Below are 57,671 nucleotides of genomic sequence, written 5' to 3' on the forward strand. Positions count from 1 at the left end.
CAAAAGATGATAAGGGTATTGTGAAGCAACCAAAAGATCGGTCAACCGATCAAAAATACCTTAACTGATCGGTGTTAGCTCTTGGGCGGCTTTTAATAAAAACACAGGTGTTTCTATTTTAGGTTAACATGTAAAACAATCCCTTCTTCCTACTCCATTTTATTAAATCCAATAAAGGACATATGTCCTCAATATTAGAATTTTGTATCTAAATAGTGATGAAAACACGTGATTTTGTAGTTAAATGTTGCAAAAAAGTTTCTAATTATGTCTATATTTATGCAGTAAAATTGTCACACAATGGTATAATCTTAATCGTTCGTTCAGCCTTATAACATCGTTTTTGTACTCTCGGTAATAAGGTCCGCGCGCATGACGCAAGTCGCGAAAAATTGAACGAGCCCGCAATGAATACATTGCGCAACACAAAAAACCGTTGAACAAGAGTGCACAAAAAAGGTTAAACCCAACATGAAAGCAATGAAAAGATCTACGTTAGCTACCCTAATCAATGCAACGTTGTTCTCTGCAGTAGCAGGTACTTCATTTTCTTCTTTAGCTGCTGAAGAAAAAACAGCTAAAAAAAGTAATCAACTAGAAGTTATTCAAGTAACAGCTCGTAAACGTGTAGAAAACGCTCAAGAAGTACCAGTAGCAGTATCTGCTCTACAAGGTGATAACCTTGATGCGTATAGCTCAGCTGGTATGGATATTCGTTTTTTAAATGCGAAAATTCCAAGTTTATCTATTGAATCTTCATTTGGTCGTTCATTCCCACGCTTTTACGTTCGTGGTTTAGGTAATACCGATTTCGATTTGAATGCATCACAACCAGTATCACTTGTTGTTGATGAAGTAGTTCAAGAAAATGCAATTTTAAAAGGCTTCCCAGTATTTGATGTTGAACGCGTAGAAGTATTACGTGGACCACAGGGAACTTTATTTGGACGTAACACGCCAGCTGGCCTTGTTAAGTTTGATACTGTTAAACCAAGCCAAGAATTTGATGGTTATGGCTCTGTTTCATACGGTAGCCGTGGCGCTGTAGACACGAGTGGTGCTGTAGGCGGTGCTTTAACTGACCGTTTATCTGCTCGTGTTTCATTATTATGGCAAGACAAAGACGATTACATTGATAACCAAGCGCCAGGCTTTGAAGCTAAAGACGAGCAGGGTGGTTACACTGAAAAAGCGGCACGCGTTCAGTTTTTATATGAAGGCGATGATTTTACTGCTTTATTAAACTATCACACACGTGACTTAGATGGCTCGCCAATTGCTTTTCGTGCAAACGTAATTAAAGCAGGTACTAATGAGCTAGTAGACAACTACGAAAGTGATGTTGTTTATCAAGATGCGGCATCTCGCTCTACTCAACAAGTAGAATCTGAAGGTGCAAGCTTAAAGCTTGAGTGGGAACTTAAAAACCACACAATCACTTCAATTTCTGCATGGGAAAGTGCTGAAATTTATTCTCGCGCTGACATCGACGGCGGTTATGGTGCAGCATTTATTGATGACGGTAACTTTCAAGGTCCTGGTATAATCCCATTCGCTTCAGAAAGTGCTGATGGTATTCCTGATCACGATCAGTTAACGCAAGAGCTACGTTTATCTAGTAACTTTGATGGTGATTTAAATTATCAAGTGGGTGTTTTTTACTTTGATGAAGAGCTTACAATTGAAAACTACAGCTACAATACATTTTCGTCACCTGCTGGTGAGTTAGATGGTTTTGTACGTCAACAACAAGACACAACTGCTTGGGCTGTATTTGGCTCAGTAGATTATACTTTTTCAGATGATTTAAAAGTAACAGCGGGACTTCGTTACTCTGATGATGATAAAGACTTTGTAGCAAATCGTACACTTAGCCCAATTGGTGGTGGTGCATTACTTGTAGAGCGTGATGTTAGTGACGACCATGTTAGCTGGGACTTATCTGCAAATTATAAAGTAAACGATGATGTTAACTGGTACGGCCGTGTAGCAAACAGCTTCCGCGCACCTAGTTTACAAGGTCGTATTTTGTTTGGTGATGATGTAACAACAGCTGAGTCAGAAACGGTAACATCGTACGAAACAGGTATTAAATCAGACGTGTTAGATGGCCAAGGTCGTGTAAATGCAACTGTGTTTTATTACACGATGGACGACCAGCAACTTACTGCTGTAGGCGGTGGTGCTAACTTTAACCGTTTAGTTAATGCTGATAAAACGACTGGCTATGGTTTTGAGTTAGATACGCAGTGGGTATTAAGCGATGAGTTTAATGCAACGTTTAACTTAAGCTACAATAAAACTGAAATCAAAGATAGTAATCTAAGTATTGCAGCTCCTGACCGTTCAACGTTAAATATTACAGACCCAGTAGTAGACGGTAAAGTATTTCTTGATGGTAATAGCTTACCGCATGCTCCTGAGTGGATCTCTAACTTTACGCTTCGCTACACTAAAGAACTTGCCGATGGTAACTTCTTCGCAAGCGGTGATATTTCTTATCGCAGTAAAATCAATATGTTCCTTTACGAATCAGTAGAGTTTGAAGGTAAAGAGCTTATTGAAACAGGTTTGCGTACAGGTTACACATGGTCTGAAGGCGATTACGAATACGAAGTAGCCGCTTTTGTTCGTAACTTATTTGACGAGCAACAAGTTATTGGCGCAGTAGACTTTAATAACAATACGGGTATTGTTAATGAAGAACGCTATGTTGGTGCTGAATTTAAAGTTAACTTTTTCTAACCGTTAACCTAAATTGTATTAATTTTGAAAGCCTGCCTTGTGCAGGCTTTTATGTTTGTATAACCCCTTTTAGAGCTGCTAAAGTAGCGCCTAATTGGTTTATTTAAAGAGAAGAGCAATGGCTGGATTTTGGAATTACCGTGTAATTTTTTGTGAAGCAACGAAAGACGAAGCAGCGCAATATCAAATACACGAAGTAGAATATAACCTGAACGGTAAAGTGACTAACTGGTCAGAAACAGGCGCAGCCCCTTTTGGTACAACACTTGATGAGTTGAAAGATGACTCAGATCGTTTAAAAACAGCATTTGAAAAGCCTGTACTTAAAGTTATGCGTAAAACGCGTGGCTATGAGCTTGTTGATGTTGATACGGGTGAAGAAGCAACGGGTGAGCCACCAGCAGGCTTAACGCAATAACAACAATTTAATAAAAGGTGCTTAAGGCGCCTTTTTTATTGTCAAAATTTGGCTTAGGTTAAATAAGGAATGAGGATGACATTAGAAGCAGTATTATTTGATATGGATGGCACATTAGTTGATTCAGAAAGCATGCACTTTGTATGTTGGAATAAACTACTTAAGCCTTATGGTGTTAGTTATTTAGAAAATGATTTTTGTCAGCGCTTTTCAGGACGACCCACTTTAGAAGCTGCAATCGAAATTAAGCAAGAGCATAACTTATCAGTAAGCGCACAGTTTTTAGCGGATGAAAAATACCGTTTATTTGGCGAATATGTAATAACACATTTACCACCACTAATGCCGTTTACAGAGCAAACGTTAAAAGCTGTAAAAGCGAGTGGCTTAAAAATGGCGCTAGTAACGGGCAGTGCTAAAAGTGAAGCTATGCCAATACTTAAAGGTTTAGGATTTTATGAGCTGTTTGACACGGTGGTAACAAAAGACGATGTAACTAATCCTAAACCTGCTGGAGACCCATATTTACTGGCACTTAAGCAGATAAATATACAGGCAGGCAATGCAATTGCTGTCGAGGATACATTTACCGGCGTTACGGCGGCCAACAACGCCTTGTTACCTGTTATAGCCATTGCTAATAGCCACACAAAAGATCACGATTTTAGCCAAGCTACCTATAAAATGAGTAACTTAGATGAGTTTTGGCAATGGGTGCAATCTCAACTATAGTTTAAGCCAACTTTTACTTGCTTGGATGCGCTAATGTTTACTATTAAACACCTGCTTTTAATTGTTGTTGTACTTTTTACGCAATGTATAAGTGCAGCACAACCCTCTGTTTTACTGGCTAAAGTATATAACGAAACTAAACATTACGATGTAAGTAAGTATTTAGTCAGTGAAAAATATGATGGCGTAAGAGCTATATGGACCGGCACGCAGTTTGTTACTCGCAAGGGCAATATTATCAATGCGCCGAGTTGGTTTACAGCGCCATTGCCAAATGTATGGCTTGATGGTGAGCTATGGACCAAGCGTGAGCACTTTTCTGCGCTTAGTGGCATAGTAAGAACTAAAAAACCTAATAATCATGATTGGCAAACTATTACTTATAAAATATTTGATATGCCAGATGAAAATCTGCCTTTTAGCACTCGTTATAAAAACTATAATGAGCTTATTACTAGCCTAAACTCGCCGCATATTAGCGTTGTAGTTCAATATAGCTTTACTAATAATGAGCAGCTCACAGAGTATTTTGAAAACATAACTAAGCAGGGTGGCGAGGGCGTAATGCTTCATTTGGCCAGTGCTAAGCACAGCAATGGTCGAAGCAGTGCATTACTAAAATTAAAACCTTATTTAGATGCAGAAGCGGTTGTGATTGCGCATTTACCAGGTAAAGGAAAATACCAAGGTATGTTAGGGGCATTAAGGGTAAAAACAGCACAAGGGCAGGTGTTTTCTATTGGTACTGGGTTTAGTGATGCAGAGCGCTCCACGGCGCCTGAGATAGGTAGCACTGTAACGTACCGATTTCATGGATTAACAAAAAACGGTTTACCGCGTTTTGCTAGTTTTTTACGAGTAAGAGATAGTTTATAACATTTATAATTTTTACAAAGTGTGCTAAATTGCGCGGCCTTTTTGGTAATGTGTGGTGAAGTATGTTTGTAGGTTTTGATTACGGTAGTTCTAATTGTGCTATGGGTGTAATGAGCGAGGGTAATGTTCAATTAGTACCGCTAGAGCAAGGAAAACATTACTTACCGTCTACACTTTACACTCATCACAGTGCCTTGGTTGTTGACTTTGTTGCTAAGCATTTACATGGCACAGCCCATGAGCATGACTTTTTAACACAGCGCCAAGCATTATTAAATACCTTACCTCGTATTAAGTCAGACCTTGATTTACAGCCTTCAGATGAAACCCTATTTATTGGTCGTGAAGCGATTAGCGAGTACGTGCAGTTCCCTGAAGAAGGCTACTTTGTTAAGTCCCCTAAATCATTTTTTGGCGCAACAGGTTTAAAGCAAGGTCAAATTAACTTTTTTGAAGATATTGCAACCGCGATGATCTTAAAAATTAAGCAACGCGCTGAGCTCTCTCTAGGAAAAACACTTACACAAACAGTGATTGGTCGCCCAGTAAACTTTCAAGCTGTGGGTGGTGAGCAATCAAATCAACAAGCGGTCGGTATTTTAGAACGCGCTGCTAAACGCGCTGGTTTTAAAGACGTAGAGTTTTTATATGAGCCACTTGCTGCGGGTATCGATTACGAGAGTGATTTAACTCAGGATCAAAAAGTACTCGTTATTGATATTGGTGGTGGTACGAGTGACTGCTCGTTTGTACAAATGGGCCCGAGTTTTAGAGGAAATAGCCAGCGCGATGGCGATTTTTTATCTCACAGTGGTAAACGTGTTGGCGGAAACGATTTAGATATTGCTTTGAGCTTTCATGGTTTAATGCCGTTATTGGGTTTAGGCAGTACGTTTAAATCAGGTCTACCTTTGCCTAATCAAGCGTTTTGGCAAGCGTGTAAAATTAACGATGTAAACTTACAAAGCCAGTTTTATAGTGAAAGCCATACCCGAGAGCTAAATGCACAATTACGTGATGTAAGTGCACCTGAGCTTTATAAGCGTTTAATACATTTACAGCAAAACAAGCAAGGTCATCAGTTAGTACAACAAGGTGAAGCGGCTAAAATAGCACTTTCATCAGCTAGTGCGTTTGATTGTGATTTAAGCTTTTTAGATAGTGGGCTGAATAAAAATGTATCGGTAAGCGATTTAGCTGTTGCCGTTGAGAGTAGTATTAGCCAAATAGTTACTTTAGCAAAACAAGCAATCAGCGACGCTGCAACCACGCCAGATATTATTTACTTAACAGGCGGTAGTGCACAATCACCATTGATTAAAGCGGCTTTAAGTGAGCACTTAGGCAATATAAAAATGGTTAACGGGGACCACTTTGGTAGTGTAACTGCTGGCCTGACTAAATGGGCCAGCATGCTTTATAAATAACCTAGATTACAATTGAGGTTTAAAGATCTATTTGTCGGGTTGCGAGGTATTTTTCGTAATCTGGCAATGTACGTTCAAGCTCTACATCCATAAGCGGTGAGCTTAATAACATATCTGCACTCACTTCATTACATGCCACCGGAATATTCCAAACAGCGGCTAAACGCAGCAGTGCTTTAACATCAGGGTCATGAGGCTGTGATGCTAATGGGTCCCAAAAAAATATTAAAACATGTATCTCATGTTCAGCTATTTTAGCGCCAAGTTGTTGATCGCCGCCCATAGGGCCACTTAATAGCTGAACTACATCAAGTCCCGTGGTTTTTTGAATTAAATGCCCGGTAGTACCTGTGCCATATAAAGTGTGCTTACTTAGTATTTCTTTGTGCTTTTCACACCAAAATTTTAATGCTGCTTTTTTACCGTCGTGGGCAACTAAAGCAATATTTTTTTGTGCGGGAAGAGATTGTGTTTTTTGTTCCATGCTGATTCTTTTTTATTAGTTAGCTTAAACTCTGGGTAATAAATCTCTTAACCAAAGTGCAGGTTAGTTAAAATAATAGATTGATAGCAAGGGCTATAAATACAATGCCGGTGATCCTATCAATCCAAAGTTGGCTATTTGGGTTACGTCTAAAAAACTGTGCAATTTTGTCGCCAAAATAAATATACGTGCAGTCAATCGGAAAAGCAAAAATAGGGTAAAGCAAGCCAAAAAAAGCGAGTTGAAAAGTAGCCGATGAAAGCGTTGGATCTACAAATTGCGGAATAAATGCAATAAAAAACAGCGCCACTTTAGGGTTTAGCACTTCAGTCATCATGGCTTGAAACATGACATTACTTTTTTTACTGGTACTTATATGCGGTTTATCGGTTTGCTTGCCTTCAGATATAGGCTCTGGCTGCTTTAGCGTGCCTCTAATCATCATAAACCCCAAATAACATAAGTATGCTGCGCCTGCATATTGCACTGCGGCATAGGCACTTGGGGAAGCTTTTAGGACTGCGCTTAGGCCTACAACAGCAAATAGAGTATGAATAACCCCACCTAATGCAAAACCAAAAGCACTTTGCATACCGGCGCTTCGACCATTAGCAAATGTTTGTGCCATCAAAAATGCATTTGATGGCCCAGGTGCTACAGCCATTAAAAAGCTGGCTAATAAAAACGAGACTAAAAAATCAGGATTGATCATTGAGCGCTTTTAGTTGGGTGTAAAGTATGAGCTTTTTTGCTCATTAAAATAAGCCAAAGCGGAACTAGCAATAATAAGTGAAAAGCAATTAACCACGGTGTACTTAACCCTAAATATTGGGTTAAAACAACGAGTATACTCGCGCCACTCATTTGCATAGCACCAAGTAATGCCGAGGCTGTGCCTGCTTGTTTAGGAAAGCTCGACAGAGCCATACCTGCAGCTGAGCCTAAACTTAGAGCAAAGCCTAATGCTGCAATTAAGATAGGTAACATAAGCGCAAATGCCGTTTCTATACTGCTAAGGGCTAGCATTAAAACGCCTGAAAAAACCAGTACACTCACACCGACACGCAAAGCACGTTGGCTATTTCGTTTAATGTACGTTGGTAAAATAAAACTAGCGACAATACTTATTACGGCATTTAACGTAAACCAAAAAGTAAAGTCGGCTACAGTGCCGCCTAAATGCGTAATAAGCCAGCCTGGAGCTAGCGTCACATAAACTAATATTGCCGACATTGAGACCATGCAAATTAGGCTATTAAACAAAAATACCGGTGTTTTTATAATAGGTGTAAAGCGACGTAAATCTAAAATATGCCCCTGATAATGGCTATCAGCAGGACGAGTTTCTCTAAAAAAGAATAGCGTAACAACAAGCCCTACAATGGCAAACGCGGTTAAAAACATAAAGTTCATACGCCAGCCAAATTGTACGGTAAGCCAAGCTCCTAAAATAGGTGCCATTGCCGGAATAAAGCACACAATCCCGTTAAGGTAAGTGATCATTTGTCCACTTCGTTCGCTCCCATATTTGTCACGTACTATCGCAAATGCGACAACAAATGTGGCACAGGCTCCAAAACCTTGAAGGGCACGTGCAATCATCAATACTTCAAAAGAAGGCGAGTAATAGGCAAGTAATGCTGAGCCTGCATATAAACTTATACCCACTATAGCCACTGGCTTTCGGCCAAACCTATCGGCCAAAGGCCCCGCAATTAATTGGCCTAAACCTACTGTTAGCATAAAAATAGCAACGGTTTGCTGAACTTGTTGTTCTGTAACTGCAAATTGTTCTGCAATAGTAGGAAAAGCGGGTAAGTAAATATCGATTGCCATAGGGCAAAATATAACGAGTAACGCTAGGATAAGTAACAAAGTCATATTAGGTTTAGCGGGCTGTGTTTGCATTGAGTCTCCTTTTGCCGAGTATTTTAGGTGGGCACTCGTAAAAAAGAAAGGGCTTATGACCCCTGCATAGGTTGTCATTTTTATTTTTTGATTGGATTAAGCTAAAAAGGCAGTGTAAATGCACTTTTTAAAACTGGTCTGATGTGTTAATTTGAAAAAAGTAACTGTTGATGGAAAATAATAATGAGTAATAAATCTGCACTTGTACAAACATGGCATAAATTTAAGCGCCTACCTTTTGGGAATTGGCTTTTTACTAAAGCTGTTTGCTTTAAAGCGCCATATTTTGGTTCAATGAAACCTTACGTGCTCGACCTTCGAGAAGGGCATTGTAGTGCGTTGGTTAAAAATCGTCGCAGCGTTCATAATCATATTGGAACTATTCATGCTATTGCGCAGTGTAACTTAGCTGAATTGTGTGCAGGTGTAATGGTTGATGCAACAGTGCCAGTTAAAACGCATCGTTGGATCCCAAAAGGCATGACAGTTAGGTATTTGGCTAAAGTAGATACAGATGTAAGAGCAGTCGCTGAAATTGATTTACCCCATAAGTGGATTGATAAAGAAGACTTAGTAGTACCGGTTAAACTGTATAATACCCGCAATGAGCTTGTTTTCACTGCAGATATTACAATGTATATTACTGAAAAAAGGTAGCTTACGTTAAGCTGATTCTACTTAGTTTTTATCAGCGGCTTGTTTATTTACAAACGATAAGTCGCTGCCATCTTCCTTCAACAATGCTTTAACTTCTTTTGCGGGTTTAAGCTCTTTCGAAATTAGTTCAGGCTCTTCTTTTTCAAAGCGTTGCTTTAAACTGCCTTCAATTACTGCACCTGCATCAATACTCAATGTATCGTGAAACACATCGCCATGAACATGAGCGCCACTTTGTACCTTTACTTCACTAGCATTAATTGACCCAATAACTTTGCCTTTAACAATAACGCTTTTAGCTTCAACAATACCTTCAACAACACCCGTTGAGCCAATAACTAAATGCTCCACTTTTATATCGCCATCAATATGGCCATCAAGCTGTACTTCACCTTGGCTAACTAAAGTGCCTGTAAGGCGTACGTCTTCAGAAATAATAGACGGCGTGTGATTCACTCTTTTTAAATTAGAGCTAACTGTTTTTTGTTTTTTTCTACCAAACACGAGAAAGCGCCTTTGTTATTTTTAGAGGATTGACTTGTTTATCATTAAGTAATACTTCGTAGTGTAAATGAGTACCTGTACTTCTGCCGGTACTGCCCATTAGGCCGATTACATCATGTTTAGTGATTGATTGACCTTTCTTTACTTTAATTTTATTTAAGTGTCCAAATCGAGTTACTAAGCCATTTTTATGTTCAAGCTCAATAAAGTTACCATAACCACCATTACGACCGGCACGAAGCACTACAGCGTCTGCTGGGGCAAATATCTCGGTTTTATGCCAACCTGCTAAATCAATCCCTTTATGAAAAGCATGATTACTATTCATAGGATCTTTTCTAAGGCCAAAATTACTCGAAATATAGTATTTAGCTTTAGCTAAAGGCAGGGTGTTTGGTAGCTCAGTTAAAAAGTTTTCTAAATTATTTAATATTAATAACTTATCAACGATGGCTAAAAAGTGGCTTGGAATTTTTGTTTCGTTAAATGTATCAAGTGGGCCACCTTGTGCGGTTGTTTGGGCGCTTAATATTAGGTGTTGCTCAAGCGCAGACTCAATTCCTGCGCCTTTGACCATAGCTAAAATGGCTTGGTGACGTTCACTAATTTGGTTATCTAAATAGGTAAAGCTTTGCTCATAATGATTATTTAAGTTGGCCACTCTTGTTGCGAATGTAATTGGAGCGATTAACTGCGCTTGTTTACCTTTTTGATTTTCATCGACTAATGGCTCATGAAACTCATTGCCATTTTCATTGATTGGTACGTCAAGTTCTGTATCAAGCTTAATGACATCTTTGCTAATTGAAGCGGGAAGGGATTCTATCATGCTTTGCAGTAGTGCCTGCTTTTGCTCAAGTATCGCAAGTTGTTCTAGCTGCGTTGCTTGAAGAGCTTGCTGTTCACTGACTTTTTGTTGCCAAAGTGTTTGCTCGTTTATTTGACTTTGTTCTATGTCAGAAATTTTATTTGTTTGTGTGTAAACACGAAAGCTAGAAATACTCAGCCAAGTGAAAGTGACTAAAATAAGCAATGCTACAAGAAGTTGAAACCAAGGTGCTAAAACAACGTGCTTAACTTCGCCATTTTGACGAATAAGTAGCTGTCGGGCTGGGAAAAATTTATGATAAAAAGACTTTATAAATACTGACATGGCATATAAACACTGGCTATTAACCGAATTAAGATAGCAATTTGAGTTAAAAAAGCTAGAAAAAAATTGTAACTGTTCAAAAATTAATGAAAAAGGGCTGCTTTTCACAAGCGGCCCTTTTGTATTTAATTTATGGAAATGTATTACTTTGTAGGTAGTACAGTGCTCTCTACTGAGCCAAAACCTATACGTACATAACCTTCTTTTTCACACCAGCCACGCATAATAACGTTATCGCCATCTTCTAAAAAGCTACGTTGTTCGCCATTGCTTAACGTAATTTTTTCTTTACCGCCACGAGATAGTTCAAGTAAAGAACCCGCTTCTTCGTGCGTTGGACCAGACTGAGTGCCCGAACCTAACATGTCACCTGGCATAAAGTTACAGCCATTTACTGTGTGGTGAGTAACCATTTGTGCCACAGTCCAGTAAGAGTGCTTAAAGCTAGATGTTGATACACGCGTTGGGTTATGGCCTTCGCTACGCATTTTTTGCGTTTGAATTTTAACATCCATTTGAATATCAAAAGCACCTTGGTCGCGATTCGCTTTTGATTCTAAATAGTCCATAGGCTGCGGATCGTTTTCATCACGCGTCCAGCTTGTTCTATAAGGCGCTAGCGCTTCGGTTGTAACAATCCAAGGCGATACAGTTGAAGCAAAGTTTTTAGCTAAAAATGGACCAAGCGGTTGGTATTCCCACGCTTGCAAGTCACGTGCTGACCAATCGTTAAATACACAAAAGCCAAATACGTGGTTTTCAGCATTTTCAATCGCGATTGCATCGCCCAGTGCATTGCCTTTACCTAAGTAAATACCCAGCTCTAGTTCGTAATCAAGGCGCTTACAAGGACCGAATGATGGCACTTCTGCATCAGGCGCTTTAGTTTGGCCTTTAGGGCGATGAAATGTTTGACCTGATACGTCAATAGATGAAGAACGACCATGATAACCAATAGGTACCCATTTATAGTTAGGTAGTAATGGGTTATCAGGGCGAAACAAACTACCCACAGCAGTAGCATGATAAATAGAAGTGTAAAAGTCGGTGTAATCGCCGATACGACAAGGCAAAGAAAACTCTATATCAGATTGTGCTACAAGCGTATCGCTAAGCGCTTGTTGGTGCTCAGAGCCTGCTCGTAGTGCTTTTGAAAGCGCTAAACGCAGTGCTGACCAATACTGCCCCCCTAAACCCATAAATGTATTTAGAGTTGCTTCACTTGCTGCATCAGCGGCTGTTTTTGCGTCACCTTTTAAAACGTTTAATTTGCTCAGTTTTGCTAAATCAATTACTTGGTCGCCAATTGCAACACCACCACGAAAGGCCTCATCAGACCCTTTACGACGAAACTCTGCAAACGGTAAGTTTTGAATAGGGAAGTCACAATTATCAACATTAGCTGACTCTACCCAGCTGGTTAAATTAATATCATGGGTTTCGTTAATTAGGCTCATTACATTTCCTTTGGATTTTACTGTATGGCGACAAGGTATAGTTTATTTAATCATACTTGTACTCAGCGCAATACTTTTTAAATATTAAAACGACAAAAAGCAGCGAAGTTCGCTGCTTTTAATTTACTCAAATATTTTATAAAACGCCGCGACGCTCTTGGTCGCGTTCGATTGATTCAAATAATGCTTGGAAGTTACCTTCACCAAAGCCACCATCATCAACGCGTTGGATCATTTCTATAAAGATTGGACCGAATAAGTTTTTAGAGAAAATTTGTAATAAATAACAATTTTCACTTTGGCTATCTACGAGTATCTGGTGCTTACGAATTTTTTCTTTATCTTCAGCTACCCAAGGTACTCGGTCAAAAATAGTATCGTAGTACTCTGGGATAATATCGAGCGTTGCAATTGTTGATTTATCAAGCTTATCAAGAGAACTTACTAGGTCATCTGTTAAAAACGCTAAATGTTGAACGCCTGGGCCGTTGTACTCACCAAGGTATTCATCAATTTGATTGTTATCGTTACCTTTACCTTCGTTTATTGGAATAGAGAAGGTGCCACAAGGTGATTTTAGTGCATACGAAATAAGCGCTGTTTTTTGACCTTTAATGTCAAAGTAGCGTACTTCTGTAAAACCAAATACGTCTTTATAAAAGTTAGCCCATTTTTCCATGGTGCCTTTATAAACGTTATTGGTTAAATGATCGATTCGGATAAAGCCTTTATCTTCTACAACATTTTGCGTTTCTAAATCTTCAAAATCACTTTCGTAAATAGTGCCTTTGTCGCCAAAATTTTCAATAAAGTAAATTAGGCTGTCGCCAATGCCATAAATTGCAGGGTAAGGCATGTTTTTATGTGTTGAATCAGTAGCTGGTTTTGCACCACGCTCTACTGCAGTTTCAAATGCTTTTTGCGCATTCTCAACACGCCAACCCATTGAACAAATAGCAGGACCATGGCTTTTAGCAAATTCTGCAGAAAAACCTTCACGCTCGTTATTCAGTAAAAAATGAATATCGTTTTGGTTGTAATAAACAATGTCTTTACCTTTGAATTTTTTAAGCTTAGAGAAGCCAAAATCAGTAAATACTTTATCCATATAATCAGCATCAGGTGTTGCGTACTCGGTAAATTCAATACCGACTAAACCTAAATAGTTATTTACTTCACTCATTATTATTACTCCCGCAATTAAGCACTGCGATTATGTGTTGTTGTCATATTGCAGTAGATAATCAACCAGATTTTTGATTTGGGGAAGGGGGAGACACTATTTAGTGTGTAGTGTATGTGTAAATTTTATAGGACGGTTATTATAAAGTTACGTGTTTGTAATACAGTTAAATAAAATGAAGTTATACGCCATAGGATTGAATAGTGGTTTTCATTCTTAATATGTTGTTTTTAAATAACAAAAAGGAGGGTTCACCTGCGTGAAGCCTCCTTTTAGAATGAACAAGCAAAAGCTTAGTTGTATTTAATTATTTACACTTTTAGAGTTGCTACCAAAGAACTTGTTACGTTGCTCAATCCATTGGTTTGTTTTTATCGCTGGCGCAGCTTGATAGTGACGTTCAATCGTTTGATTTAACACTCGCGTCGGTTGCTCAAAGGACAACTTTTGTTGTGCGCCGCCCATACTTTTAATTTCACCGCGAGTCATAGCACGACCAGCATAGAGTAATGCATTTAAGTAACCAGGTCGGGTTTCGTAGTTGTTATCTGTAAATAACAGGATTGTTTTATCAAGTGCCCATCGACGGTTTATCTCACCTTCTTCTTTAACACCTTCGAGTTCACCATCTACGTATATTTCAAATACGCCATTTGTTGGTGCGGCATAAAATACAAAGGCAATACGATGCCAGTTACCTGGTTCAGTATCGCCAAAGTATCCACTATTGCTGGTTGCTTCACCGTACCCACCGTCTGGGCTTGCGAATATATCTGCGTCATCTGTATCGTAGTTTTCGGTATCGGCTTGGATTATTGCGCGGTAAATGTCGTTTGTTTCCAATGGCCAGTTTATATCCATAACTATTGTGTAGTCAGACACTAACCCGTCATCTTTAAAATCACCATTTGCAGCTGTGTTTAACGTAATTAATAGGCCTTCTGTTGGAGAATGACGAGTAAAAGCCATTACACCAGAAGGACCATCAGTTAAATCGGCAATATTAAGATCAGTGGTTGTCTCATAGCGTGTATCTTCTGGGCCCCAACCGTCATTTTCTGGGTCAAAGTAGCTTAAAACAGATGGACCTGAGTCTGGAATTAGTGGGTTTGTTGGATCGTCAAAGTTCCAAGTTGTTATATTTGCAACATCTTGGCAAGCATTAAGCTGTGTGTCTGTATCAAGGTGAAGACATTGCGTTGTTCTAAAGCGTGCGTATTGATCAAGTAGCCACCATGCTTCGGCAATTGGCTTTACATCATTAAAAGTAACACTGCTAAAAAATAAATCTGGATTAAGTGCCGCACCTTTAAATAAAGCGACATTATAATTTGTCGTTACTTGAATATCTTCTGGCTTTAACACAAACCAATCGGGTTGGCTGGCAATCATTGTGTTTAAATCAGTGCCTGTAACGGTTACTTGATACAGTGAATTAAAGCCAGGTGTGTTTGAAGGCTGTCTTTCAACATAAAATGCTTTGTGAAAATCTTCTTGTGTAACAGTGCCTGGCGTCCATCTTTTTTGCACAAGTTCAGGGTTAAGTAGCGCTGCGTTAATTGAGCTTGAATGTTTAGTTGCAAGTGCTGTTATTTCTGCAACTTCAAAGCTACTTGGGTAGTTTTCTGAAATGGCAATTTCTGTATCAGCATCGGGTGCATATCGGCCCATTACTTCATCGATAGCTAGCTTGGTTTCTTCGTCAGGTTCTATAGATGTTCGCGTATCTACATGTTGATAATCGTAACGACTTAGTGCTTTATCTGCAGTATTAAATACTAAATTTAAATCGGTGACTCCGCGAGCATAAAATTCTGGTTGAATGACTAAAGCATTATTTTCAAGCTCTATAAAGTCTTCACCACCATGAGTATGCCCACCAAGCACTAAATCTATACCGGGCACATTGGTTGCTATCTCAACGTCAGTTCCTTTACCTAAGTGGCTTAGCATTATCATGTAATCAACATCACCGCTGTATTGGCTTACAATACTTTGTGCGATTTGTTGCCATTTCCAACTCATTTTAAATTGTTTTATAAAGTCAGGAATAGGGTCATCTTCAATTGGCTCGTCAAGTTCATCCCATGGTACTGACGTCATCCCAAACACACCCAATGTTATGCAGCCAACCTGTACTTTAGCAAAGTCCACACCGCCAAAACTCTTATTTTGTTCTCCCTCAAATCGGGTATTACTTGCAAGTACAATGGCATTATCGTCTTGTGAAAACTCAAGCAGCTTTTCAGGACCCCATGCATAGTCATGATTCCCTAAAACACGTAAATCAAAAGCCATTAGCTTTACGGTTTCATCAGAGGCTAAGCCTTGTGATATTTGCTCTGCAACGGTCCCTTTTTCGTAATCATCGCCACCATCGGTAAATAATGTATGGGGTGATTCGCTTAGCGCTTTTTTATAATAAGCTTTAATGCGGCTAAAATATTGTTCCTGATACCCAAAGCGAGAATGCATGTCGGCAACGTGCACAAACCTTACAGATTGCTCTGTTGCATTTGCATCACAGGTTGGGCCAATATCAGAAAACGCGACAGTACGTTGCATTTCTATTGCATAGCTACCTAGTTGGTCTACTTGTGCGCTAACAAAGCCTTGCGATACCGTTGAATTAGTAATACTTGACCAAGAATCGCCGCTCAAACGCGCAATAGTTAATTGGCCGCCTAATACATAGTCGTCAGGTATTTTTATAGTGACAGTCATTGGGCTAGAAAGTTGAAGTGTATCTGGGGTAAGCGTATGTATATCTGAAATGATATTTTTTGCTTGATTATTCTCATCAAGGACTAATTTTTCGTAGGTTATTTCAGTATCGCTAGCCACTATTTCCCCAGGGGCATTGATAGTAAAGTTACCTTCATCTAATGACGTTTGTAAGCCATTAGCATTGGTAATAATTAAGCCACTAGGCTCAGGCTCTACAGGATCATTTGGATTTACTGTAATTTGATCTTCGGCCCCACCACAGGCAGATAAAAAAATAAGGAGAAATGCTATTAGAGTGGCACGTAATAATGTTAATGAATGCATATACTGCTGTCCCTGAGTCTATTCAATAATCAATCAGGACATAATATCAGTTAACGAGAGTGGGGCAAAGTTGAATAAAAAATTCCCCCATAGACGCTATGGAGGAATGTATCGGTTATGTTGTTATATTAAAAATAAACAACAATTAAGAGACTTTCTCTTCTAACCCTTGTTTTTCCCATACTTTAGCTTTAAAGGTCATTAGTACTAAAACAACACCAACACCAATGCTAAATAATGCAATTTGTAAGTATAAGTTAGGGATTTCATCAACATTGTTCGGATCGAAATTACCAGCAAGTAAACCCGCAATAATATTACCAATCGAGTAAGTTAATACAAATACACCCATCATTTGACCAGTGTAACGTTTAGGCGATAACTTACTTACAGCACTTAATGCTACAGGGCTTAAACAAAGCTCACCCACTGTATGTAAAAAGTACGTAGTAACAAGCCAGTAAGGCGCTACTTTTAAGCCTTCAGCTGCGTAATGAGCCGCCATAAACATAACTAAAAAGCCTGATGCCATGATAATTAAACCAATTGCACACTTAACGCTATAGCTAGGTGATACTAAGCTTTTAGATAAGTTAATCCAAAGCGCTGCAAAAAATGGCGATAAAGCAATAATAAACAGTGAGTTTAATGATTGAAACCACGTTGTAGGGATTTCAAAAGTACCAATAAGGCGGTCAGTATAATCGCGAGCAAATAAGTTTAATGACGAACCTGCTTGTTCAAAGCCAGACCAAAAACATGCAGATGCAATACAGACTAAAAATAGTGCCCACATTCTTTGTTTTTCGGCATCTGTTAATTTACCTGTAAAGTAAATAACACCAAAATAAACAAAAAAGATAATAGTAAATACAACAGCTACGTACCCTGCAACCACTGTTGGATTGATTACAATTGCGCCGGTCATTGCAGCCGTAGTAACTGCAGCCGCTGCAATTACAAACGCAGCAATACCAACCCATGCGCGAGAAGTGCCTTTAGGACCTAATGGATTTGCTGGTAAAGCGCTATGCTCTGGTAAGTTATTAAGTGAGCGCTTATATTGCACCAAACCAATAGCCATACCAACAGCTGCTGCACCAAACGCCCAGTGCCAACCTACGTTTTCCATAAAGTAACCACAAACGTAGTAACCAATTAAAGAACCTAAGTTAATACCCATGTAGTAAATAGCGTAACCGCCATCACGACGCTCATCAGCATCACTGTATAGTTGGCCTACCATTGCGCTGATATTTGGTTTTAGCAAACCAGTACCTGTCGCTACAAATATCAAGCCAATGAAGAAAGAATAATCATGTGGAATAGCCAAAATGATATGACCAATCATAATGATTATACCGCCATACCATACTGCTTTTTGACCACCAAACAATCTATCTGCTAGCCAGCCACCTGGTAAACCTAAAAAGTATACCGCACCTGTGTATAAACCATAAATTGCAGCAGCTGAGGCAACAGTAAAGGCTAAACCTTCTTCTTGTAAGCTTGCTGTCATGAATAATACGAGCATAGCTCGCATACCGTAATAACTCATTCGTTCCCACATTTCAGTGAAGAACAATGTTGAAAGTCCTTTAGGGTGGCCAAACCAGCCACTATCTGGAGCTGAACTCATATTTACTTCCTAACTTTAAGTATTGTTATGATGGCCTTATAATTTTTTGCTTTAGCTATTTTAGAATTTGTAATCACTAAAATGCTCGACCATCAGTATATTATTTGTAGCTAAGATAATGATTTGCTATATGGCAGTAACACCACAAGGTAAGAGACACACCCTTATCCTAGTTACAATTGCGCTCAAGTATACATATACCTTAGTGCTAGGGGAAGTGTTCGCGGTGTATCACCTTATGCCAAGTTAAAACTCAGCATAAGGAACAATAGGGGTGCCTGGAAACTCAAGTGTTCCGTACACAGGATTAAAGTAGTAACGTATATAAAGCTGACCAAAATTTGGTTCGTAAAAGTCAGAACGATCGATGGCTAAGTAACCACCAAAGAACCAATTCGGCGTTATTCTATACTCAAAACTACCTTCAAGATTATATGAAACACCAGAACTTGTTTCACCTTCAAATACAGGATCAACACCTGTTATTGACTCTCTATCATATGCAGCTATTTGCAAATCGCCATCATTAGGGAAGAAATCAATAGATTGAGTTTTTGTTTGCGAGTACGAAACACCTGTTTTTAATCGATAAACAAAATCATCGCCCCAACGCGCGTCATAAGTGAGTGGCACAGATAAACCTACATAGTTTTGTGGGCTGTAATAACCACCATGGCCCCATGTTTCTTCACTTAAATTATACTTGTATGCCCAATGTAATAAGCTAGCGCCTGCGGTAAATTCACGCTCTTGATTGCTAATTACACGGTAATAAGTACCGCCCATCATACGATAGCGTTGGTTGTCTTTTACATTTTGGCCTTTATATAGGGTAAAGTCGGCGCTTGACCAAAAACCCCATTTTCCGCCTAAGTCGTGTGATACATTAGCCGTTAGGCCTGTAGAGCGTACACCACCCCAAACTTCACCTGTTTTTACATCTTTAAGACCTGCATAAGAAAGTACCGAACTTGTAACTGGGCGTTTTTCAAGTTCTAGGCTGTATCCAAAATCGCCAAAACTGTCTGCGTAATTTACACCCCATACAATATCTTCAATTAAAAAGCCAAGTGGAGTTGTACCTACATCTACACGCCAGTTTTCGTTTTGCCAACCAATACCTACATCTACACCACTTTCCTCAGGTGTCACTTCATCGATTGAACAGGTAAAAATACACAGTGCACCTTGTCCATAGCGGCTGCCAGCAAATTGCTCATCAAAGCGCGTTGTTTGTGCGCTAATAGTAGTCGGGTCTACTTTAATAAACCCTTGGCCTTGCCAAAGCGGAAAGTAAGCTTCAATCGGGACTAAGCCCGCACCAAGTGTTGCTTCGCTTTCGGTGCTTGTTTGCCCACTAAAGTTAACACCAATAGCAATGTATGCTTGGTTTTTGTTTTGCTCGTTTATTAGCTCTCTTTTAGCACCGTTTACATACCATTCATCGTTTTCGTCTATTTTTGAAAGCGCTCCGTAAAGCTCTTTTTCATTTAATGTACGATTAGGAAATAGGGTTTGCGCGTACCAAGATTGTGCTTGTTCGGTTTCGTTGAATTTGCTGGCTACTTGAGCGCCTAGATAACGTAATTCTTGATCGTTGGGTGACTTTTCAACAAGTTGCTTAGCTAAATAAAGTGCATCCCCTGAGTAATTAAACTCATTGAGAGATGACATGATTTGGCGTTGCAAATAACCTTCTTGCGATGTGGTTTGCGTAATCGCTTTTTGCGTAACTTCTTTTGCTTGAAAGTCGTCCCCAAGTTCTATGTATGCATTAGCAATAGCGAGTAGTGCTTGAGGCTCTATGGTTTGTTTATTTTGCACTTTTTGCTGATACAAAATAACGGCCGCTTCGCGCTGTTCAAGTGCTAAATTTGCATTAATAAGGGCAGTAGTTGTTGCTGGAGTATTTTTATATTTTTGATCCAGCTGGTTAAGCTTAGCGATTAAATCACTACCATTGTAATACTGAGTAATATAGCTATTTTGTAGTTGTACATATTGAGTTGTTTCGTTTTCAGTTGCGCTCTCTGGTAATACGTACTTTTCAAACCATTGCTTCGTTTTATTTTCATCACCTTGCTCTAAAAGCCACTCACCATAAAGTGTATGCCAATAAGCAGAAAGAGAAGGCTCAGCTTCCAGTGCTTTGTTTATAAGTTTTATAGCGTGTTTTTTTTCATTAATTCGATACCAGCTTCGCGATAACTCTGCCTGCATAGCGGGTGTTAAATTTTGTGCCTCTAGGTTGCTTAAATGATAGATTGCAGTGGCTTTATCTTTAGCATCAAGGTGGCGCTCACTTTGTGTTAAAGACTCATTAAGTTGCAGCTGCTGTTCAAGCGCAATAATGTCTTTATCTCTGGATTTAAATGGAATGTACTGCAATGTTTTAATAGCACCTTGATAATCATCAAGGGATCGTAAAAAAAGCGCGTGGCTGTAACGAATCTGAGGGTTTAACGGAAATTGCCACAGCACATTATTAAATAAAGCGCGGGCCTCTTCTGTCAGCCCCTTTTGTTGGTATATAAAGGCTAAATCGTAGTATAACCAAGGCTGTTCTGGCGCTATTTCAATAGCGTCTTTTAATACTTTTTCGGCTTGCTCTAAATCTCCCGACTGTGCAAACGTATTTGCCTTTGCGCGGTACTGACTACTTAAAGATACAGAATAAGATTCTTTAATTAGTTTCTTTTGATTAAACGATAAGCTGTTATAAAAAGAGGTTAGGGCTTTTTCATTTTGCTCTAATTCAGCTATTTCAAGTAGGCCTATTAAAGCGCTGCTATTAAGTGGATCACTTCTTAAAACAATTTGATATGTAAGCGCAGCCTGTGAATATTGCCCTTGAGCAAATTGTAATAAACCTTTGTTATATATTACTGTATTAGTTTCTTGTTCTAAGGTGGCTGCTAAATCAAGCTTAAGCTTAGCCGTTTTAAATTCTTTATTATTAATGGCATTTTTAGCTTCGCGTATATAAAGCCAAAGCTTAGCTGTTTTTGCTAATTCTTGTAGTGTTTCACGTTCAGCGAACTCAGTTGTGTACTTTTGTGCACGAGTAAAATATTGATACGACTTTTGGTTTTCACCAAGGCGTAAATAGAGTGTGCCAAGGCTTCGCATTATAGCGCCGTCTTGCGGTCGGCCTCTTAAAGCTTTTAAAAGTAAAGGCTCTGCGGCAGCAAGTTTATTTTTCTCAAGTAATTTATCGCCTCTTACCCAAAGTTGATAGGCGGGGTCGGCAAGAAGTGTTTGACGTTTTTTATAATCTTTTAGAAAATCTTGGTATTGTAATTCACCTTTACTACTAAAAGGATAAAGAGTGAAATAGCGCTGATACTGCTCAACTGTATCATCCGTTAAGGGCATTTCTAGCAAAGCACTAAGCCAAATATATTCTACTTCATTAATAAAAGTAGGGCCTGCGCCATATTTACTTAAAATATCAATCGCTTTTTTATCTGTAAGATTACGTCTAAGTAGGTGACGGGCATAAGCAATTTCTATCTGCGCAATACTTGGGTAGCTTTGAGTTAATTTATTATAGCCTTTTTTAACACTTTCCCATTGTGAGCTATCTTGTCCATACCAGCTTAAATGCTCAAGCTCGTAATCTAATGTAGGGTAGACGTTTTTAAAAATATTATTATAGATTTCGCGAGCTTGTTCATAACGACCCGCACGAGCCAATAATTTAGCTTGCTGAATTGAAGATTTGTCTTTTCCTTCAGTACGAGAAAGTACTTTTAGCTTTTCAACGCACGGAGCTTGTTTGGTAAGCCCATTATCTATTTTACTTAGTAATTGGTTGGCTTTCGCTGATTCGCCATTGGCAAAATCATAACGCGCTACTGCGCACTGTGTTTCTATGCGGGCAGGGGCAATAGCGACTAGCTTTCTCAAGCTATCTTCAACTAGTTTTTTATTTTGCTGTGCTTCACCAATACCTATTTGGCTTAGTAACCAATCAACAGATTGCGTATCAATATCGTTGACTGTGTTAGCGCTTAATCCAGAGCTAAGCGCTAATGTGCAAGCGAGGGCAAACCTTAACGGCATTCAGTGCTCCATACCGGTTGTAGCGTCCCATCTGCTGTAATTGAAAAACGCTTATTTAAAGCACTTGTACCAAACAAGTTAAGTACGCTGTCGTAATAACGAGTCTGGGTAAATGATTTATCAATCATTAGTTTTTGCTGAATAGCCATTACTGTAGAATTATCGTTATTAGTTGCTAGTAAAGGTAATAAAGCTGAGTTAAAGCCTAGAGGGCCTCTTTTTTCAGATTTTCCTGATTTAGCAAAAGTATTTAAAGGCACGTAACCACGTTTATTAATTGTTTCTATAAAAGGGTTAAATTGCGCTAATAGCTCTTTTTTATAAGGTGCGTTGTCTGCCATCATACTTGCCCATAAATATACTCTAATAGCGTTGTAACTGCCCAAGTCGCTCGTTTTTTTATCGTAGTAAAAGCCGTTATTTGCATCAAACATTACCCAGTCAGGGCTAACACCTTGCTTTGCTGTATCTAAAATCAACTTTGCTGAGCCTTCGTGCAGTTGATGCCAAGGCGAGTGTGGATAAAGCTTTTTAAACTGCTGATAAATAAATAACGGTGAGTAGCTTGGGTTTAACTTAAAACGCTCATTATCAAATTCAAAACCAGTAGGGGCGGGTAGTAATGATAAACCTAGGCCCGAAATATAGGCGGTTTCTTCACGCATTATTCGCTGTGCAAGTACGGCTGCTAATATGCTGTAGCGGCGGTCATCCCAAAGAATAGCAGCTTGCGATAAACTGTATGCTATCCATAAGTCAGAATCAGACGCTGGATTTGAATCTAAAATTCCGCCAACATTTTGATTGTTAACACCCCATTGCCATGCCGGTAAACGAGTGCTTAAATCACCTTCTGATAAATGTTCTTGCGTCCAATCCAGGACTAGGTCAAACATTGCTTTGTCATTTGCTACGACAGCAAAAAATAAGGCATAAGACTGGCCTTCAGAGGTTGTGACTTTTTGCTCACTCCCCAAATCAATAACGCGGCCATCTTGGCTTATAAAGTTACTTTTAAACGTTTGCCATGCATCCCATGGTTGGCATTGCTCTATTTGTGCATTGGCATTAAAGGTAAATAATGCAATCACGGTAAAAAATACATTAATGAGTGACTTCATTACTTATCTCCTTCAGCTAAGCGCTTGTATGTTAATGCTTGTAGTAATCGCCATATAATAAATGAGATCAGCAGTAGTGTTAAAATAGACAAGAGTGCCAGTACAAATGGGTGATCCGATAAATGGAACCAAATTAGGGTATGCACAGGAATGTGACCAACAAAATATTGCTCATCAGTTTTAATTGTTTTAATGCCTTGAGAATTTATGACCGCAGCACTGCCTTTAATTTGCGCAAGAGCTTCTGAACTCATTAACGCATCATCTAGTAGAGTAAAGGCTTTTTGTGATGTTGCACTAAGCGATACAATTGAACGCTCTGAATCAAACGGTGATTGAAAGCCAGTAATAACGGCCATATCACCACTACTTTTTATACTTACTTGGACTTTATCTGTTGTCTGCTCATCGTAAGCACCGTTGTATATGGCTTGTTTTATAGCGCGCTGATTATTATCAAGCAGGATATTAGTTTGCGCATCTTCATCTAAGTTATTAGCAATGCTATTAGGTTTTGCGATTACTAAGATGTCTTTATCATCTAAGTTGGCATCTTCATTTAAATGAGCAACACTTATTCTATGAGCTGGGTAGCCTGTAATAGCACCAAAGTGGCCTGTTAAATTAAACAATACAGATAGTGCTTTAGGTGATGGAACTTCATCTATCAATACTAAAGTTTGTTGTAAGTCTGCGTATTTTGTAAATGGGAATCCGCTGTTTGCAAATACATTTAAATCAGGCAGAGCCATGTAATGGTCAAACCCACTTACATCAATGTTAGAGTTTCCATCAATTACTCCGTATTCGCCACCAGGTGGAGCAACGGCACATTCGCCTTTTTTAAGTACTGCAAATCTAAAGTCAAAATTTAACTCATTTCGGCTGGCAAGATTAATACCGTCTAATGAAAAGTCTTCAGCGCTTTGCGTTGTGTCTGTATTAGCAATTAAAGGCAGCAACGTTTTAGCGGTAGTTAACGATGAGTCTTTTTTATCAAGTAAAAAACCACTTATAAATTCTTGGTTTATTAACATGTTTAAACGTGAATTTAATGTTTCGCTCTCTGGCGTATTACGGTATTGCAAAGTAATAGGAATACCTTTTTCACGCCAAGTAAATAAATCAGGTGCAAAACGAACATTTAATTTTATAGGGCCGTTGTTAAGACCCTCAGCTTGTAACTGAGTTGGGTAGTCAATAAGCTCGTCAAAGTGCACGGGACGATCGTTTCTTAGCCATCTCGGCGCATCATAAGCTTTACGCAGTGGGAGTTTGTTAATAGCCTCGATGCTTGCACTTCGGCCAGTCATAATTTTATGACCAAATACAAGACCAGTTACCGCTGTTTTTAAGTCTTTTTCGTCACGCCCCAAAATTAACAGCATTTTATTGTATCTGTGAATAGGGCTTGAAATTAGCTCGACGGTTGGCTTTTCAACATCTGGATAATCTTTTAAAAAATCAGGTTTTGAGTCATTAGTAATAAACACCACACTGTGCTGCTCTGGTGCTTTATTTAAAACTACTGGAAAGTTAGCGCCACGCCAGTCAGCTTGTGCGCCAAACCAACTAGATAAAGTGGCTGCAGCTTCTATTGCTTGTGTATTAGGTGTGCTTGCAAATACAAAAGGTAAGTTTAATTTGTTGTAATCTTTAGCATCAAAAAATGGTTCTGGTAAATATTCAAGGCGGCTATCAATTGCTAACTGTTTTTGATCAAGCGTGATATGGCTTGATTTGTTTATTTCAGTCCAAATTGAGCGGCTAAAGTAATCTTGGCATCGTAAGTCGTAGTAGCCAACTAGTTCAAAGCGAATTTGGTTGTAGTCTTGAATGTATTTAGCATTTAGGTCTAGGCTATGACTTACCGTATTTTTTACAATACTTAATTGCTCATTAATAGGTAAAACAGTAACTAAGTTATCGTTAAAATAAACTTTTAAATGCGATACATTAGCCAGCAATGAAGGTGAGTTGGTGTACGAAAAGTTAAGCTTTAGATTAGTACTTAATTTATCAATTCTATTTGTGAAATCGACTCGAGAATTATTATTCACGCCGTCGAGTTTATAGTCGTTAAACCCTAACTTTTCAAAGCTAAGACGTAAACTAGAAACCTGAGCGCTCTCAGGGTAGCCATTTACAAACATAGTTTTGTCGTGCATAGGCTCGATAGCGAGCACTTGATATGCGCTACTAATAAGTAACAATGTTAGAAATGTATTTAGTAACTTTTTAATCATAATTATTATGCACTATCGGTTTTTTTGGAGTAAATGAATTTATGTAAATGACAGTATTAGTCATAAACTTAATTATAGGTTGTAACGCTCTTGGGGCATGAAATAATAAATTACTAAAGCCCCGTAAACTGGTTTTTTGCACTTCTTTGAAGCTATACGATGGACGGTCATGTCTAAAGTTATTTTGCCAATCTAGCCAAGCATCTGCTCTGGAGAAAGTACATTGTATAAAAGCTCTTTGCTTTTCGAGAGATAAATCTTTAAGTGTAAGGCCAATTTGTTTTTTACGGGTATTACATACATACGTTGTAAACGAAAATTGCTTGTTACCGCGACTCATTAATAATTCGATTTTATCGTTAACGCGGCATAAATGTGCGTGTTCAGTCTCTATACCTACACCGTTATCTGAATAATCCGTTATTTTTACTTTTAAAGTATGACCATTTGCTAAACGAACGCCGGCAGGAAAGTTTGCCTTTATACGATGCGAGTGCCTCACTTGGCGAGCCTCAGCAGCAACCGCAACCGCAGCACCCAAAATAATAATATTATAAAAAGCCCAACCCATACTTATTATAAGTACGCCAACCTGGCTTGAATCACCTAAAAACAGACGTAATACACCCACTATTATTCCAAGTAAGTTAATAAGTAAGAGAATTAAATACGGTTTAGAAATCCCCCAGTCGTAATGCTCTTCATCATTTAAACCGCCTTTTTCGGTTACGTTAAATTTACCTTTATTAGGATTAAATAAAGCAACGGTAGTTGGTTTTAGTATGTACCAAGCAAGTACTGACTCATACACTTCACCCCAGAAGGAATAACGGTATTTACCTTGAATACGTGAGTTAGTCGCTTTTATTTGAATTAGTGTCGGTACCACATAGATAAAAATAGCAATAAAAGGAGCATAAATTATGTAGGCATTAAAATATATTAGCGCCAAAGGAGCTGTTAAAAATACAATACGAGGAATACCCGAAAGGAAATGCAACATTGCGTTTATATAGCATAATCGTTGAGGGATGCTTAAACCTTTACCCATCAATGGGTTATCAAGCCTAAATATTTGCGCCATACCACGCGCCCAGCGAATACGTTGGCCTATATGCGCTGACAAGCTGTCGGTTGCAAGGCCTGCGGCTTGTGGAATGTTTATATATGCAGTTTTATAACCTGCGCGCTGCATACGAAGGGCCGTGTGAGCATCCTCAGTTACTGTTTCAAATGCAAAACCACCAATATTATCAAGCGCTTCTCGTTTTAATACGGCGCAAGAACCACAAAAGAAGGTTGCATCCCACATGTCGTTACCATCTTGAATCAATCCATAAAACAACATATTTTCGTTAGGAATTTGGCTGTGGTTATTAAGGTTTCGCTCAAATGGATCGGCTGAGAAAAAGTGATGCGGTGTTTGCACTAAACACACTTTACTGTCTTTTAAAAACTGCCCCATTGTCATTTGTAAAAATGAGCGAGCAGGAACGTGGTCACAGTCAAAAATTGCGATATATTCGCCATCGGTATAGCGCATAGCGCTATTCATATTACCGGCTTTAGCATGATTGTTATCCGAACGCGCTAAATAACCCACTCCAATTTCGGCTGCAAAATCTTTAAACTCTGAGCGCTTACCATCATCTAATATGTAAACATTTAGTTTATCGGCTGGCCAATCGATACTTAAAGCCGCGAGCGTAGTGGGCCTTACAACGCTTAACGGCTCGTTATAAGTTGGAATATATACATCAACTGTTGGCCACAAGTCAGTGTCTTTAGGCAAAGGAACTGGTTTTCGTTCAAGTGGATTAATTGTTTGAAAAAAACCTAAAATAAGCACAAGCCAGGCATACGTTTCAGCAAGTAATAAGCCCCCACCTAGCGCAAGTGCAAGCGGGTCATCCCAGTTTAAAGTTTCAGTGTAACGCCACCATAAATAACGAGAAGACGTAGTTACTGACAAGGTGATCATGACAATGGTTGCCATTTGGCCTTTTACTCGCTTAAGTGCATACGCAACTAATAAAATAAAACTTATAAAAACGGCTTGAGCTTCCAAGCTAAAAGGAATTGTAATGAATATTGCTAATAAAAATAAAATAAACGCGAGGATGACGTATTTAACTAATTTATTTTGCCATACACGTGCATCAGCCATCGCTTTAAAAGCACTCTTTTTAGGACCTTTTTTGTTTTTTGATAGTAGGCGCTTTAATAGTTTACCTAACTTTAAATCAAACCAACGTAATTGCCTTAAAAGGTAACTAACGCCATCATAAAAATAATTAACCGCATCTTCTTTTACAGAACTCGGTTTAAGCTGGTTTTTAAAAAATACTAAAAAAATACTTTGGATAACAAAGCGTAATATATTTGAGTAAATATAGGTTCGATAAGGCAACCTTAAATGAGGGTAGTAGTCATAAAGGGTAAACTCAAAGCTGATTTTATGCTGTTTAATGTTTATAAATAGCGAGCTTAAAAGTGTAATAAAAGGCATTAAGAAAGCTTCAATTACATTTACTTTATGTTGATTAAAGTAGCTGTGAAACTTAAATAATATGTACCGAACTAACTTATCAGTAAATAAAATGCTCAGCAGCAAGTATAAAGTACAGTGGATAGGGCGCTGATAAAATAATGTAATACTCATTTTATAAGGCTACTTTACTAACTAGCCAACCAGCTAGCGTTTCAAAGTCATCATTTGCGACACTATATGGCGCGCAGTTAAGCGCTACATTTCTGTATGCGGTTGACTCTTTAATAACTTCGTCACTGTTAATAAAAAAAGGAGCCATAAGCGGAAGCGTTGATTGCCATAGAGAAAACAAGTCAAATTCTAGCGTAGATGCAGAGTTATATCGGTTAACTAAAAAGTAATGCTTCCAGTCGGTATCTGAATTTTTGAGTGTTTGTAGGCGCCTATAAATTAAGCTGTGACAAATAGCATCACAATTTACCAGTTCAATAACAATATCTTTTTTTTCTAACGGATAATGAGAAATATTAATATGTGAAGGGCAGTCAAAAAGCACCCAAGCTTCGTCACTATAATTTAGGTTTTTGCATTTATCGACCATTTTAGTGATGCTATTGGTGCTCGTGTCATCACTATCACCAAATGGTAAAAATACAATGCCATCGTTATCTTGGTGAAAATGCGCAATTGCATCTTCAAAGCTTGCTTCATTACTCCAGCCTTTGGTGTATTTCCATGGCAAACCAAAATGTAAACCTAAGTCACTTTTTGCATCTAGATCGATTGCAATAACATCAACGTCAGATTTTTTTAGTACGCACGCTAGGTTTGCAACCACAGAGGTACTGCCTAAACCGCCTTTGACACCTTTAATGAAAACTCTTTGCAACTGATGTTTTACCTATTGTTAATTGAACTAGCTTACATGTTTAGTTCGTTGTTTATTTCTTTAAGTAATGCGTACTTATTAATTGTATTATTATTTTGCTGCTTGTTTACAATTTCTATGTAGTCATCACTTTTACCACCAAAACGCAGTGCAAGGTTTTCTATGTCGCTTGATGTTAACGTTTGTGAGTTTTTAGATGTTAAGTTGTTCATCTTTACCTTAACAGTTACGTTAATTATTTTGATTAAATGTGGACAATATTTGGCTATTATATATAGAATAACGGTTAAAACTAGTAAAAAAGTATTTTTTATAGGGCGTTTTAAATGCATAACTTTAACATAACGGGATTAGAGCCTGCTGCAAAAGAGTTAAAATGGGCTTCAAGTTACGCTGTTTTAGCCCCTTTAGACAATTTTTCAATCGAATTGGCGTTACATTCAATTAACCAAAGCTTGGCTAATGATATATATATAGTTTCCCAAGAGATTGAGTCATTTTTTGATTCTTCTTTTTCTGCACCGTTAAACTATGCTTATAAACATAATCGAGTTCACCCTTTTTCGTTGGCCCCACAAACACAGCATTATTCAATTGAGAAAATTAATTCAGCTATTATAAAAGAAATCAGTGCTTATAAACGTCTAAACACGGCACTTGTTTTTGTTCACTTTAGTACAACACAGCTAAACAGTGCTAGCGAAAAAAGCTTAGAGCTGATGATGAAAGAGTATAGAGATTTCACTCAAAAGACGGGTGCTACATTATTACTCTTAATATCTGGACCTGATATTGCTAATTATCGTTTTTTAGTTAGACGATTAAACAATGTATTTGATGGACTAGTTTTTGTTGATAACGATGCTGCGGTGCGAGTACTTGAATATGACTACTGGCGTCATAGTACCGGTGTTATCGCTGGTGAACATTATCAGTTATTGCTAAGTAAAAACCAGTTTGTTGTTCAAAAGGGAATAATAAGCGAGAGTAAAACGGCTAAAAGTTCAGATTTTTCTGATGAAGATGATGTATGGCTAGTGCAAGGTGCGGTGCCCGAAGGTACTAAACTACCGATGCACTATAAAAGTGTGAAAGATAATAATGACTTATTTAATAAAGGCCCAAAGGTAGAGGCAGCTACATTAATTTTTGCAGTAACGCGTTATACCGATTTAGCGTTATTAGGTAAGCAGTGTTTTGAGCTTAGAAAAAACTGTGGACGCTGGTTAAAACTTGTTATTCAAAATGTAGACGGTGTAATTCGTCATCAAGATGAATGCTTATTTTTAACCTTGGGTGTAAACCTTATTTTATATAGTTTTTCAGAGCCTTCTCGGTTGCTCTCACAAGTTCAATCTATTCAAGGTTTTCAGTTTTCAAGACCTTTACCTCCCTCTGTTGAAGATGTGTTAAAATACACTGAAAATACCTTTTCAAAGGGGTATTTACCTTTCATTGAGTTTACAAAACAAGTAGAAATTCATAGTGACTCAGCCGTTAATCTAGGTGTGAGTGGTGTGCTAGTGAAGCTTGAACTACTGCCAAGAATAGACCCTATTCACCCTTTGCATTTATTTCATATTAAGCGCGAAGGTGATGTATTTAGTATTGCAGATAATACAGTTTATTTATATCTGCATGCTTGTAGAGAGAATGACGTTGATAATGCAATTAAGCATTTGTTTAAATTAAAAACAAGCGATTTTTTTGTACAGCAAAATGTAATTTCTGATCACTTTTACATTCAACAAGAATGTAAACAATTAAGGCGTTTTTATAAAGGTAAGAGTGTTGTAGATTTCTCGCAAAAACTTGCCGAGAATGATAGCTATAAATTTGCACCTGATATAGCAAACAGCGTTACTGAAAATATTAACACACCTGAATTTTCTAGCAAAAGCCGCCCAGATGCTAAGCCTTTTATAATGAAATTAAGAGATAACTTATGAGTATGAATCAGCTTTTAATTACCGTGTTTCTTGCAATGGTGCTTGGCGCGGTGCTTTGTATGCTAGGCAAATACATTTTATCTCAAATAACAAAATATTATTATAAGCTTACTTTTAAACATGAAGTACTAGAGCCTTATACACCAAATACAGTAAAAAAGGATAAGAAGTGAAATTATCAGGTTTAGGGGTTTGGAACCTTTATTTTTTAGTTAAGTTTGCTCTGTTTTATTATGGTGCAATTGATTTTAACGTATTAACTAATGCGGCTTTTGCTGCGTTGCTTGCGATTAAATTTAAACAGCCATTAATAGAGAAGGCAAAACATATAGTAGGTGCTGTGTTTGCTGTGGTATTACTTTACCAAGACTCATGGTTGCCACCAATAAACAGGTTGACTAAACAAGCGGGTAACGTTCAAGATTTTAGTTTTGGTTATTTTATTGAGTTATTAACCCGTGTTATTAACATTGATATGTTATTGGCTTTGTTCGTAATTAGTGTGTGTTTTTGGTATACATCGCAATGGATACGCTTTACAACAGTCACTATCGTCGGGCTGTTAGTTGTAGGATGGCAAGGGGGTAACTCTCAATCACAATTCGTTAATAATGTGGCTAACCCTGAGCCGGTTACACAGAGTCAAAGTAATCCTCAAACACAAGTGATCACTCAGGCAGCACAATCTCCTGATCAAAAATTAGCTGATTTTTATCAACAACAAAGCTTATTAATGAGTCACTTTCCAAGCCAAGTAAATGGTGAACTGTTTGATGTAATTATTTTGAACATATGCTCAATGGCTGTTGCTGATTTAAATGCTATTGGTGTAAGTGTTACTGATATGTATAAAGACTTTGATGTGGTGTTTTCAGACTTTAACTCGGCTACATCATACAGCGGACCAGCTGCGGTAAGGCTACTGCGCGCTAGTTGTGGCCAAACTAGTCAAACGGCATTATTTAAAGAGGCACCTGAACAATGTTACTTGTTTAAAAACCTAGAAAAACTAGGTTATCAAAATAATGTTGTGATGAATCACGACGGACATTTTGATGAGTTTAAAGGTTTAATAAATAAGTACGGTGGCCTAGATAGCACGCCATTTAATATCGATTCAATGCCAGTGGCGCTTCGAGGTTTTGATAATAGCCCTATTTACTCAGATGAAGCTGTGCTGGATGGTTGGTTAGAGCAAGCTGATGATTGTAAGCCGTGTGCGATGTACTACAACACCACAAGTTTACATGACGGTAATCAGCTAGAGAATCAACCAAGGGTGAATAGTAAAGAGACATACCCAATCAGACATAAAAACTTGTTTGCTGATATTAACCAATTTGTAAAAAAATTAGAAAAGCGTGGTCGCAACGTTATGTTAATGATAGTGCCTGAACACGGCGCTAACTTAAAAGGTGATAAAGTACAATTTGCAGGGTTACGCGAAATCCCTAGTCCTGCGATTGTGTCTGTACCTGTAGCGATTAAATTTATAGGCCCAGACGTACAAAACTACTCGCAAATTGTGGTTGATGATTCAACAAGTTACTTTGCGCTTTCAGAGCTGGTAAGTAAGACGCTGCAAACTGATGTGTTTGGTGGGAATAATAGTGTTGCTAATTTACTTGAAAACCTACCTAAAGCACCTAAAGTTGCTGAAAATGAAGGCACAATAATGATGTATGTTAACCAAAGACCATTCATACAATTAGATGGTGGTGATTGGTCAGCTTACCCACAAGGTAAGTAGTCTCATAATAAGATTTAATAAACAGCACTGGTATAGTTAAATATAGATATCAGTGCTGTTTTTCTTCGTTTAATTACATCCCACCCTTTGGCTCTAAAAGCTATTTTGTCCAAAAATGTTTACAATAAACTACCTTCTCAAAGCGACTTAGCGTATTATTCGGCTAATATAGTTTTTCCTTCTTTGAGGATGTATGCGTCTAGATATTCACTGTGCTGATCGAATTGGTATTGCTCAAGAAATCCTTAATATATTAGTTAACTACAGCGTTGATTTGAAAGGAATTGAAGTCGATTCTGTAAATTGTCGTATGTACGTTAGTTTTCCCGAAATTGAATTTGAACAATTCCAAAAAATTATGCCATCGATACGTTTAATCGACGGCGTACATGATGTGCGTACCACTGCATTTTTACCATCTGAGCGTGAACACAACGAATTAAATACTTTACTACGTGCATTGCCTGATGGGGTTATCTCTATTGATGCTAAAGGCTGGGTGCGTTTATGTAACGATGCAGCATGTAAAGACTTACAGCTAATTGAAAAAGACGTGATTGGTGCAAATATTAATAACCTGCTTAAAGGCTTTAACTTTACACGCTGGTTAGAAGGTAAAGAAGTACTCGGACAAACTACTCGCGTTGAAGTTGCTGGTGAGGATTTTATTGCAGACATTTTGCCAATTGCAGTGCCTCAAGGTAGTGAAGGTGATGTGCTTGCTGGTGCGGTTATTAACATTAAATCGCAAAGTCGGTTAGGGCAGCAAGTCAGTGCATTTAGACGTTACGGGCAAGAAAGCTTCGCTACTATTCATAACTTTAGTACGGCAATGCGCCGAGTTGTGCGCGAAGCACGCAAAATGGCGCAACTAGAAGCCCCTATTTTGATTACTGGTGAAACAGGAACAGGTAAAGAGTTATTAGCTAGAGCGTGCCATTACGCATCTAATCGTTCTGTTAAACCTTTTATTGCACTGTCGTGTGCTTCACTTCCTGATGATGTTGCTGAGTCTGAGTTATTTGGTTATGCCGGGTACGAAGAAAATGCAGCGCCAAAGCGCGGTGTATTAGAGCAAGCCGATGGTGGAACTGTATTTTTAGATGAAGTTGGCGAAATGTCGACTCAACTACAAACTAAGTTACTGCGTTTTTTACAAGATGGTACGTTTAGAAAAGTAGGCGATGAGAACGAAGTTAAAGTAAATGTACGTATTGTTGCCGCTACTCAAAAAGACTTACCTGCAATGGTACAAGAAGGGGTTTTTAGAGAAGACTTATATTACCGTATAAACGTGCTTACTTTAGAAATAGCGCCACTAAGAGATAGAAAAGCAGATGTAGGACCACTTGCAGAGCATTTTATTCAAAAATATGCGCAACAAAATGGTCATGCAATTCCTGTTTTATCACAAGAGTGTTTGAGCTTTTTACAAGAGTATCCGTGGCCAGGAAATGTTCGTCAGCTGGAAAATGCAATTTACCGCGCAGTGTCGTTACTAGATGATAGCGAGCTTCGCGTAGAGCATTTACAGTTACCAACTTTTACCCATGATTTAGGGTATTTAGAGTCTGATTTTGAAGGCTCACTAGATCAAGCTGTTAAACGTTTTGAAGCGACTTTACTTCGCAAACTCTACCCAGCTTATCCAAGCTCACGTCAGTTAGCTAAGCGATTGGGCCTAAGTCACACCGCGGTAGCTAATAAGTTACGTGATTACGGTATTAACCGAAAAACAGTAAAAGTGTAATTGGCCTAAATAAATTAAAATATGGGGACTAATTTTTAGTGCCCATATTTTTTGTTACCCCGTCAATTGCAATCGTCTCGATACCTTCTTCGTTAAAGTTCATTACAATGCTGGCGTTATTACGAGTGAAAAAATAGCTACGGCCATTAAGTTCAATAACATAATCGCCTTTTACGGGGTCGCTAAATTGCTGCTTTTTTAAAGTGATCTTATGTCCGCCAATTTGCCATTCAAACTCTTCAATAAATCCATTATTAAATTCTTGCACCCATATTTGGCTGTCATCTTTTGAAAGCGTTATAGCTACCGAGTAAGAGCTAGGGATCTGCTCCATATTGTAACTTTTAGAGCCAATAGTGAATTTTTCAGCTTTTTGCTGCCATTCAAAACCAAATTTAAATTCTTTAACTACACCAGTAGGGTAAGTAACAGAGCCTTTACCCGGTAATGAAAAATCGGCAAAAGCATTATAACTAGGCACTAATAGAGTTAGCGCAGTAATAATTTTTAGTTTTGACTTCATGAGTTATCTTTTTATTGTAATAGTGATTTAAGATTAAAGTAGAATATTCGTCTTCGTAAGGGGCTATGCTACACTCGAATAAATTTAACTGGTAAGACCTTTTTTGTGAACCTATATATTCGACTTTTATTATTGTTTTTTAAAATTAAACGTAACAAGCAATATCAAAATTTACTTGATACGGTAGATATTGATTACAAAGCTCTACCTACTGATTGTGACATTAATTTACATTTAACAAACTCACGTTACCTCGCGATGATGGATTTATCTCGAACTTGGATGACTGAGCGCGTTGGCTTGCTTAAACAAATAATGAAGCGTCGCTGGTTTCCGATTGTTAACGCAACTGCTATTACTTATATTCGTGATATTAAGCCTATGCAGCGATATACAATAAGTACTAAGTTAGTTGGATGGGATCATAAATACTTTTATATTGAGCAAAAGTTTCACTCAGAACGAGGCTTACATGCTATTGCTTATGTACGCGGTGTATTTAAAAGTAAAAAAGGTATTATAAGTATTGAAGAAATGCTTGAAGTGGCTGGTTTTGATGGCCAAACACCTATATTGCCAAGTGAAGTTATGCACTGGAAAGAAATGCTAGAGCAGAAAAAGTTAAGTAACCTGCCCTAATCTCTACAAATGAAAAAAAGGCCTTTCGGCCTTTTAACACACATTGTAATTGGGTAACTACGTACTACTTTATATATGCTTTAAAAGCTGTATCTAACACCGAACATAGCAACAACGGGGTCAAGCTCAACAGTTGATGTAAGTGCTTTTGCACCATTAGCATAAACAGTGGCATCGGTATCAATATCCATAATTGATACCATGGCGTGTAGACCCCAGTTTGCATCAATTTTATAGTTAGCACCTACCTGAGCCATAAAGCCAAACGAATCATCTAATTTTACTTCTACATCGTCTGTTCCTAGCGTCGCTTTAAGTGCTTGAGAAGGTTGCTCATCAAAAAATGCAGTGTAGTTTATGCCTACGCCTATAAAAGGTCTTAGCGCATAACTTGTGTCTAAAAAGTGGTATTGCGCAACTAAAGAAGGAGGAAGCTGTTTTATATCTGCAATTTTGTTGCCTGCTAAGCCGCCTGCGCCATTCACATCGTGTGAAAAAGGTGTTGCTGCTATTAGTTCTAACACCCATTGATCGTTAAATGCATAATCTACAGTGATACCTAGTTGAGTATCTGAATCACCTTTAAGGCCCAGCGTAGATGCTTCATTAATTGCTGAGCTACTATTATCAGGGTTTACGTTAATAGCGCCAACATTTACGCTAAAGTTAGCGTGTGCAGCTGGAGATAGTGCTAATAAAGAGGTTAATAATGCGATGCTAATTTGAGTTTTCATGTTGTTCTCCAAGAACTACTGTTTGATTGGCGCTATTATTACCGAGCAATAAAAATGAAAACCTGTTCTAGATCAAAGTTTAAAAAACATTTTAACCTTGTGGAGTGCTTTATTGATTTAGATTAAATTTAGCGTCGTTCTGCTTTTGAAAAGATTGACATATTTATTTCATCAACAGTCATATGAATGTACTAAGGCTGACATCGCTTAGTCATAAACTCACGTTTTAATAAAGGCACATTAAATAATAAAGTGTGTTTAACATGTTTTTAGAAGCATTCGAAAAAAAATCAAAAACAACGGATATTCAAAAAGAAGTTGTAGAGCACTTACAAACACTAATTCGCTTTGAATCAGTAACCCCTAACCAAGCGGGTGCAATTGATTGGCTTGCAGATAAATTGGTGGATTTAGGTTTAAGTTGCGAGCAATTTACTATAAATGGTGTAACCAATTTAATTGCCTGCATAAAATTCAAAGATGGCCCATGTGTTGCTTTTTCAGGGCACATTGATGTAGTACCAGCAACAAGTAGCGGTTGGTTAAGTCCTCCTTTTGAAGGGCGAGTGCGCAATAATGCAATATACGGTAGAGGGGCGGCCGATATGAAAGGGGGTGTTGCCGCCATGCTTAGCGCCACAAAAAAGTTAATTAATAGTAAATCCGCTAAAGCAGGGACACTTTACTGGCTTATCACGTCAGATGAAGAGGGAGAGGCTGAATTTGGTTCTCAAGAAATAGTTAATAAGCTTGCCAAGCAAGGTGTTGTATTAGATGGCTGTATTGTCGGGGAGCCATCAAGTGTGGCACAAGTTGGCGATACGGTTAAGAATGGCCGTCGTGGTGCGCTTTCAGCTCGGATTTTAGTTACTGGTAAGGCAGGTCATGTAGCTTATCCTCAAAACACACTCAATGCTGCTCATATTGCTGCAAAAATAGTAAATAGCTTGAGTGATCAGATCTGGTTACTCGATGTGGCTAGCTCAAAAACCACACTACAAGTGACTGGAATTAACATAAATAATGTGGTCGATAATTTAGTGCCAAGTCATTGTGAGATTACATTTAATGTACGTTATAGCCACGGTTACAGTAGTGCAGCAGTTAAAACGCAATTAATGAATACCCTAAACAAGTTTGCTGAGCATTTTACAATTGAGTGGGAACGCCCATGCGAGCCTTATTATACAAGCCATAATACGGGTTGGAGTTTACTTACTCATATTGAGCAGGCTATTTACAAAAACACTTCAAGTTACCCATTACTAAGTACAAATGGAGGGACATCAGATGGACGATTTTTTGCCAGCCCCCATACTCAAGTTATTGAATGTGGTGTGCGAAACAATACGATTCATCAAGCTAATGAACACGTATCTATTAGTGATTTACTTAAAATTGAAGCTATTTATACAACTTTACTAGAGCAGATATTTATAAATAATTAAATATAAATCGAGTACTTTATAAATATAAAGCACTCTCTTATTATTGGTTATTCTAAATAACGTTTGGCTTTGTTTTCTTTTACATTTTTAAGATCGACCAATACCAATCCATCAATACAATTATTAAAATCGGGATCAATACTAAAGCTTAAAAATTGCACGCCACCTGGTTTACAAAGTTCAGTGTATTGTTTAAATAAAGTAGGGACTTGAGCCCCCATATTAGCTAACACATGCTTTAACTCTACAAAATCTTCTTTTACGTCATTGCCGCAAAAAAGAGTATTGCACTGGGTTAGCTGTTGCTCAGTTAATTTAAATTCATTATTAGGCGTAGCTAATTCAATACCACTTTTATAGTAATGCTGATAGTAATAAACGAGCATGGCTTTTGCTTGCTCGGGTAGAGCATTTGATACACTTACAGCACCAAACAAGTATCTGTACTGTGGATAGCTTTTTATAAAAGCGCCAATGCCATACCACAAATAGTCGAGGCTCTTACGTCCCCAATATTTAGGCTGTACAAAGCTTCTACCAAGCTCAATTCCTTGTTTTAGATAGGGCGTCATAGCGTCGGTATAAGAAAATAAGCTATCAGTATACAAACCTTCGCGGCCATATTTTTGTATTATCTGTTGTGCACAGGCTAATCGATAAGCACCTACCAGCTCTAGCTGCATTGGGTCCCACAGTACAAGGTGTTGGTAATCCATATCGTATTTATCTATATCACGACGCTTACCACTACCTTCACCGACTGCTCTAAATGCTATTTCTCTCAGGCGCCCTAACTCTCTAAAAATAGGTGAGCTACCAGTATATTGGTATAGATGAATATGCATACCGTCTTGCGTTTTACCAAGTAGTTGGCATTGCTCAATTGCTCTTTTTAGCTCTTTTCTGCACTCGGGAACAGCGATAGGTGTTTGTGTTTTTAGCGGCAGTGCTTTTTTTGTTGTAAGCCTATAAAGCTGTTTACGGATGAGGTTTACAACTTCTTTATCTTTAAGATTTTCTATTAAGTAAGATTCAGGAGGGATAGAGGCGCCAATCTCAAACTCTAAAGATTTTTGGCGCTGCTTAAACATTTCGGCCACTAATAGTAAACTTGCTAAAGGTTTATAAATCATTGATGTGCCATAAAAAAGTGGACTGTTTTTGGCTTTAATATAAATAGGTAAAATAGGGCAGTTAGCTTTTTTTGCCATACGTAAAAAGCCACTATTCCATTTGCAGTCTTTAATACCTGTTGGCCCTAATCGCGATACTTCTCCTGCCGGAAATATAAGTAATGCGCCTTCATCCTTTAAATGGTTTTGTATATTACTAAGCTCTTGTTTCTTACTCATGCCTGATAAGTTATCTACGGGGAGTAAAAGTGAGTGCATTGGAGTAACCGACATCAACATGCGGTTTGCCACTACTTTTAAATCCTGTCTTACAGTTGAAAGTACTTTAATCAGTGCTAAAGCATCTAATGAACCAATAGGGTGGTTAGCAACGATAACAAGTTTACCCTCATTAGGAATATGTTCTATCTGCTTAGGTTTATAGCGCGTATCAAAATTGAGTTCATCGAGCACTTGTTCAACAAATTCTAATCCTTGTAGGTGAGGGTAGGCATCACCAAAAGCAACAAACTCTTGTTCATGTAATAAGTAGCCTAGGCCTTTTTTTACTAAACCTTTTACTTTTGGAGAGTTCTCTAGTTGTGGTAAGTTTGCAGCAATTACTTTATCAACACTTATCATATTAACCTCATATTCCGTTTGGGCTATTCGCCATACATGTAAGATTAAAAAAAGGGTGTGACAGTTACTTTGCAGTAGTGTGACTTTTTAAAGTGCTAACTTATAAACTGTGTATTGTTAGGAGAATTTATGTCGGTATTGGTTGCTATAACTGGGCGTGACAACACAAAACTAATAACGAAGTTACAAGAGCGATTACCAAATACGCTGATAGAGCAATGGCCTGATTGCAAAAACGCACATGATGTGGATTTTGTACTTGCGTGGAAAGCGCCAGAATCTATGTGGCCACAGCTACCTAACTTAAAGGCTGTGTCGTCATTTGGTGCTGGCGTAGACAGTATCGATTTAACATTACTCGACGAAAGTGTTGAAGTAGTACGTATTGTTGACATGCAACTAGCTGAAGATATGGCGGAATATGTACTGACACATGTGTTAGCTCAAAAGTTACGTTTAAAAGAGTATTACATTAAACAAACACAGCAAACATGGAAGCCAAAGCGGGCGCATAGTAATAAACATGTCGGCATACTTGGGTTTGGTGAATTAGGTAAAGCATGCGCGCAAAAGCTTATAAATAATGGCTTTAAGGTAAGTGCCTGGGCGCAAAGTAATAAAAACGCGACTAATGTCGAAATTTTTTATGGCGAGGAAGGCCTCAATAGTATGCTTTCTGATGTTGACTACCTTGTATGTCTATTACCCCTTACGCAAGCAACGACAGGCATTATTAATCACTCAATGCTCGCAAAGCTACCTAAACATGCTGTTGTTATTAATGTGGCACGCGGTGCTCATGTTGTTCAGCAAGACTTACTAAGTGCATTAAATAACGATAGCTTACGCGCAGCTACACTCGACGTATTTGATCAAGAACCTTTAGCGTCGAATCACCCTTACTGGGGAAACCCCAAAATAACGCTTACACCACATTGCGCGGCGATTTCTGATTTAAATAGTGTTATAGAGCAAATAGCCGATAATATTGAATGCTTGAATAAGGGGTTAGTACTTAATAATCCAATAGATAGAACTAAAGGTTATTAGCTGATAGCTAATTAGTTTAAAAAACAGCTTGTTAACATTTGTAATTTTCATTAGTGTAAAAGGTATTCTCACTAATAAAAAATACAAAGAGGGTGTTATGAAATCGAGTCAAAGTGGCGTTAAATTAAGCCTAGTTATTATTTCAATTATTATACTTGGTGTTTCAGCTTGGTTTAATCAGGCTAATGCCGAGGATACTCCTTCTAAAATACAAACCCAAAGCGAGTTAACAATAGCGGACTAACCTACTTACTATGTATTCCTCTTTTTTCGTGTTTCTTCTCGTGACTCTTTTTAGCAGTATACAAGCATTATTTTCACAGTAGTGCTTGTGTGCCCCTGAAGCTCTAATTTTCATCTTGATTGAAAGTGCTTTTTAATATTTTTAAATTCTTAACAAAAAAAAGCCCAGTAATGCTGGGCTATTAAATATTCTAGGGAAAAGTTGTTAACTTTGGGTTACATTAAATTGCCCAAATGTATAAACTTTAAACAAGTAAAAAGTATTGATCAACACTAAACTCATATTTGAAATAACACTCGACGACATAAGATCTAAGCTAAATGATAAGAATAATAAACCACACGCACTAATGGCGGCAACGCGCAGCAGTGTTATCTGGTTAATAAAGAATGCACCTAAACCTAGTGCAAGTAGTGTAGTATTTAAAAGCCAATCTAGCTCGTTTAGCATGGTCGTTTCAATAGTTCAGTTGTTGAAAAAAGGAGCGCCATTATGTTGATCTTTTGCGCACCTTTCAACCAAGTAATTTTAAATTTTCAGATTAGTTTTTTTAATGCTAAAAGTAGCTACCGATTGCTGAAAATAAACCATTATCAGCAATTACTTGATACTTTTGGCAGCTCTGCGGTTTTTGTAAGTCACTGCATAAATAAAGGGACTCACGGCTAGAATCATAGGTGGGGTGTAGGTTTGAATCAATTAAAGTAGCCCCCTTGCCAAAGAATCCGGGCCAGTAAACACTCTCACTTACCATCCCTAATTTTTTATAGGTGAGTAAGGTAGGTTTTGGAAAAGCTAAAATTATTACAGCAACGACAGCGAGTGATATAAACAGTCCTTTTTTTTGCGTTGTTTTTTGGCTTATATCATTCTTTGCACTGGAATTTAACTCGCCAGGTGAAGGGCGCTGAGTAGAACGCTGAGGTTTTCTTTTTTGCGCTGTTTTTTTTCTTGCCGGTGCTTTACCTAGCAACGATTGTTTATTTGGGGTTTTAGACATAAAGCAAATCTGGCCTTTTTTCCGTAGGTCTCTATAATTAAATGAGTAAATTTATATACTAAGCTAATTATTATGATAACTTAAAGTTAGCTTATAGCCTACGAGGAATAAAGATGAATACGCAGCTATCAATTTTAATTGTAGATGACGTTAGCACAGTGCGTAGTTTTTTGAGCCAAACGCTCATGCACTTAGGGATAGATAACGTAAAGGAAGCATCTACTGCCTCACAATGTATTAGTGAGTGCCAAGCTGCAAATTATAATATCATTTTTTTAGACATTGAATTGCCAGACGGTGATGGTAAAGATTTGATTGCACAAATCAATGAATTAAGCCCAGAGACAAATGTGGTTATGGTATCTGCACATTCAGGTATTGAGAATGTTAAGGATGCAATTGATAAAGGCGCTAAAGGGTTTGTAGTAAAGCCATTTACACCTAAAAAAATAGCGGCAATGCTTAAGAAGTTTTATCCAGATTTAGAAAATGTCTAATAAAGTAAGTACATTTAAAATTTAAACAAAAAAAAACCGGCAAAAGCCGGTTTTTTATATTCTATCAAAAACAAATTATAGAGCTTTAATCTTAGCTGCTATACGGCTCTTATGACGAGCTGCTTTGTTTTTGTGAATTAGACCCTTAGTTGCGTAACGGTCTAGGATAGGTGTAGCAACAGAAAAAGCTTGCTGTGCAGCTTCTTTATCGCCCGCTTCAATAGCAACAATTACTTTTTTGAAGTAAGTGCGCATCATTGAACGACGGCTTGCGTTGTGCTGACGGTTTTTTTCGCTTGTGATAGCGCGTTTTTTTGCAGACTTGATGTTAGCCAAGGTTTGCTCCTAACAATCTTAAAATAAAGCTTAAATTAAAGGCCGTGGAATATGCCTGTTTCTATCATGGATGTCAATTTAAATTTAACAATCCAAGAAAAACTGCACCATATAACGAGCATCAATTTGCCGCTTTAGCAGTTAATACCGACATTGTAACAAAGCACAGACCCCCAGCCTAGTGCTTTAAAGCGATTTATAAAAAAGACTGTGGCATAATCGCCTATCTTGAGGATTTTTGAGTAGGTTTAAGGTGTCAAAAGGTTTATTTCGCTCCGGTATGATTGTTAGTTGTATGACTATGATATCGCGTATTTTAGGGCTCGTTCGAGATGCTGTTGTTGCCAATTTATTAGGCGCAAGTGCGGCGGCTGATGTTTTTTTATTTGCTAACCGTATTCCTAATTTTTTACGTCGTTTATTTGCAGAAGGTGCCTTCGCACAAGCATTTGTACCCGTGCTGAGTGAAATTAAAGAACAGCAAGGCGACGACAAGGTCAGACTTTTTGTTGCACAAGCAGCAGGCACATTAGGAACCATTTTACTGATTGTCACTATTATAGGTGTTGTTGCTTCACCCGTTATTGCAGCATTGTTTGGCACCGGTTGGTTTATAGATTGGTGGCAGGGCGGACCCAATGCCGAAAAGTTTGAACTTGCAAGTTCATTACTTAAATTTACATTCCCTTATTTGTTTTTTGTAAGCTTAGTTGCGCTTAGTGGTGCGGTAATGAACGTGTATAACCGTTTTGCTGTTGCTGCATTTACACCTGTTTTACTCAATGTTTCTATTATTACGTGTGCAATTTTTTTACATGATAAATTTAGTGTCGGGGCTTATTCTCTCGCAATTGGCGTATTTATTGGTGGCGTTGTGCAGTTATTGTTTCAACTTCCATTTTTATACCGTGCAAAAATGTTGGCGCGTCCACGCTGGGCATGGCAAGACGAAAACGTAAAAAAAGTACGTAAACTTATGCTTCCTGCTTTGTTTGGCGTATCTATTAGCCAAATTAATTTGTTGCTTGATACCATGATTGCTTCATTACTGATGACAGGCTCGATTGCATGGCTTTATTATTCAGACCGTTTAATTGAATTTCCGCTGGGCTTATTTGGTATTGGTATTGCGACAGTTATTTTACCGGCGCTCTCTAGGTTACATAGCAGTAAAAAAAGTAGTGACTTTCAGCATACCCTCGACTGGGGGGTACGTTTTGTTATATTTTTAGGCCTACCAGCAATGATAGGTCTAATGATCATCAGCCCGCTTATTATCACCGTATTGTTCGACCACGGTGCGTTTAAAGAAGACAGTGTTGATCATGTTAAAGCAGTAAGTTTAGGCGTAGTCGCATATTCAGTAGGGCTTGTAAGCTTTATGCTGATTAAAGTACTTGCTCCTGGCTTTTATGCTCGTCAAGACACAAAAACGCCGGTGCGTATTGGTATTATTACCTTAGTGTTGAATATGGTATTTAATATTATGCTGGCTCCTTTCATTGGTTATTTAGGATTAGCACTTGCTACTTCGCTATCGGCTAGTTGTAATGCATTTTTGCTGTATAGGCAGCTTAAAAAAGAAAATGTGTATCAGTTTTCATCAATGAGTATGCGCTTTACACTTAAATGTGTTGTTGCAAGTATGGTTATGGGAGCTGTTACATGGTTTGTGAGCAGTTACTATTACTGGGCTACATGGGCTTTTACACAGCAGGTAGTCTTATTAATAGCACTCGTGGCTTTGGCAGGTATTAGTTACTTTGCAATGCTATTTTTGATGGGCGTTAGACTAAATACGATAAAAAGTGTAGCAATTACTGAATCAAACTAAAAAAAAGATTATAATCGGCAACTCTGCGGCTTTAATTAATTTTTAGTCGTAATTAATAGCTCGCTAAACAAGGCATTAGGTGGCATGGAGTTAATTAGAGGTATACACAATATTCGCCCACACCACTTTGGTTGTGTGTTAACTATTGGTAATTTTGACGGTGTTCATTTAGGCCACGCAGAAGTACTAAAAGGCTTACTTACTGATGCTAAAGCGCATAGTTTGTCTAGCACTGTAATGCTATTTGAACCCCAGCCACAAGAATTTTTTGCTAAAAACAATGCCCCAGCACGGCTAACGCGCTTACGAGATAAGCTACGTTTGCTTAGTGATTTAGGTATTGAGCGAGTTATTTGCATTAGCTTTAATCAGCAATTTGCAAACATGCATGCTGAGCAATTTGTTAATGATATTTTGATTAAAAAGTTAGGTGTTAAAGCTCTCACTGTTGGCGATGATTTTAAGTTTGGAAAGCAGCGCCAAGGTAACTTTGACTTACTTGCTAGCATGGGCAAGCAAGCGGGCATGGACGTAAAAAGCACCGCGAGTTTTCGTCAATTAAATGCTAGAGTAAGCAGCACTTTAATACGAGATGCTTTGGCATCTGGTGACTTAGCAAGTGCTAAAACAATGCTTGGTCACGATTATGCTATTTCTGGGCGTGTTATACACGGCTGGAAAAGAGGACGTGAACTCGGTTTTAGAACGGCAAATATTGCCCTAAAACGCCAAGTGTGTCCTGTCAACGGGGTGTTTGCAGTGCAAGCAACGATTGCAGGAAAACAGATTTTTGGAGTTGCAAATGTAGGCAATAAGCCGACATTTAATGGAACTCGTGCATTATTAGAAGTTCACCTTTTTGATTTTGCACAGGATATTTACGGACAATTTATGCATGTGGAGTTAATAAAAAAACTTCGCAATGAAAAAAAATTCGAGACATTAACACAATTAACGGCGCAAATAGCAACTGATGTTGCTGCCGCTAAGCAGTGTTTTGGTTTAAATCAGGTAGCCGATAGAGACGGAATGTAGGATAAATGAGCGACTATAAACATACTTTGAACTTACCGGAAACACCGTTTCCAATGCGTGGCAATTTGGCACAACGTGAACCAAAAATGCTTAAAGCATGGTATGAAGACGACCTGTACGGTCAAATTCGCAGCGCTAAGAAAGGTAAAAAGACCTTTATTTTGCATGACGGCCCTCCGTATGCAAATGGCGACATCCATTTAGGCCACTCAGTTAATAAAATATTAAAAGACATTATTGTTAAGTCTAAAACATTATCTGACTTTGATTCACCATTAGTCCCAGGTTGGGATTGTCATGGTTTACCAATCGAGTTAATGGTTGAGAAAAAAGTAGGCAAGCCGGGCGTAAAAGTAACCGCGAGCGAGTTTCGTGAAAAATGCCGTGCATACGCTAAAAAACAAGTTGAAGGTCAAAAAGTTGATTTTAAACGCTTAGGCGTATTTGCAGATTGGGATAAGCCTTACTTAACAATGAACTTTGACTTTGAAGCGAATGCAATTCGTGTACTTGGTCGTATTATTGAAAAAGGTCATTTGCATAAAGGTGCTAAGCCTGTGCATTGGTGTACAGATTGTGGTTCTGCATTAGCAGAGGCTGAAGTTGAATATCAAGACAAGCAATCACCAGCGATTGATGTACGTTTTACATTTGTTGATCAAGATGCTGTTGTTAGTGCATTTGATTTGGCTGATGGTCATAAAGGTGAAGGCAGTGTTGGTACTGTTATTTGGACAACAACACCGTGGACGCTTCCAGCAAACCGCGCAGTAGCTGTGCATGCCGATTTAGAATATGCATTGGTGCAGGTTGAAGATGAAGGCGTACAACAACGTCTAATTTTAGGCTCTGAGCTTGTTAAAGATGCAATGGACCGCTTTGGTTTTAATCACTTCCACGTATTAGGTTATGTAAAAGGTGCTGCACTTGAAAACTTACAAGTAGCCCATCCTTTTTATGATTTTAATGTACCCGTGATTGTTGCAGAACACGTAACGACTGACTCAGGTACCGGTGTTGTACATACAGCACCAGGGCATGGTCAAGAAGATTTCGTGGCTGGTTTAAATTACAACCTTGAAGTAGCTAACCCTGTTGGCGCTAATGGCGTTTATTTACCAGATACTGAACTTTTTGCAGGTCAGCATGTATTTAAAGCAAATGCGAGCGTAATTGAAGTATTAAAAGAGCACGGTGCATTAATGCATCATCATGCTATAACTCATAGTTACCCACATTGTTGGCGCCATAAAACACCGATTATTTTCCGTGCTACACCACAATGGTTTGTAAGTATGGATCAGGCTAACTTGCGTGAAGATTCTTTAAAAGAAATTAAAAACACGCAGTGGTTGCCAGAGTGGGGCGAAAGCCGTATTTCGAACATGGTTGAAAGCCGCCCAGATTGGTGTATATCTCGCCAACGTACTTGGGGTGTGCCAATTGCATTGTTTGCAGATAAAGATACCGGTGCACTTCATCCAAATACTCAAGAGCTAATTGAGCAAGCTGCACAGCTAGTTGAAAAGTCTGGTATTCAGGCATGGTACGATTTAGACCCTGCTACATTACTTGGTGAAGAAGATGCCAAGCAATACATGAAAGTACAAGATACGCTTGATGTATGGTTTGACTCAGGTGTTTCACATGCATGTGTTGTAGACGCACGTGAAGACCTAGTTGGTCCAGCTGATTTATACCTTGAAGGTTCTGATCAACACCGTGGTTGGTTTATGTCATCAATGATGACATCAGTGGCTATTAATGGTCATGCGCCATACCGCCAAGTATTGACTCATGGTTTTACCGTTGATGAAAACGGCCGCAAGATGTCTAAGTCGCTAGGCAATGTTATTTCTCCACAAAATGTGATGAATAAACTAGGTGCCGACATTCTACGTTTATGGGTTGCCTCTACCGATTACACGGCAGAAATGACTGTGTCGGATGAAATATTTAAGCGCTCTGCCGATCGCTACCGCCGTATTCGTAACACTAGCCGTTACTTACTAGCTAACCTAAATGGTTTTGATCCAAAAACTGATCAAGTTGCTGTTGATGATATGGTTGAGCTTGATAAGTGGATTGTTGGTCGTGCTGCTCAGTTGCAAGACGAAATTTTAGCCGCATACGATAGCTACCAAATGCTATTAGTAACGCAAAAGCTAATGAACTTCTGTACGGGTGAGCTTGGTTCGTTCTATTTAGACGTCATTAAAGATCGTCAGTACACAGCTAAAAGTGACAGCCATGCACGTCGTTCTTGTCAAACAGCGCTTTATCATATTGCAGAAGCAATGACGCGCTGGATGGCACCTATTATGAGCTTTACCGCACAAGAAATTTGGGAAGCTTTACCGGGTGAGCGTAGTAACTACGTATTTACATCTGTTTGGTATGATGGCTTACAAGCGCCAACAAATAGCCAATTTAGTAACGATGACTGGTTAGAAATTCTAACAGTACGCGACGAAGTAAACCGTTTATTAGAAGCTGCACGTAAAGAAGAAGTCATTGGTGCAACGCTTCAAGCAACAGTTAATTTATTTACGGGTAAAGAGCTTGCCGCTAAATTAAATGCGCTTGGTGATGAACTGCGTTTTGTATTATTAACATCGGCCGTAAATGTTTCTGAAGTTGATAGTCAGCCAGCTGATACACAAGCTACCGAAATTGAAGGTTTATTCATTAGTGTTGCTGCAACAGATGCTGCTAAATGTGAGCGTTGTTGGCATTACAGTGAAGATGTAGGTGTTAACCCTGCTCATCCTGAAATTTGTGGTCGTTGTGTAAGTAATGTTGACGGCGAAGGCGAAAAGCGTCAATTCGCTTAGGAGTTATTCTTAGTGAGCAAACTAGCCCAAAAAAGTGGTTTAGTGTGGCTTTGGTTGAGTCTATTACTATTAGTAATAGACTTTGCCAGTAAAACACTTGTTGTAGGGACTATGGCTTATCAAGAGTCGATAAACTTACTCCCTGTTTTTAGTATTACTTATGTGCATAACTATGGTGCTGCTTATAGCTTTTTAAGTGAAGCGGGTGGTTGGCAGCGTTGGTTTTTAAGTGCGATTGCCATTGCTATTAGTGCTTTACTTGTGTGGTGGCTAAAACGCTTACCTGCAACAAACAAAGTACTATGCGGTGCTTATGCACTGGTACTTGCAGGCGCTATTGGTAATTTATACGATCGTATTGCGTATGGTTATGTAATCGACTTTATTCACGTATTTTATAAAGACTCACATTTTCCTGTATTTAATATTGCTGATTGCGCTATTTGTATTGGCGCAGCATTATTGTTATTTGATGCCTTTACCGGCGAGAGTCCGAAGGAGCATAAAGCATGAGCCAAGCTGTAATTGGTGAAAACTCGCAAGTTATTTTCCATTTTTCTATTAAATTAGAAGATGGCTCTGCCGCTGATTCTACCAAGGTGCACAACAAACCTGCTAAATTAACAATGGGCGATGGCAGCTTAACGGCAAACTTCGAAAAGTGTTTATTAGGTTTAACTGCAGGCGAAAGTAAAACGTTTGAATTAGAACCTGAAGATGCGTTTGGTCAGCCAAATCCAGATAATATTTACTACGTTGACCGTAGTAAATTTGGCCCAGAAACACCAGCCAAAGTAGGTGCAATTATTGCGTTTACTCAACCTGACGGTACTGAGCTTCCTGGATTAGTTCGCGAAGTGCAAGGTGAGTCGGTAACGATTGATTTTAATCACCCTTTATCTGGCCAACGTTTAACGTTTGAAGTTGATATTATTGAGGTGGAAGGTTAATGGAAATATTACTAGCTAATCCACGCGGCTTTTGCGCTGGTGTTGACCGTGCTATTAGTATTGTTGAGCGCGCCCTAGATATTTTTGAAAAGCCAATTTATGTGCGCCACGAAGTAGTACATAACCGCTATGTGGTTGATGGATTAAAAAGTCGTGGTGCGGTATTTGTTGAAGAGCTTGATCAAGTACCTGACGACAGCATTGTTATTTTTAGTGCACATGGTGTTTCGCAAGCTGTTCGCAGTGAAGCAAAACGTCGTGATTTAAAAGTATTTGATGCAACGTGTCCGCTTGTAACTAAAGTACATATGGAAGTTACACGTGCGAGTCGTAAAGGTATTGAGTGTATTTTAATTGGACACCATGGCCACCCTGAAGTAGAGGGAACAATGGGACAATATGATAACTCAGCCGGTGGCATTTATCTTGTTGAAACCGTTGATGATGTTGTTGCGCTTAATGTAAAAAATGCTGAAAATCTTTTTTATTGCAGCCAAACAACACTCTCAGTTGATGACACAGCAGATGTTATTGATGCACTACGCAATAAGTTTCCATCAATTGACGGACCTCGTAAAGATGACATTTGTTATGCAACGCAAAATCGTCAAGACGCTGTTCGTGACTTAGCTGATAAAGTTGATGTGCTATTAGTTGTTGGCGCTAAAAATAGCTCTAACTCTAATCGCTTACGTGAACTTGCAGATAAAATGGGCACAGTTGCTTATTTAATTGATGACGCAACTGATGTACAAGAGCAGTGGGTTTCAGGCTCTAAATCAGTTGGCGTAACTGCGGGAGCATCTGCGCCAGAAGTACTTGTACAACAAGTAATAAGCCGATTAAAAGAGCTTGGTGGCACACAGGTTGTTGAGAACCCAGGTGAAGTAGAAAATATAGTATTTGCTGTTCCTGTAGAGCTACGTTAATTTAAATATATTAAACATTTAGATTAAAGGAGAGTCGTTATGAGCAAGTCACTTCAAAATGATGGTTTGCTTTTTTCGGCTCTTTTTAATGAGCGAGGCGTATTAGCCACGCTTATTGTTTCTCAAGTTATTGCTATTGTTTTAGCTTTTGCACCTAATGTAGAAGGAGATATTTGGCTACGACTTGGGATCATTAGTTTGTTTATGCATTTAATTGTTTTAGTCGGTACTTCTTCTTTATACTTTTGTAGATTTTTCTTACAAAAACGTACTCAAACTTTTCAATTAAGTCTATTTTTTGCCTTTTTTTTATTATCTACCTGTATTTTTAGTATTTTATTTTCTCATTTTGCTTTTGATATAGATGATACAAATAACCTAATTTATTTCACACTTCGCAATTGCATTATAGTGGCTTTACTGGCGGCTTTATTCGTCCAGTTTTTATTAATTCATTTTGAAAAAGAGCAGCAAACTAAAGCTCTTTCTCGTGCTGAGCTTGATGCCCTACAAGCTAGAATACGTCCTCATTTTTTATATAATAGTTTAAACACTGCTGCAGAACTTACTCATCATGATGCCGATGCGGCAGAACAGGCTATTTTAGCATTAGCCGCATTATCGCAGGCTGCAATGCACTCGGGGAAGAATGTATCTCTTGAAGATGAAATAACGCTGAGTAAGCAATATATCGCACTTGAAACGTGGCGTTTTGGTAATCGCTTAAGAGTTGATTGGCAAATACCTAATGAACTACCCGCATTGAGTATTCCTTGCTTAACCCTGCAGCCATTAATTGAAAATGCGGTATGCCACGGCGTTGAAACAAGTGAGCATGGTGCAGAAATAAAAGTAGAGCTACATATCACTACCGGCTATATAACCATGATTGTTTCTAACCCTATAACAATTTCTAATGCTCAAACTAGGCCTAATAACGGAATGGCGCTTGAAAATATTCGCCAGCGATTAAATATTTATTATAAAAATAAAGCGCAGCTAACAATTACTAATAAAAATGATGTGTTTAGGGTCAAGGTCGTTATCCCTAAGCTAATTGAGGGCAGTGTATGAATGTACTCATTGTTGATGATGAACCTCTTGCGAGATCTCGCTTAATCCGTTTGTTGGCACATGATAAAAGCATAGTTGTACAAGGTGAGGCAAGTAATGGTAAGGAAGCTCTAGTACTTGCTAAAAAGCAAACACCTGATTTGATTTTTTTAGATGTAGATATGCCTGGTATGAATGGTTTACAAGTTGCTAATGAGCTCAATAGTCTAACTCTACCTCCTGCTATTGTTTTTATAACTGCCCACCCTGAGCATGCCTTCGATGCTTTACAATTAAGCGCTGCAGGTTATTTAGTTAAACCTATTTCAGAGCAATCACTGCAGAAGGTACTTAAGCAAGTAGGCCGTTTAAATAAAGTACATATTCAAAAACAACAAAATGTAAAAGTATCTTATCAGTTAGCGGGTACTCTACGTAGTGTTGATATAAATGATGTTTTGTATTTTAGTGCCGAAGAAAAGTATACCAAAATGATATTCTCGGGTGGAGAAGCTTTACTGGAGCAAAGCCTAAAGCAATTAGAGCTGCAATATCCCGCATATGTTTTACGAATTCACCGCAATACTTTAGTGAATAAACAAAAAGTAATAGCCTTGCATTCAAAAGGGAATGGCAATCATATGATTGAGCTACAAGGGTGCAGTGAGTTATTGCCAGTGAGCCGCCGCGAGCTTAAATTAGTTAAAAATACGCTTTAGACTTATTTCGCAATTAAGTTGCCTCTGACTTAAATGCATTTACGCTTAATTACTACTGTTTTGTTGAATGAGCCGATTTAATTAACCGTTTATCAACAAATATAACCGCTTGTCTTAGTCCTCATTGATTCCTCAAATAAATAGCATAAACTTATAATCAGATAATTTTTATTTGGTTCTACTATGCAGTCATCTCAAACAAAAGTGCAAAGAGGCTTCACTCTAATTGAAGTGTTAATTGCATTTATTATTCTTAGTTTTGGCCTTCTAGGCGCAGTTGCCCTGCAAGCAAAAGCAAAGCAAGCAAGCTTTGATTCTATGCAGCGTGCTGCTGCAGTTGCACTTGGTAATGATATTGTGCAGCGTATCCGTGCTAACGATACCCCTCAAATAGCCGGGCTGTACACACAAACATTTGATAGTGAAACTGCTACGACAACCTCGCAGGCGTGCTTCACAAACACTTGTAGCGCAGCGCAAGTTGCGGCCTTAGATCTTGAGCAGTGGAAAAGGGCTATAAGAGCTCGAGAAAATACGGGGTCTTTAGATGGTGCTACCGTATGTATTGCACCTACAGTAGTTGCTGGCTCGGGTGGTAAGGCATTTAATTTAGAAGTAATTGTTTCGTGGCAAGGTCGACAAGAGTTTAATGCAAATGATGCTACTGGCGCAATAAAGTGTGGAACGGCTGACAAAAAGCGCCGCTTAGTTGTATTAACTAGTTACATTTACCTTAGGAGCTAACATGAAGCAAAAAGGTTTTACACTTGTAGAAATGATGATTTCATTATTTATTGGTGGATTAATACTAGGTGGCGTTATGTTCACCTATATAGGTATGAAAGTAACCACTAAAGATACGATGACTATTGGTGAACTTCAAGAATCAGGGCGCCTTGCAATTAACATAATGCAACGTGATATTGAACAAATTGGCTTTTGGGGAACTTATTATGACGATTCGTTCACTGCAGTAAATACAGATACACTAGCAAACCCTGGAACAGACTGCTTTGAAGGATTAAATAATGGGAGTTTTCCTGATTTTGCTACAGCTAGTAATTTTAGAACTATTTACGCAAAGGTTGCTGGAGAATCAAAAGAGCTTAACTGCCTAAATAATCCAATTAAAAGCACTGACATTATTCAATTAAAATTTTTACAAGGTAAGAGTTTAACAGTTAATACAGTAACTAATGAGACTCAGGCCGATGAAAACTACTTTGTAGCTGAGCAAGAGAAAGCTCAATTTTTCCGTGGAACGGTTAACGCTGCGACTCTTAATGTTAATGCAACCGTTTGGCCATACAGCCATCATGTTTATTATCTATCAGAACAAACTTATAAAGTTAATAATAAAAATTTAACTGTACCTGCATTAATGAGAAAGCGCCTGGTTGGTGGAAGCATCAACACAGAAACTATTATGGAAGGTGTTGAGAACATGCGGTTTGTTTTTGGTCTTGATACTAACAGTGATAATCGTGTAGATACCTACCGAAGTATTCAAGATATGAAGTATACAGATTGGGAAAATCGTAAAGGTATTTTAACTGTTCAGGTTTTTTTATTAATACGCGCATTACAACCAGACCCAGGAGTTAAAATTAAAAACCAAACTTATACATTAGGTGAGGATGAAGATAAGCGTGTATTAACATTTACCGATAATTTCAGACGTACTGTGTTTACTACTACTATTCGATTAAATAATGTTGGATCAAATTTATGGCGTATCTAAAACAATCACAAAAAAAACAGCAAGGTGTAGTTCTAATTACAGCTTTAATAATGGTTATTGCAGTGACCGGTATTGCTGTGACACTTATGAGCAGTAGTAGTATTGATATTAAAATTACCAATGCAGCACAAGAGCGCGAAGTGGCCGAGAATGAACTCATTGGTGAAGTGCAGCGCATGATCTCTGATGAGGCAAATCAAGGCGCTAATAATCAGTTCTTCCTGACTCCCGATGAAGTAACTGCAATCGCGGATGGTGATGACAAAGGTATGGTGATTGCAAATCATGCAGATATGCAAAGCAAAATGACTAACCTGAACAAGGGGGCGCTAGATTTAGAATGTCCTCGACGCTTTAATTTTACTGCAGGTATATCGTGCAATATGTTACAGGTTGCCACAACAATAGAATATGGATCTAAAAGTAAACATGAACTAACTATTGTTACAGGTATAGCACAAGAAATGGCCAGCGTAAGCAAGGGGATTTAAGATGAAATTTAAATTAAACAAAGTGTTAGCCTCTTTGCTTGGCTTAACAATAAGTATGTCGGTATTCGCTGAGGATATTGAGCTTTATGTAAATCATGATGTAGAGACAGACGAAAATCCAAGAGTGTTAATGATATTTGATACCTCTGGCAGTATGGATTGGAGCGTTATCAATGGTGATGATCAAGTCTGTTACACAAAGTATCAATATGAAGAGACAACTGGACGTGGCAGAAATCGTCAAACTGTTACATATGATGCTTACCAACAGGTTACATGCTTTGCAAGTAAGCCAGAATATAATGAATACAATGAGCAATGCTATATAGGTGTAAATGGCGTTGCAGTTGCAGATTGCCATGACCGAAGAATCGATGTAGCTAAAAATGCGATGACACAATTAGTCAATGATAATGATGATATTGATTTTGGTTTGATGCGATTTAAGGATAGTGCTGGAGGGTATGTAGTAGCTAAGGTTGGAGCTAATAAATCAAATATTTTACAAGACATTGATGATTTACCTGCCAGTGGTGGAACTCCAATAACAGAGACATTATGGGAGGCTTATCGCTATATAACAGGGCAAAACCTTGATTATGGTCGATTCTATAATGATCGAGATAAAAGTATCGATAACAATGTAACTTATAGATCACCTTTTGAGCAGAGTAATGGTGAACCATTACGCTGTGATAACTCAATTAATATTATTTTAATGACAGATGGTGATCCAACTAATGATGATGGAAGGGACGCTTCAATTGCAGCTGTCCATAACAACCTTTTTACTGATGCCATCCCTTTTGACAGTGGTCGCTATAGCGGAAGCTATTTAGTTGCAATGGCTAAAATATTACATGGTACCTCGGACACGAAAGTGGATTTATACACTCCAACAAGTGATGTATTAGATACAGGCCGTGTATACACAATAGGTTTTGGTACAGGAATGAGTCAAGGGGGAATTGCTCTACTAGACAAGGCGGCAAGTGTTGGTGGAGGGCAGTATATAGAAGCAAGAACTGCAGAAGCGCTTTCAGAAGCATTAAAAAATACTATTTCAAGAATTAGAGAAGTAAATGATAGTTTTTCATCGCCTTCAGTTGCGAGTAATAATGTAGATCAAACTCGTAGCCGGGATGCTGTTTATTTTGCCATGTTTTACCCTGAAACCGGTGCTCGCTGGCGTGGAAACTTAAAAAAACTGAAAGTATCAGGGAATCAAATTGTTGACTCAAAAGGATTGTCGGCACTTGATGAGAATGGTTTAATTGACGAAAATGCAGAAACATTTTGGTTGCCAAGTGGGGAGCCAGCAGATGGTAACTTAGTTGCACAAGGTGGTGTGAACCTTCATTTAACGACATTAGATTCAGATAGCCGTAATTTATACACTGACAATCAGGGATCTATAGTAAATTTTAATACCTCAGTTGTGAGTGATATTCTCAATTTAGTCGATAACAATCCGCTAAGCTTATCGAGTAATGATATCAAATGGGCAATGGGTATAGACGTTGATGATGAAGATGGCGATGGGTCTAAGGTTGACCAGCGCAAAGATATTTTTGGTGACCCTCTGCATTCTAAACCTGTTGCAATCGATTATGGTAATGATGATATTCGAGTTTTGATAGGAACTAATGCTGGCTTTTTACATATGTTTAAGGATTCAGATGATAGTGTAAGTGAAAGTTGGGCATTTATACCGTCTGCTTTATACAACATTATTGAACCTCTACGTGAAAATCAAGCCGATACGAAAGTATATGGTATGGATGGTCCTATTAGTATTTATTTTGATAATAAAAACTTAAATAGTGATGGTTTAAATGACGGTATTATTGATGCGAGTGGCGACGATAAAGTGTGGGCTTTTGCGGGGATGCGTCGCGGTGGTAAAAATTACTACGGACTTGATATAACAAACCCGAACATACCGAAAAAATTATGGGACGCTCCAATCGAAGGTGGTAAAGGTGATTTTAAAGAGCTTGCACAAACCTGGTCAAAGCCACAAATAGCCTACATTAAAGCATTTGGGGATAAACCCTTATTAGTTTTTGGTGCTGGTTATGATACTAATAAAGACGCAGCTATCCGTAGTGAAGATGGTACAGGGCGAGGTATCTATATTGTTGAAGCCGAAACAGGTAAAAGAGTATGGGCATTAACACCCGATATTAATGGCTTTAAAGGTAAGCATAGTATTGCTGCAGATATAACCACGCTTGACTCAGATTATGATGGATATATAGACCGAATTTATGCGGCAGATACAGGTGGAGATATTTGGCGTATAGATATGCCTGGTAGTAATACTAGTGAGTTTAGCCACTTTAAATTAGCTGAGCTTGGTAGTAATAAAGCAACTGAGGACCGACGCTTTTTCTATAAACCACTCGTAGCACGTACAATTTATAGTAAAGTAAGCGAGTCAACAGTTAATGGTAGTACCGTTATAACACGCTTAGATACACCGTATGATGCCATAGTTATCGGCAGTGGTAATCGCTCAAAACCAACCGGCACCAATGAAAAAGATCAATTGTTTATGATCAGAGATGAAAATACGGTTACTAAATCGTATAAAACGAATGCACCAGATACTATTGTGCCTGCTGATTTGATGCAAATGAATTCAGACCCATTTGGCAATGCTCTAGATGACGTTGATGATTTTGTTGACTTAGAAGTGGGCTTGGCTAAATTTAATGGCTGGAGATATGAGTTAGGAACGGGTGAAAAGTCGCTAGCTGCTGCTACAGTTGTTGGAGGTGTTGCCTATTTTACAAGCTTCACTCCTGCATCAGATACATCGACTGAAAATCAATGTTCGCTAAGTGGTGGTGGTGGTTCTTTATACGCTTTTCACTTACATTACGGTACTAAAGTGTATGACGACCTTAAATTTACAACCAGCTATGATGTACCAGACACACCTCAGTTATACTTTGGTGAAAGCCCTTCATGTGTAGATGGTAATGGCGATGGTAAATGTGATGACGACCCAACAGTTGACGTAATACAAGAAAGTCAGTTTTATTTAATTGGGCCTGGTATTAAAGGTGAAAATGCGGAAAATCCAATGAAACCTGTAGAAATAAAAGGTCCTGGTTTAACTGTTGTTGATGGTAAAGTTGTGTTGGTTAATGACAATGCAGTAGGGTTTGGCTTTAAAACCCAACAAACATATATCTATAAACGTGAAGAAAATGACGAAGTTAATAATTAAGGAAATTAGATGAAAAAACAACACGGGTTTACCTTAATTGAGCTGATGATAGCCGTTGCTATCGTCGGCATACTCGCTTCAATTGCGCTGCCTAACTATACTGAATATGTAAAGCGTGCTTCGCGCG

Annotated in this window: 48 protein-coding genes (1 of these 48 running past the window's edge); 27 read left to right on the plus strand and 21 right to left on the minus strand. The window is 38.4% G+C overall.

Annotated elements, in window-relative coordinates; genetic code table 11:
- Nucleotides 1-471 precede the first annotated feature (471 nt).
- The 5 genes from I6F66_RS15950 to yegD all read left to right on the plus strand — a co-directional run bounded on the left by I6F66_RS15950 (nucleotide 472) and on the right by yegD (nucleotide 6,198).
- Entirely contained in the window at nucleotides 472-2,745 is a 2,274-nt protein-coding gene (locus I6F66_RS15950; protein WP_197209475.1) for a TonB-dependent receptor, read from the plus strand.
- A gap of 118 nt (nucleotides 2,746-2,863) precedes the next feature.
- Nucleotides 2,864-3,163 (plus strand): hypothetical protein, encoded by a 300-nt coding sequence (locus I6F66_RS15955; RefSeq protein WP_007581307.1) that lies wholly within the window; start codon nucleotides 2,864-2,866, stop codon nucleotides 3,161-3,163.
- A gap of 75 nt (nucleotides 3,164-3,238) precedes the next feature.
- The gene (locus I6F66_RS15960) at nucleotides 3,239-3,895 is read left to right on the plus strand and encodes an HAD family phosphatase (protein ID WP_165729035.1); all 657 of its coding nucleotides are present in this window, start codon (nucleotides 3,239-3,241) and stop codon (nucleotides 3,893-3,895) included.
- Between the two features lie 33 nt (nucleotides 3,896-3,928).
- A complete protein-coding gene (locus I6F66_RS15965; protein ID WP_024593562.1) occupies nucleotides 3,929-4,771 on the plus strand; it encodes a DNA ligase in 843 nt (280 codons plus the stop codon).
- Nucleotides 4,772-4,833: 62 nt separating this feature from the next.
- A complete protein-coding gene (gene yegD, locus I6F66_RS15970) occupies nucleotides 4,834-6,198 on the plus strand; it encodes a molecular chaperone (protein ID WP_007581315.1) in 1,365 nt (454 codons plus the stop codon).
- A gap of 19 nt (nucleotides 6,199-6,217) precedes the next feature.
- Here yegD and I6F66_RS15975 read toward each other — a convergent pair whose 3' ends face one another.
- The 3 genes from I6F66_RS15975 to I6F66_RS15985 form a co-directional block, all read right to left on the minus strand.
- Nucleotides 6,218-6,682 carry a methylglyoxal synthase gene (locus tag I6F66_RS15975; protein WP_197119113.1) on the minus strand — a complete coding sequence of 155 codons (465 nt, stop codon included), beginning with the start codon at nucleotides 6,680-6,682 and terminating at the stop codon, nucleotides 6,218-6,220.
- A 67-nt stretch (nucleotides 6,683-6,749) separates the two neighbouring features.
- Complete coding sequence (locus tag I6F66_RS15980; protein ID WP_197209476.1) at nucleotides 6,750-7,394, minus strand: LysE family translocator; 645 nt, start codon at nucleotides 7,392-7,394, stop codon at nucleotides 6,750-6,752.
- Nucleotides 7,391-8,590, minus strand: a complete 1,200-nt coding sequence (locus tag I6F66_RS15985; protein WP_165729038.1) for a multidrug effflux MFS transporter — start codon at nucleotides 8,588-8,590, stop codon at nucleotides 7,391-7,393. The genes I6F66_RS15980 and I6F66_RS15985 overlap by 4 nt, the downstream gene beginning before the upstream one ends.
- A 183-nt stretch (nucleotides 8,591-8,773) precedes the next feature.
- Between I6F66_RS15985 and I6F66_RS15990 the strand changes: the two genes are divergently transcribed.
- Nucleotides 8,774-9,247 (plus strand): hotdog fold domain-containing protein, encoded by a 474-nt coding sequence (locus I6F66_RS15990; protein WP_007581322.1) that lies wholly within the window; start codon nucleotides 8,774-8,776, stop codon nucleotides 9,245-9,247.
- Between the two features lie 21 nt (nucleotides 9,248-9,268).
- Here the strand turns inward: I6F66_RS15990 and I6F66_RS15995 are convergent, their stop codons facing one another.
- From I6F66_RS15995 to bcsR, 12 genes are all read right to left on the minus strand, one after another.
- A complete protein-coding gene (locus tag I6F66_RS15995; protein WP_197176174.1) occupies nucleotides 9,269-9,751 on the minus strand; it encodes a polymer-forming cytoskeletal protein in 483 nt (160 codons plus the stop codon).
- Nucleotides 9,741-10,904 (minus strand): M23 family metallopeptidase, encoded by a 1,164-nt coding sequence (locus I6F66_RS16000; RefSeq protein ID WP_165729039.1) that lies wholly within the window; start codon nucleotides 10,902-10,904, stop codon nucleotides 9,741-9,743. Before I6F66_RS16000 ends, I6F66_RS15995 begins: the two co-directional genes overlap by 11 nt.
- 143 nt (nucleotides 10,905-11,047) lie before the next feature.
- Nucleotides 11,048-12,361 (minus strand): fumarylacetoacetase, encoded by a 1,314-nt coding sequence (gene fahA, locus I6F66_RS16005; protein ID WP_197176172.1) that lies wholly within the window; start codon nucleotides 12,359-12,361, stop codon nucleotides 11,048-11,050.
- A gap of 136 nt (nucleotides 12,362-12,497) precedes the next feature.
- Nucleotides 12,498-13,544 (minus strand): 4-hydroxyphenylpyruvate dioxygenase, encoded by a 1,047-nt coding sequence (gene hppD / locus I6F66_RS16010; protein WP_010555129.1) that lies wholly within the window; start codon nucleotides 13,542-13,544, stop codon nucleotides 12,498-12,500.
- A gap of 303 nt (nucleotides 13,545-13,847) precedes the next feature.
- Nucleotides 13,848-16,595, minus strand: coding sequence for a metallophosphoesterase (locus I6F66_RS16015; protein ID WP_197209477.1), 2,748 nt, complete (start codon nucleotides 16,593-16,595; stop codon nucleotides 13,848-13,850).
- A 145-nt stretch (nucleotides 16,596-16,740) separates the two neighbouring features.
- The gene (locus I6F66_RS16020; protein ID WP_165729042.1) at nucleotides 16,741-18,234 is read right to left on the minus strand and encodes a peptide MFS transporter; all 1,494 of its coding nucleotides are present in this window, start codon (nucleotides 18,232-18,234) and stop codon (nucleotides 16,741-16,743) included.
- 246 nt (nucleotides 18,235-18,480) lie between these two features.
- On the minus strand, nucleotides 18,481-22,299 hold the full coding sequence (locus I6F66_RS16025) for a cellulose synthase subunit BcsC-related outer membrane protein (RefSeq protein WP_197209478.1): 3,819 nt from the start codon (nucleotides 22,297-22,299) through the stop codon (nucleotides 18,481-18,483).
- Nucleotides 22,290-23,420 (minus strand): cellulose synthase complex periplasmic endoglucanase BcsZ, encoded by a 1,131-nt coding sequence (bcsZ, locus tag I6F66_RS16030; RefSeq protein ID WP_010555125.1) that lies wholly within the window; start codon nucleotides 23,418-23,420, stop codon nucleotides 22,290-22,292. The genes I6F66_RS16025 and bcsZ overlap by 10 nt, the downstream gene beginning before the upstream one ends.
- Nucleotides 23,420-25,666 (minus strand): cellulose biosynthesis cyclic di-GMP-binding regulatory protein BcsB, encoded by a 2,247-nt coding sequence (gene bcsB / locus I6F66_RS16035; RefSeq protein ID WP_197209479.1) that lies wholly within the window; start codon nucleotides 25,664-25,666, stop codon nucleotides 23,420-23,422. Before bcsB ends, bcsZ begins: the two co-directional genes overlap by 1 nt.
- Nucleotides 25,659-28,328 (minus strand): UDP-forming cellulose synthase catalytic subunit, encoded by a 2,670-nt coding sequence (gene bcsA, locus I6F66_RS16040; protein ID WP_197209480.1) that lies wholly within the window; start codon nucleotides 28,326-28,328, stop codon nucleotides 25,659-25,661. The genes bcsB and bcsA overlap by 8 nt, the downstream gene beginning before the upstream one ends.
- A gap of 1 nt (nucleotide 28,329) precedes the next feature.
- Nucleotides 28,330-29,046, minus strand: a complete 717-nt coding sequence (gene bcsQ, locus I6F66_RS16045; RefSeq protein ID WP_197141090.1) for a cellulose biosynthesis protein BcsQ — start codon at nucleotides 29,044-29,046, stop codon at nucleotides 28,330-28,332.
- A gap of 32 nt (nucleotides 29,047-29,078) precedes the next feature.
- Entirely contained in the window at nucleotides 29,079-29,258 is a 180-nt protein-coding gene (gene bcsR, locus I6F66_RS16050; protein WP_165729048.1) for a BcsR/BcsP family cellulose biosynthesis protein, read from the minus strand.
- Between the two features lie 114 nt (nucleotides 29,259-29,372).
- Here bcsR and bcsE point away from each other — a divergent pair, with 114 nt between their 5' ends.
- The 3 genes from bcsE to tyrR all read left to right on the plus strand — a co-directional run bounded on the left by bcsE (nucleotide 29,373) and on the right by tyrR (nucleotide 34,495).
- Entirely contained in the window at nucleotides 29,373-30,995 is a 1,623-nt protein-coding gene (gene bcsE / locus I6F66_RS16055) for a cellulose biosynthesis protein BcsE (protein ID WP_197141080.1), read from the plus strand.
- Nucleotides 30,996-31,164: 169 nt separating this feature from the next.
- Nucleotides 31,165-32,745, plus strand: coding sequence for a cellulose biosynthesis protein BcsG (gene bcsG, locus I6F66_RS16060; RefSeq protein WP_197141070.1), 1,581 nt, complete (start codon nucleotides 31,165-31,167; stop codon nucleotides 32,743-32,745).
- Nucleotides 32,746-32,938: 193 nt separating this feature from the next.
- Nucleotides 32,939-34,495 carry a transcriptional regulator TyrR gene (tyrR, locus tag I6F66_RS16065; RefSeq protein ID WP_010555118.1) on the plus strand — a complete coding sequence of 519 codons (1,557 nt, stop codon included), beginning with the start codon at nucleotides 32,939-32,941 and terminating at the stop codon, nucleotides 34,493-34,495.
- A gap of 28 nt (nucleotides 34,496-34,523) precedes the next feature.
- Here the strand turns inward: tyrR and I6F66_RS16070 are convergent, their stop codons facing one another.
- On the minus strand, nucleotides 34,524-35,018 hold the full coding sequence (locus tag I6F66_RS16070; RefSeq protein WP_197141058.1) for a hypothetical protein: 495 nt from the start codon (nucleotides 35,016-35,018) through the stop codon (nucleotides 34,524-34,526).
- Nucleotides 35,019-35,123: 105 nt separating this feature from the next.
- On the opposite strand from I6F66_RS16070, the gene I6F66_RS16075 reads away from it, so the two are divergent.
- Nucleotides 35,124-35,657, plus strand: coding sequence for a thioesterase family protein (locus tag I6F66_RS16075; RefSeq protein ID WP_002958217.1), 534 nt, complete (start codon nucleotides 35,124-35,126; stop codon nucleotides 35,655-35,657).
- Nucleotides 35,658-35,737: 80 nt separating this feature from the next.
- On the opposite strand, the gene I6F66_RS16080 is transcribed toward I6F66_RS16075, so the two are convergent.
- Complete coding sequence (locus I6F66_RS16080; RefSeq protein ID WP_197141054.1) at nucleotides 35,738-36,391, minus strand: OmpW family protein; 654 nt, start codon at nucleotides 36,389-36,391, stop codon at nucleotides 35,738-35,740.
- 263 nt (nucleotides 36,392-36,654) lie between these two features.
- Between I6F66_RS16080 and dapE the strand changes: the two genes are divergently transcribed.
- On the plus strand, nucleotides 36,655-37,839 hold the full coding sequence (gene dapE, locus I6F66_RS16085) for a succinyl-diaminopimelate desuccinylase (protein WP_197160081.1): 1,185 nt from the start codon (nucleotides 36,655-36,657) through the stop codon (nucleotides 37,837-37,839).
- 47 nt (nucleotides 37,840-37,886) lie between these two features.
- Here dapE and I6F66_RS16090 read toward each other — a convergent pair whose 3' ends face one another.
- Entirely contained in the window at nucleotides 37,887-39,593 is a 1,707-nt protein-coding gene (locus I6F66_RS16090; RefSeq protein WP_197160072.1) for a lysophospholipid acyltransferase family protein, read from the minus strand.
- Nucleotides 39,594-39,722: 129 nt separating this feature from the next.
- On the opposite strand from I6F66_RS16090, the gene I6F66_RS16095 reads away from it, so the two are divergent.
- The gene (locus tag I6F66_RS16095; protein ID WP_101217798.1) at nucleotides 39,723-40,643 is read left to right on the plus strand and encodes a glyoxylate/hydroxypyruvate reductase A; all 921 of its coding nucleotides are present in this window, start codon (nucleotides 39,723-39,725) and stop codon (nucleotides 40,641-40,643) included.
- Between the two features lie 97 nt (nucleotides 40,644-40,740).
- Nucleotides 40,741-40,887 carry a hypothetical protein gene (locus I6F66_RS16100; protein ID WP_010555113.1) on the plus strand — a complete coding sequence of 49 codons (147 nt, stop codon included), beginning with the start codon at nucleotides 40,741-40,743 and terminating at the stop codon, nucleotides 40,885-40,887.
- A gap of 204 nt (nucleotides 40,888-41,091) precedes the next feature.
- On the opposite strand, the gene I6F66_RS16105 is transcribed toward I6F66_RS16100, so the two are convergent.
- Both I6F66_RS16105 and I6F66_RS16110 read right to left on the minus strand, forming a co-directional pair.
- Entirely contained in the window at nucleotides 41,092-41,337 is a 246-nt protein-coding gene (locus I6F66_RS16105; protein WP_002958222.1) for a hypothetical protein, read from the minus strand.
- A 106-nt stretch (nucleotides 41,338-41,443) separates the two neighbouring features.
- Nucleotides 41,444-41,887, minus strand: coding sequence for a hypothetical protein (locus I6F66_RS16110; RefSeq protein WP_101217800.1), 444 nt, complete (start codon nucleotides 41,885-41,887; stop codon nucleotides 41,444-41,446).
- A 113-nt stretch (nucleotides 41,888-42,000) separates the two neighbouring features.
- Between I6F66_RS16110 and I6F66_RS16115 the strand changes: the two genes are divergently transcribed.
- Nucleotides 42,001-42,384, plus strand: coding sequence for a response regulator (locus tag I6F66_RS16115; RefSeq protein ID WP_002958224.1), 384 nt, complete (start codon nucleotides 42,001-42,003; stop codon nucleotides 42,382-42,384).
- A 75-nt stretch (nucleotides 42,385-42,459) separates the two neighbouring features.
- Here I6F66_RS16115 and rpsT read toward each other — a convergent pair whose 3' ends face one another.
- Entirely contained in the window at nucleotides 42,460-42,720 is a 261-nt protein-coding gene (gene rpsT, locus I6F66_RS16120; protein WP_002958225.1) for a 30S ribosomal protein S20, read from the minus strand.
- Between the two features lie 253 nt (nucleotides 42,721-42,973).
- Here rpsT and murJ point away from each other — a divergent pair, with 253 nt between their 5' ends.
- From murJ to I6F66_RS16185, 13 genes are all read left to right on the plus strand, one after another.
- Nucleotides 42,974-44,554: a murein biosynthesis integral membrane protein MurJ gene (gene murJ, locus I6F66_RS16125; RefSeq protein WP_010555111.1), complete on the plus strand. Its 1,581-nt coding sequence runs from the start codon at nucleotides 42,974-42,976 to the stop codon at nucleotides 44,552-44,554.
- A gap of 84 nt (nucleotides 44,555-44,638) precedes the next feature.
- Nucleotides 44,639-45,589, plus strand: a complete 951-nt coding sequence (gene ribF, locus I6F66_RS16130) for a bifunctional riboflavin kinase/FAD synthetase (protein ID WP_024607280.1) — start codon at nucleotides 44,639-44,641, stop codon at nucleotides 45,587-45,589.
- Nucleotides 45,590-45,594: 5 nt separating this feature from the next.
- A complete protein-coding gene (gene ileS, locus I6F66_RS16135) occupies nucleotides 45,595-48,423 on the plus strand; it encodes an isoleucine--tRNA ligase (protein ID WP_197119130.1) in 2,829 nt (942 codons plus the stop codon).
- A gap of 12 nt (nucleotides 48,424-48,435) precedes the next feature.
- Nucleotides 48,436-48,936 carry a signal peptidase II gene (gene lspA / locus I6F66_RS16140; RefSeq protein ID WP_007376920.1) on the plus strand — a complete coding sequence of 167 codons (501 nt, stop codon included), beginning with the start codon at nucleotides 48,436-48,438 and terminating at the stop codon, nucleotides 48,934-48,936.
- On the plus strand, nucleotides 48,933-49,373 hold the full coding sequence (gene fkpB, locus I6F66_RS16145; RefSeq protein ID WP_002958231.1) for an FKBP-type peptidyl-prolyl cis-trans isomerase: 441 nt from the start codon (nucleotides 48,933-48,935) through the stop codon (nucleotides 49,371-49,373). The genes lspA and fkpB overlap by 4 nt, the downstream gene beginning before the upstream one ends.
- Nucleotides 49,373-50,302: a 4-hydroxy-3-methylbut-2-enyl diphosphate reductase gene (ispH, locus tag I6F66_RS16150; protein WP_007581370.1), complete on the plus strand. Its 930-nt coding sequence runs from the start codon at nucleotides 49,373-49,375 to the stop codon at nucleotides 50,300-50,302. Before fkpB ends, ispH begins: the two co-directional genes overlap by 1 nt.
- 39 nt (nucleotides 50,303-50,341) lie before the next feature.
- Nucleotides 50,342-51,376 carry a sensor histidine kinase gene (locus I6F66_RS16155; RefSeq protein ID WP_010555108.1) on the plus strand — a complete coding sequence of 345 codons (1,035 nt, stop codon included), beginning with the start codon at nucleotides 50,342-50,344 and terminating at the stop codon, nucleotides 51,374-51,376.
- Nucleotides 51,373-52,074, plus strand: coding sequence for a LytTR family DNA-binding domain-containing protein (locus tag I6F66_RS16160; protein ID WP_024607278.1), 702 nt, complete (start codon nucleotides 51,373-51,375; stop codon nucleotides 52,072-52,074). The genes I6F66_RS16155 and I6F66_RS16160 overlap by 4 nt, the downstream gene beginning before the upstream one ends.
- A 183-nt stretch (nucleotides 52,075-52,257) precedes the next feature.
- On the plus strand, nucleotides 52,258-52,818 hold the full coding sequence (pilV, locus tag I6F66_RS16165; RefSeq protein ID WP_101164149.1) for a type IV pilus modification protein PilV: 561 nt from the start codon (nucleotides 52,258-52,260) through the stop codon (nucleotides 52,816-52,818).
- A gap of 1 nt (nucleotide 52,819) precedes the next feature.
- On the plus strand, nucleotides 52,820-53,815 hold the full coding sequence (locus I6F66_RS16170; RefSeq protein ID WP_007581375.1) for a PilW family protein: 996 nt from the start codon (nucleotides 52,820-52,822) through the stop codon (nucleotides 53,813-53,815).
- Nucleotides 53,803-54,306, plus strand: a complete 504-nt coding sequence (locus I6F66_RS16175) for a hypothetical protein (protein ID WP_024589418.1) — start codon at nucleotides 53,803-53,805, stop codon at nucleotides 54,304-54,306. Before I6F66_RS16170 ends, I6F66_RS16175 begins: the two co-directional genes overlap by 13 nt.
- Before the next feature lies 1 nt (nucleotide 54,307).
- On the plus strand, nucleotides 54,308-57,544 hold the full coding sequence (locus tag I6F66_RS16180; protein ID WP_165740230.1) for a pilus assembly protein: 3,237 nt from the start codon (nucleotides 54,308-54,310) through the stop codon (nucleotides 57,542-57,544).
- A gap of 9 nt (nucleotides 57,545-57,553) precedes the next feature.
- Nucleotides 57,554-57,671, plus strand: the 5' portion of a protein-coding gene (locus I6F66_RS16185) for a type IV pilin protein (protein WP_024589416.1). 299 nt of this gene lie beyond the right edge of the window; only the first 118 of its 417 coding nucleotides appear in the window; it begins with the start codon at nucleotides 57,554-57,556; its stop codon lies off the right edge, out of view.

The sequence above is a fragment of the Pseudoalteromonas sp. NZS100_1 genome, assembly GCF_015864285.1.
GTDB lineage: Bacteria > Pseudomonadota > Gammaproteobacteria > Enterobacterales > Alteromonadaceae > Pseudoalteromonas > Pseudoalteromonas arctica.

What these genes read in the sequence shown, in the direction of transcription:
- bcsZ (WP_010555125.1), bottom strand. Translation starts at nt 23,420, where the DNA reads ATGAAGTCACTCATTAATGTATTTTTTACCGTGATTGCATTATTTACC.
- I6F66_RS15960 (WP_165729035.1), top strand. Translation starts at nt 3,239, where the DNA reads ATGACATTAGAAGCAGTATTATTTGATATGGATGGCACATTAGTTGAT.
- I6F66_RS15965 (WP_024593562.1), top strand. Translation starts at nt 3,929, where the DNA reads ATGTTTACTATTAAACACCTGCTTTTAATTGTTGTTGTACTTTTTACG.
- yegD (WP_007581315.1), top strand. Translation starts at nt 4,834, where the DNA reads ATGTTTGTAGGTTTTGATTACGGTAGTTCTAATTGTGCTATGGGTGTA.
- hppD (WP_010555129.1), bottom strand. Translation starts at nt 13,544, where the DNA reads ATGAGTGAAGTAAATAACTATTTAGGTTTAGTCGGTATTGAATTTACC.
- I6F66_RS16155 (WP_010555108.1), top strand. Translation starts at nt 50,342, where the DNA reads ATGAGCAAGTCACTTCAAAATGATGGTTTGCTTTTTTCGGCTCTTTTT.
- ileS (WP_197119130.1), top strand. Translation starts at nt 45,595, where the DNA reads ATGAGCGACTATAAACATACTTTGAACTTACCGGAAACACCGTTTCCA.
- I6F66_RS16100 (WP_010555113.1), top strand. Translation starts at nt 40,741, where the DNA reads ATGAAATCGAGTCAAAGTGGCGTTAAATTAAGCCTAGTTATTATTTCA.
- bcsA (WP_197209480.1), bottom strand. Translation starts at nt 28,328, where the DNA reads ATGAGTATTACATTATTTTATCAGCGCCCTATCCACTGTACTTTATAC.
- I6F66_RS16020 (WP_165729042.1), bottom strand. Translation starts at nt 18,234, where the DNA reads ATGAGTTCAGCTCCAGATAGTGGCTGGTTTGGCCACCCTAAAGGACTT.
- I6F66_RS15975 (WP_197119113.1), bottom strand. Translation starts at nt 6,682, where the DNA reads ATGGAACAAAAAACACAATCTCTTCCCGCACAAAAAAATATTGCTTTA.
- I6F66_RS16170 (WP_007581375.1), top strand. Translation starts at nt 52,820, where the DNA reads ATGAAGCAAAAAGGTTTTACACTTGTAGAAATGATGATTTCATTATTT.
- ispH (WP_007581370.1), top strand. Translation starts at nt 49,373, where the DNA reads ATGGAAATATTACTAGCTAATCCACGCGGCTTTTGCGCTGGTGTTGAC.
- I6F66_RS16080 (WP_197141054.1), bottom strand. Translation starts at nt 36,391, where the DNA reads ATGAAAACTCAAATTAGCATCGCATTATTAACCTCTTTATTAGCACTA.
- pilV (WP_101164149.1), top strand. Translation starts at nt 52,258, where the DNA reads ATGCAGTCATCTCAAACAAAAGTGCAAAGAGGCTTCACTCTAATTGAA.
- I6F66_RS16095 (WP_101217798.1), top strand. Translation starts at nt 39,723, where the DNA reads ATGTCGGTATTGGTTGCTATAACTGGGCGTGACAACACAAAACTAATA.
- bcsB (WP_197209479.1), bottom strand. Translation starts at nt 25,666, where the DNA reads ATGATTAAAAAGTTACTAAATACATTTCTAACATTGTTACTTATTAGT.
- I6F66_RS15980 (WP_197209476.1), bottom strand. Translation starts at nt 7,394, where the DNA reads ATGATCAATCCTGATTTTTTAGTCTCGTTTTTATTAGCCAGCTTTTTA.
- I6F66_RS16070 (WP_197141058.1), bottom strand. Translation starts at nt 35,018, where the DNA reads ATGAAGTCAAAACTAAAAATTATTACTGCGCTAACTCTATTAGTGCCT.
- I6F66_RS16175 (WP_024589418.1), top strand. Translation starts at nt 53,803, where the DNA reads ATGGCGTATCTAAAACAATCACAAAAAAAACAGCAAGGTGTAGTTCTA.
- I6F66_RS16110 (WP_101217800.1), bottom strand. Translation starts at nt 41,887, where the DNA reads ATGTCTAAAACCCCAAATAAACAATCGTTGCTAGGTAAAGCACCGGCA.
- I6F66_RS16000 (WP_165729039.1), bottom strand. Translation starts at nt 10,904, where the DNA reads ATGTCAGTATTTATAAAGTCTTTTTATCATAAATTTTTCCCAGCCCGA.
- ribF (WP_024607280.1), top strand. Translation starts at nt 44,639, where the DNA reads ATGGAGTTAATTAGAGGTATACACAATATTCGCCCACACCACTTTGGT.
- bcsE (WP_197141080.1), top strand. Translation starts at nt 29,373, where the DNA reads ATGCATAACTTTAACATAACGGGATTAGAGCCTGCTGCAAAAGAGTTA.
- I6F66_RS16115 (WP_002958224.1), top strand. Translation starts at nt 42,001, where the DNA reads ATGAATACGCAGCTATCAATTTTAATTGTAGATGACGTTAGCACAGTG.
- I6F66_RS16015 (WP_197209477.1), bottom strand. Translation starts at nt 16,595, where the DNA reads ATGCATTCATTAACATTATTACGTGCCACTCTAATAGCATTTCTCCTT.
- I6F66_RS16025 (WP_197209478.1), bottom strand. Translation starts at nt 22,299, where the DNA reads ATGCCGTTAAGGTTTGCCCTCGCTTGCACATTAGCGCTTAGCTCTGGA.
- I6F66_RS16105 (WP_002958222.1), bottom strand. Translation starts at nt 41,337, where the DNA reads ATGCTAAACGAGCTAGATTGGCTTTTAAATACTACACTACTTGCACTA.
- dapE (WP_197160081.1), top strand. Translation starts at nt 36,655, where the DNA reads ATGTTTTTAGAAGCATTCGAAAAAAAATCAAAAACAACGGATATTCAA.
- tyrR (WP_010555118.1), top strand. Translation starts at nt 32,939, where the DNA reads ATGCGTCTAGATATTCACTGTGCTGATCGAATTGGTATTGCTCAAGAA.
- fkpB (WP_002958231.1), top strand. Translation starts at nt 48,933, where the DNA reads ATGAGCCAAGCTGTAATTGGTGAAAACTCGCAAGTTATTTTCCATTTT.
- I6F66_RS15950 (WP_197209475.1), top strand. Translation starts at nt 472, where the DNA reads ATGAAAGCAATGAAAAGATCTACGTTAGCTACCCTAATCAATGCAACG.
- I6F66_RS15955 (WP_007581307.1), top strand. Translation starts at nt 2,864, where the DNA reads ATGGCTGGATTTTGGAATTACCGTGTAATTTTTTGTGAAGCAACGAAA.
- I6F66_RS16090 (WP_197160072.1), bottom strand. Translation starts at nt 39,593, where the DNA reads ATGATAAGTGTTGATAAAGTAATTGCTGCAAACTTACCACAACTAGAG.
- I6F66_RS16160 (WP_024607278.1), top strand. Translation starts at nt 51,373, where the DNA reads ATGAATGTACTCATTGTTGATGATGAACCTCTTGCGAGATCTCGCTTA.
- I6F66_RS15985 (WP_165729038.1), bottom strand. Translation starts at nt 8,590, where the DNA reads ATGCAAACACAGCCCGCTAAACCTAATATGACTTTGTTACTTATCCTA.
- fahA (WP_197176172.1), bottom strand. Translation starts at nt 12,361, where the DNA reads ATGAGCCTAATTAACGAAACCCATGATATTAATTTAACCAGCTGGGTA.
- I6F66_RS16180 (WP_165740230.1), top strand. Translation starts at nt 54,308, where the DNA reads ATGAAATTTAAATTAAACAAAGTGTTAGCCTCTTTGCTTGGCTTAACA.
- I6F66_RS15990 (WP_007581322.1), top strand. Translation starts at nt 8,774, where the DNA reads ATGAGTAATAAATCTGCACTTGTACAAACATGGCATAAATTTAAGCGC.
- bcsR (WP_165729048.1), bottom strand. Translation starts at nt 29,258, where the DNA reads ATGAACAACTTAACATCTAAAAACTCACAAACGTTAACATCAAGCGAC.